The following is a 49,188-nucleotide window of genomic DNA, read 5'->3' as shown; positions in this document are numbered from 1 at the left end:
CCGGACGTGCGTCGTGCGTGGGCCTTACTTGGTGAGGCCGGCCTTGACGGAGCAGACCGGCCAGGCGCCGGGGCCCTGGGAGGCGAGGACCTTCTCGGCGACGTTGATCTGCTGGGCCTTGGTGGCGAGGTCGGCGCGCGGGGCGTAGGAGGTGCCGCCGAAGGCGGCCCAGGTGCTGTTGGTGAACTGCAGGCCGCCGTAGAAGCCGTTGCCGGAGTTGATCGCCCAGTTGCCGGTCGACTCGCACTGCGCGACCTTGTCCCAGGTGGAGGCCGGGGCGGCGGACGCCCCGGTGGCCGTGACGAGTCCGGCCACCGGCAGGGCGATGACCGCACCCGCCATGACGGCCATCCGAACGCGCTTGCGCTTGGTGGCGGTGGTGGTGGCAGCGGAAGTCTCGTTACGGAAGATCATGCGGTTCCTCTCGGAGAAGGTGCCGGGCAGGCAGCCGGGAGCAGGGCCGTGGCGGCCCGGTCTCTCAGGTCCTGTCCGCAGTGGCGCGGGCACCTGCTGCGCACCGGTGGAATCCGGGGGCGATGCTCGCTGCGGTGATTTCGAAGTTACGGACGCCCGCCGGAGGTTTCAAGGAAACGGCCTCCAGGTGCAGGTCAGAGGCCGGATACCCGAGGTAACTCGAGGTTCCGGCCCCCGGAACGAAGGGCCGGGCCGGCCGCCCGGGCACCCCGATGTGGCCGCCGTCACCGCGATCGGCACGTGAGGCCGGGCACATTCTGCACGGACCGTGACGGCGGGCCGACGCGCCGCCGACCGCACGGACCGCCGCCGGCGGCGCCCGGATGGCCCAGGTCACATCCGCCCCGGCCGGCCCGTCCCCGCCGCCCGCCGGCCGGTCGCCGACGGGCGCGCCGCCGCACCGGACGTGGCGGGACGGTGGCGTACGGTGACGCCATGAAGGCGATCGTCCACAGCAGCGCCGGCGGACCCGAGGTCCTGCGTCTGGTCGAGCGTCCGGTGCCGGAGCCCGGCCCGGGCGAGGTCCGGGTCGCGGTCAGGGTGTCCGGGGTCAATCCGACCGACTGGAAGAGCCGCTCGGGTGCGCTCGCGCCCGGGGTCACCGAGCAGGTCCCGAACCAGGACGGCGCCGGGGTGATCGACGCGGTCGGTCCCGGGGTGGACCCGGGCCGGGTCGGCGAACGGGTGTGGGTCTGGGAGGCCGCCTGGCGGCGGGCGGGCGGGACGGCGCAGGAGTACACCGTGCTCCCGGCCCGGCAGGCCGTGGCGCTGCCGGCCGGTGCCTCCTTCGACCTCGGTGCCTCGCTCGGCATCCCGGCGCTCACCGCGCACCGGACGCTGACCGTCGCCGAGGGCGGCCCGGCCAGGCTCGCCCCGGGCGCGCTGGCGGGCCGGACGGTGCTGGTCGCGGGCGGCGCGGGGGCGGTGGGCAACGCGGCCGTCCAGCTCGCGGTCTGGGCCGGGGCCACCGTCGTCACCACGGTCAGCGGTCCGCGCAAGGCCGAGCTCGCGCACGCGGCGGGCGCCCACCACGTGGTGGACTACCGGGCGCAGGACGCCGTGGCCGTGATCCGGTCGGTGGCGCCCGGCGGCGCGGACCTCGTGGTGGAGGTCGCCCCCGCGCAGAACGCCGTGCTCGACCACGCCGTCGCGGCCCCCGACGCGGTGATCGCCTTCTACGCGGACAACGGCGGCCCCGCGGTGGGCTTTCCGGTCCGGGAGGCGATGACGGCCAACCTGCGCTGGCAGGGCGTCCTGGTCTACACCGTGCCCGCGGCGGCCAAGGACCACGCGGTGGCCGCGGTCCGGGCCGCCGTCGCGGACGGCGCGCTGCGGGTCGGCGAGCAGGCCGGCCTGCCGCTGCACCGCTTCCCACTGGCCGCGACCGGCGCCGCGCACACCGCGGTCGAACAGGGCGCGGTGGGCAAGGTGCTGATCGACGTGGCCGGCCCGGCCGACGGCGGCCTGCCGGGCTGAGAGCCCGGCACCGGCCCGCTACCCGTCGGTGGCCCGGGCCCCGTCGCCCGCGGCGGCGGTCTCCGTCGCCTCGGTGGCGGCCCAGCTGGCCAGCAGGCGCAGCGACTCGGCCGAGGGCGAGCCCGGCTCGGCGTGGTAGGTGAGCAGCACCTGGTCCGGGTCGGCGGGCAGCCGCAGGGTCTCGTACTGCAGGGTCAGCCGGCCGACCAGCGGGTGGTGCAGTTCCTTGGTCCCGTGGCCCTTGTCGCGGACGTCGTGGGCAGCCCACAGGCGGCGGAAGTCCTCGCTCCTGAGCGAGAGTTCACCGATCAGCGCGGCCAGCCGGGGGTCGTCGGGGAAGCTCCCGGCGTCGAGCCGCAGGAAGCCGACGACGTCGGTGGCCTTGCCCTCCCAGTCGTCGTACAGCTCGCGGGCGGCCGGGTCCCGGAAGACCTGCCAGGCCATGTTGCGCTGCTCCGGCGGCAGGGCGCCGAAGTCGCCGATCAGGGCGCAGGCGAGCCGGTTCCAGGCGATGATGTCGAGCCGGCGGCCGATCACGTACGCGGGGATGCCGTCCATCATGTCCAGCAGCTGCTGGAACGCGGGACGCACCCGCTGCGGGCGGGCGGCGCCGCGGGGGCGGCGGTGGACCGGCTTGGTGAGGCGGTACAGGTGCTCGCGTTCGGCGGTGGTCAGGCGCAGCGCGTTGGCGACGCCGTCCAGGACGGCCGTCGACACGTTCTCCCCGTGCCCCTGTTCCAGGCGCACGTAGTACGCGGTGCTGACGCCCGCCAGCTGGGCGAGCTCCTCGCGGCGCAGGCCGGGCACCCGGCGCCGGCCGCCGTAGTCGGGCAGACCGACGTCCTCGGGCCGCAGCCGGGCGCGGCGGGAGCGGAGGAACTCGCTCAGTTCGGTGCGCTGGTCCATGACGGCAGTATGAGGGTGACAACGCCAGTGGTAGGAACGGCGGTCGTACGACAACCCGGGACCTGGTTGCGGCGGCGGCCGCGCCGCAGGCTGGAGCACATGACGCACACGACCGTCGCCGCATACGCCGCTCCTTCGCCCAAGGCCCCGCTGGAGCGGACCACCATCCCCCGCCGGGCCCTCGGCGCGCACGACATCCTGATCGACATCAAGTTCTCCGGCATCTGCCACTCGGACATCCACCAGGTCAACGACGGCTGGGGTCCGGGCACCTTCCCGATGGTCCCCGGGCACGAGATCGCCGGTGTGGTCGCCGAGGTCGGTCCCGGCGTCACCCGGTACGCGGTCGGCGACCGGGTCGGTGTGGGCTGCTTCGTGGACTCCTGCCGGGAGTGCGAGAACTGCCTGGCGGGCCAGCAGCAGTACTGCACCGGCACCGGCATGGTCGGCACCTACAACAGCACCGGCCGCGACGGGCAGCCGACCTACGGGGGCTACTCCACCCACGTGGTGGTGGACGAGAACTACGTCCTGCGGATCCCCGACACCATCCCGCTCGACATCGCGGCCCCGCTGCTGTGCGCGGGCATCACGCTGTACTCCCCGCTCTCCCACTGGGGTGCGGGCCCCGGCAAGAAGGTCGCCGTGGTCGGCCTCGGCGGGCTCGGCCACCTCGGGGTGAAGATCGCCCACGCCAAGGGCGCCGAGGTCACGGTGCTCAGCCAGTCGCTGCGCAAGCAGGACGACGGCCTGAAGCTGGGCGCGGACCACTATCGCGCCACCTCGGACCCGGCCACCTTCCGGGAGCTGGCGGGCAGCTTCGACCTGATCCTCAACACCGTCTCCGCCGACCTCGACCTGGACGCCTACCTCGGCCTGCTGAAGACCGGCGGCACGCTGGTCCAGGTCGGCGCGCCCGAGAACCCGGTGCCGATCTCGGTCTTCGCGCTGATCGGCGGCCGCAAGTCGCTGGCCGGTTCGATGATCGGCGGCATCCCGGAGACCCAGGAGATGCTCGACTTCTGCGCCGAGCACGGCATCGGCGCCGAGATCGAGCTGATCTCCGCCGACCGCATCAACGAGGCCTACGCCCGGGTCGAGGCGAGCGACGTCCGCTACCGCTTCGTCATCGACACCTCGACCATCTGAGCATCCCCGCCACCCGCCCCACCCGGGCCCCGGACCGCACCAGCGGCCCGGGGCCCGGCGCCGTGCGGCGGCACCGGCGGCACCGGCGGCACTGTCCGAGCCTGCCGCTACGGTCGGGCCCGACGCACAGAGAGTGAGGGGGGGTCGCCATGGAGGTGCTCCGGATTCCGGCGGCGCACGACGGGACCGCGGGCCCGGTGCTGCTCGGCGCCGGACCGGCGGGCGAGCGACTGCTGGTGTCGGCCGGACCCGGGGGTGTGTACCGGTGGGACACGGCCACCGGTGAGCTGCTGTGGCACGGGGACGGCTCGGGCGGGGTCAACGCGCTCACCGCCGTGCACACCGCGGACGGGCAGTGGGTGGTCGCGGCCGCCACCGCGGACGGTGTCGACCGCTGGGACGCGCGGTCCGGCAGGGCGCTGCCGGCCCGGGACGGGGAGACGGTGTGGAGTGTGGCCGGCCTGCGGCTGCCCGACGGGAGCGCCGTGATCGCCGGCGCCGGGTACGAGGGGCTCGGCCGGTGGGACGCGGTCTCCGGCGAGCCGGTCGGGCCGCCGCTCGGTCCCCGTTGCGGCACGGCTGCCGCCGCCGTGAGGCTGCCGGACGGGACCCCGCTGATCATCTCCGACGGTGCCACCGGTGAGCTCGACTGCTGGAACGCGCTCACCGGCGAGCCGGTCGGGCCACCGCTCGGAGCCCCGTCCTCCGACTACTTCCTGCTGGCCACGGTGGCCCTCGCGGACGGCACGGTGCTGGTCGCCGCAGTCGACGCCGAGCAGCTCCTCCACCGGTGGGCGCTGAACTCCCGCCTCCCCGTGGGCGACCCGGTCGCCGTCGGTCCGGTGGCCACCCTGTCCGCGGTGCTCCTCGACGGCGTACCGGTGCTGGTCGTCTCGGGGGACGACGAGGTGGTGCGGCTGCGGCACGCGGTGACGGGCGCACTGCTCGGCCGGTCGTTCCACGGCGTGGCCGCGGCCTGCGCGGCCTACCCGGACGGCGGTGTCCTGCTCGCCACCGGATCGTTCGCCGGCGAGGTCGCGCTGCACGTGTTGACGGCCGCCGCGGGCTGAGCCCCCGCAGGGGCCGGGCCGCTACCCCATCGGCGCGGGCTCCGTCAGCGGTGTGGTGGTGCCGAGGGCGGTGGTCCTGACGAACTGCCAGGTGATGCCGTTGACCACGCCGAGGTCCAGCGGGGCGAGCCTGGCGAAGGCGGGCTTGCTGAGGTCGATGTGCTTGGCGTCGCAGGACGGGCACTTGTCCCTGACCGGGACGGTGATGCTCCGGCCCTGGTAGGTGACCTTGACGGCGATGCCGCCGCAGAGCGGGTCGTTGTTGGGGTTGGCCGAGGTCCACCAGGTGTGCGAGACGGCGACCAGCAGTTGGGTGGAGGCGTTGATCTGGGTGCCGCAGGCGCCGAACCCCGCGTCCGTGTAGTAGGTCATGCTGCCGGTCATCGGCTGGTTGACGGGTATCGCCGCGGCGGCGGTGCCTGCTCCGAGCACGGTGAGCGCGGCGGCGGCCAGCGGGACTCCGGCCAGGACCTTCAGGTTCTTGACGATGCGCACGGCCCCTCCAGGTCAGGTGGAACTCCGGACGACGCAGGGCAAGGGGAACCTCAACATCCGCCCACAGCAGTGGAGTTGCACCCCTCCAGGCCCCGCCTGCCTCCGGACGCTACCCCACCTTCCACAAGTGGTCCACACCTTTGACCAATTGTCATGCTCACAGCTCGCGGTCCGTCGCCCCCACCCTCGCCGGGGGCTGGGTAGGGTGGGTCGACCAACCGCAGCGAGAGGCTTTTCCGCCCATGGCCAAGACGACCGCCGCGCCGCGCGGCACCCTGCTTCAGCTGTCCGGCGTCAGCCACTCCTACGGCCCGCGGCAGGTCGTGCAGCCGGTGGACCTCACCCTCGCGGCCGGCGAGTGCGTGGCCCTGCTCGGCCACAACGGCTCGGGCAAGTCGACCCTGCTGCGGATCGCGGCCGGCCGCGAGGTGCCCACCTGGGGCAAGGTGACCTTCGACGGCCTGCCGATGGACGAGAACGACCCCCGGATCCGGGCCAGGGTCGCGGTCGTCGGCGACACCGTCGCCTGCTACCCCGACCTGTCGGTGCGCGAGCACCTGCTGCTGGTGGCCGTCGCGCACGGCGTCGCCGACGCCCCGGGCTGGGTCGAGCACGTCCTCGCCGAACGCAACCTGGCCGACCGGGCGGACGCGCTCCCCTCCGCGCTCTCCTCCGGGCAGCTGCAGGCCCTGCTGCTGGCCTGCGCCATGGTCCGCCCGCGCGACCTGCTGCTGCTGGACGAGCCGGAGCAGCGGCTCGACCCCGACGCCCGCCGCCGGCTCGCGGACCTGCTCCGGGCCGAGCTCGCCGACGGCGTCGCGGTCCTGCTGGTCACCCACCACACCGACCTGGCGCTGGAGGTGGCCGACCGGGTGCTGGTGCTGGAGGACGGCAAGGTGCTGGCCGAAGGCCCGCCGCGGACCGTCCTGGACGCGCCGCTGCGCACCGGCGCGGGCGGCGGTGGCCGGTGAGCGGCCCCGCCGGCACCCTGCCGTCCACCGACGACCTGCCCGACCCGGACTCCGGACCCCCCGCCGACACCCCCGCCGACCACACTCCGGCCACCGACGCGCCGATTGCCGACGCGCCGATGACCGATGCCCCGGCCGCCGACGCCGCGGCGGACGACGGCCCGCCCGAGCCGTGGAGCGCCGACGACGACTGGACCGACGAGACCCTGGCCCTGCTGCGGGAGATGCGCGCCCCGCACCGCCGGGGCCGGGCCCGGCAGATCGGCTTCGCCGTCTACTGCGCCCTACTGGTGCTGGTGGTGTGGGGGGTCACGCCCAGCTTCGGGCTGCTGCTGCAGTCCTCGATGGGCGCCGACTACACCGCCCACGGCCCGGCGATCCTGGCCGCCCTGCCGAGCGGCATCGCCGCGCTCTCGCTGGCCACCCTGCTGCTGGCGGCCCGCGACGGGCTGTGGCGGGGCCCGGTGGTGCCGCCCCGGGCGGCGACGGACTGGCTGCTGGCCCACCCGCTGCGCCCGCGCCGGGTGCTGCGGCCGTGGTTCTGGCTGTCCGCCGGGCTCGCGACCGTCCCCGGGGTGCTGGCGGCGGCCGGCGCGATGGTGGTGCTCGCGCTGACCGTACGGGCGGGGCTGCCGGCCGCGTTCGGCTGGTGCCTGCTGGGCGGGGTGTGCGTGCCGCTGCTCGCCACCTGCCTGGGCCTCGCGGTGGAGCTGGACGACCGGGTGGCCGCCGCCGTCCGCCGGCTCACCCCGTACGTGACGGTGCTGGTGCTGCTGCTGACGGCGCAGAGCGTGCTGGCCGCCCGCGGACAGCGGATCGGCTGGCTGGAGCGCGGCGAGCTGTGGTCGGGGCCGTGGGGCTGGGCGGGCCTGGCGGCGCTCGCGCCGACCCCGGCGGCCCGGGCCGGTGCCTGGGCCGCGGCCGGGCTGCTGGTGGCCGTCACCGCGGTGTGCGTGGTTTTCGCCGACCGCGCCTGCGGCAACGTCCCGGTGGGCCGGCTGCGTGAGCGGGCCAGGACCGCGGCCGGGGTGCTGGCGGCGCTGCGGACGGTGGAGCTGCGCGCCGCGCGGCTGGCGGTCTCCGGGTCCGCGCCGTCCGCGGTGATGCGGCTGCGGCTGCCCGCACCGCGGGCGCCCTGGCTGGCCGTGCCGTGGCGGGACGCCCTGGCGCTGCTGCGCTCCCCGGCCCGGCCGGGCCGGGCGGTGCTTCTGACGGCGCCCGCCGTGGGCTGCGCCGCCCTGGTGCCGTCGGCGACGGGCCTGGCCCGCTGGGGCGGCACGGCGCTGGCGCTGGTGTTCGGCTACCTGGCGGTGGCGCAGCTGCTGGAGCCGGCCCGGATCGAGACGGACGACGTCCGCCGGGCGTCCTGGTCCCCTTACCCGGTGGCCGGGCTGATGCTGCGGCACGCGGTGGTGCCGACGGTGCTCGGGGTGCTGGCGGGCCTGGCCGGGGCGGGCGCCGCGGTGGCCGCCGGGGCGGGGGCGCGGGTGTGGCTGGTACCGGTGGCCGTTCCGGCGCTGGTCGGGGCGGGGCTGGTGAACGCCTGCCGGGGTTTCGTGCGCCGGGACCTGATGTACGGCGGCGCCTCCCGGACGCCGGGTTCGGGCGGCGGCGGCCCGGTGCTGTTCCTCGCCTGGTACGCGGCGGGCCCGGCGGCGGCCGTGGTGGTGCTGGCGGCGCCGTTCGGCAAGGCGCTCGCGGAGGGGTCGGGCCTGTCGGTGCTGGGCGCGGCGGCGTGGAGCGCGGTGTGCGCGGCGGTGCTGCTGGGGTGGGCCCGCCAGCGGGCCGGGCAGTTGCGCGCCGCCCCCCGGGCCTGACCGGACCGGTCCCGCCGGCCGTCCGCGTGCTGCGGACGGCCGGCGGGCGGGCCGGGCACCGGGCCGGGCCGGTCAGCCGGTCAGCCGGTCAGCGGGTCAGCCGGTCGCGGCCTTGGTGACGAACTCGGTGGTGTAGGTCTTCGCGAGGTCGACCGAGCCTTCCTTGCCCTTGACGTCGGGGTGGAAGGCGGCGAGCACGGCCAGCACCGTCTTCGGCCCCTCGGCGGGCATCACGCCGTCGGTGGTGAACATCGGGAGGGTGGCCTTGATCGCGTCGGCGTACCCGGCGGCGCCGCCCTGCGCGTAGTCGGCGGGCATCTGGGCGGCGATCTCGGCGGGCGAGTGGGTGGACATCCACCTGAGGGTCTTGACGAAGGCGTTGGCCAGCTTCTGGGTGGTGTCCTTGTTCTTCTCGACCCAGTCGCTGTTCATGTAGAGCGACGAGGACGGGTACAGGCCGCCGAGTGCGGCGCGCGAGCCCTCCGGGGTGCGCATGTCGTAGAGCACGGTGCCGATCTGCTGGGACAGGATGGCGGCGACCGTGGGGTCGGTGGTCATCCCGGCGTCGATGCTGCCCTGCTGCATGGCGGCGATGAAGGTCTGGCCGGCGCCGACCGCGATCGGGCTGAACTCGCTGACGTTGACGCCGTTCTTGACGGCCAGGTACTTGGTGAGGAAGTCGGTGGAGGAGCCGATGCTGGTGACGCCGAGCTTCTTGCCCTTGAAGTCGGCGCCGGTGCGGATCGCGCCGGCCTGCTTCGCCGACACCACCTCGACCTCGCCGGGGGCCTGGGCGAACTGCACAACCGACTCGACGTGCTTGCCCTTGGCCTGGAGGTCGATGGTGTGGTCGTAGAAGCCGACGGCGCCCTGGACGTCCCCGGCGAGCAGCGCGGTGGTGGCGTTGACGCCGGCCGGTTCGCTCATCAGCTCGACGTTGACCCCGGCCTCGGCGAAGAAGCCGAGCCGCTGGGTGAGCATCGCGGGCAGGTAGATCACCTTGTCCAGGCCGCCGACCATGATCTTGACCTTGGGTCCCGCGACGACGGGGCCCGCGGGGGCGGCTCCGGTGTGCGAGGTGGCGGCGTCGTCGGCGCAGGCGGCCAGGGGAAGGAGCAGCGCGGCGACGGCGGCGGCTGCGAGGGTGCGGCGCATGGGGGGTGGCCTTTCCGGTGGGTGGACGGGCTGGTGGGGGGAGTTCGGTTCAGCGGCCGTCGCCGGCGTCGGCCGGCTTCCAGCGGAACAGCCGCCGTTCGGCGAGGGTGAGCAGGCCTTCGGTGAGCAGCGCGACCACGGCGAGGATGGTCATGGCGGCGTAGACGCCGGCCGCGTTGAAGGTGCCCTGGGCGGCGGCGACCAGCAGGCCGAGGCCCTTGGTGGCGCCGATGTACTCGCCGACGATGGCGCCGATCAGCGCGAAGCCGAAGCTGACGTGGAGGCTGGTGAAGATCCAGGTGGTGGCGGCGGGGACGACCACCTGGAGGGTGACCCGGCGGTTGTCGGCGCCGAGGATGCGGGCGTTGGCGACCAGGTTGCGGTCGACCTCGCGGGCGCCCTGGAAGGCGTTGAAGAAGACCGGGAAGAACACCAGGACGACGGCCGAGGCGACCTTGGAGGCGGGGCCGAGCCCGAACCAGATCAGGAAGATCGGCGCCAGCACGATCCGCGGGATGGCGTTGAGCACCTTGATGTAGGGGCCGAACACCTCGGCCAGGAAGCGGATCCGGCCGAGCGCGATGCCGAGCAGGATGCCCGCGGTGACGCCGATCACCCAGCCGGTGAGCGCCTCGTACAGGGTGTAGCCGATCTGCTCGCCCAGTGATCCCTGGGCGGTGCCGTGGGTGGTCCACTGCCAGATCTGGTCCCAGATCCGGGACGGCTGGGAGAAGTTGAACGGGTCGATGACCTCGGTGCGGGCGGCCAGTTCCCACAGGCCGAGGAAGGCGGCCAGGACGGCGGCGCGGGCGCCGTACACGCCGAGCCGGCGGTTGCGGGCGGCGCGTGCGCGGGCCTCGGTCCTGGTGGCCGGGGCGGGGGTGGCCGCGGGTGCGGGTGCGGTCGGGGCGGTCTCAAGCGGCACGACCCGCTCCTCTCTCGCGGGTGATCCGGACCTCTTCGCCGAGCGAGCCCCAGATCTCGCGGTACAGCTCGACGAAGCGGGGCTCGAGGCGGACCGCCTCGACGGTGCGGGGGCGGGGCAGGTCGACGGTGAAGATCTCCTTGACGGTGGCCGGTCCCGCGGTCATCACCACCACCCGGTCGGCGAGCGCGATGGCCTCGTCCAGGTCGTGGGTGACGAAGACGACGGAGGAGCCGGTGCCCGCCCACAGGTCCAGCAGCTGGTCCGACATCAGCGCCCTGGTCTGCACGTCGAGCGCGGAGAACGGCTCGTCCATCAGCAGGATCCGCGGGTCGTTGACGAAGGTCTGGGCGAGCGCGACGCGCTTGCGCATGCCGCCGGACAGCTGGTGCGGGTAGCGGTCCTCGAACGCGGCGAGGCCGACCCGGGCCAGCCAGTCGCGGGCCCGCTCGCGGGCCTCGGCGGCGGGCACGCCGCGGAACCGGGGGCCCGCCATCACGTTGGACAGCACCGTGCGCCAGGGGAAGACCGCGTCCTGCTGGAAGACGAAGCCGACCCGCCCGTCGATCCCGGCGACCGGCTCGCCGTGCACCCGTACCTCGCCCTCGGTGGGCTCCTCCAGTCCGCTGACCAGGGTCAGCGTGGTGGACTTGCCGCAGCCGGTCGGACCGACCACCGCGACGAACTCCCCCTCGGCGACCGTCAGGTCGAGCTCCCGTACCGCGGTGTGCAGTTCCCCCGAGGGGGTCCTGAACCGCTTGGTCGCCCCGGCCAGTTCGATCGCCGGGGCCGCCGTCCTCGGCACGCCCATGTGCACCACCGCCTCTGTCCTCCCGGCGCCGTCGCCGGGGTCCGTTCTGTGTGGTCGCAGGCTAGGAGCGGCGCCGGTCCGGGCGGCAGCCTTCTCGGCCTACTGCCGGTTGTGCGCGTTGAGGGCTGTTCTGCTCGTTCTGCTTCCGCTACAACAGCGGGGGCGGTCCGGCCGCGCGGCGACCGGGGCACGGTGACAGAAACACGCCGGAAACATAGGGTGACCGTCCATTCCCCCGACGAGCGGCGAGAGGAGATCCGCGATGAGACGTCCGCACTGGCCCCGGCGGGTCTTCGCGCAGCTGCTGCTGAGCCAGACGGTGGTGACGGTCGGGGTGAGTGCGGTGACGGCCGGGCTGTTCCTCGCGCCGGTCAGCCGGGAGCTGGACCGGGACGCGATGCAGCGCGCGCTGTCCATCGCGCAGGCCACCGCCACCGACGAGGTGCTCGCCCGGGCGGCCGCGGCCCGCGACAGCGCCGCCGCGCAGCGCAACGCCGAGCAGATCCGGCTGGCCACCGGCGCGAGCTTCGTGGTGGTCACCGACCTGGACGGGATCCGGCTCTCGCACACCGACCCGGCGAAGATCGGCTTCCGGGTGTCCACCGACCCCGGTCCGGCGCTCGGCGGGCGCAGCGTGACCGCGATCGAGCAGGGCACGCTGGGCCGCACCGCCCGCGGCAAGGTCCCGCTGCGGCTGTCGGACGGCCGGATCGTGGGCGAGGTCTCGGTGGGGATCAGCGACGACTCGATCCGGCGCCGGCTGCTCGGCATGACCACCGGGATCCTGCTGTGCGCGGGCGCGGGGCTGGCGGCGGGCACGCTGGCCACGCTGGTGCTGGCCCGGCGGCTGAAGCGGCGCACCCACAACATCGCGGTGGCGGACATCGCGGCGCTGCTGGTCGAGCGGGAGGCGATGCTGCACGGCATCCGCGAGGGCATGGTGGCGCTCGGTGCGGACGGCCGGATCCGGCTGGCCAACGACGAGGCGGTGCGGCTGCTGGCGCTGCCGGACGGCTGCGCCGGGTGCGCGATCGAGCAGGTGCTGCCGCCGGGGCGGCTGGCCGGGATCCTGGCCGGGCGGATCACCGGCACCGATCTGCCGGCCGTCCGCGACGACCGGGTGCTGGTGGTGAACCGGATGGCCACCGCGGACGGCGGCGCCGTGGTCACCCTCCGGGACCGCACCGAACTCGAGTCCCTGGTCCGCGAGTTGGACACCACGCGGTCGCTGACCGAGGCGCTGCGGGCGCAGGACCACGAGCACGCCAACCGGATGCACACGCTGCTCGGCCTGCTGGAGCTCGGGCTGCACGAGCAGGCCGCCGAGTTCATCTCCGAGCAGTCGGGCTCGCACGCGGCGCTCGCCGCCGAAATCGCCGGGCAGGTGCAGGACCCGCACGTGGCCGCGCTGCTGGCAGGCAAGGCGGCGGTGGCGGCCGAGCGGGGGGTGCGGCTGGCGGTGGGTGCCGGGAGTCATCTGCCGGACACCGTGGTGGATCCCCGGATGCTGGTCACCGTGCTGGGCAACCTGGTGGACAACGCCCTGGACGCGGTCACCGGCGGGGTGGTCGAGGTGACCCTGCGGGCCGAGGGCGCCGCACTGCTGGCCGAGGTCGCCGACAGCGGCCCCGGGGTCCCGGCGCGGCTGCGGGAGCGGATCTTCGAGGAGGGCTGGACCAGCAAGGACGCGCCCGCGCACCGGCCGCGGGGGCTGGGCCTGGCGATGGTCCGCCGGCTGGCCGAACGGGCCGGCGGCCGGATCACCGTCGGGGCGGGCCCGCTGGGCGGCGCCCGGTTCACCGTGGTCCTGCCCGAGGCCCTGCACCCGGCGGCGGCCGGGGTGCCCGAGCTGTCCGTCGCGGAGGCGTGATGATCGACGTTCTGGTGGTGGACGACGACTTCCGGGTCGCCGAGGTGCACGCCGCGTACGTGGCCAAGGTCCCCGGCTTCCGGGTGACCGGGCGGGCGCACAGCGCGGGCGAGGCGCTGGCGTCGCTGGAGCGCCGCCCGGTCGACCTGGTGCTGCTGGACCACCACCTGCCCGACGAGACCGGGCTGGCGCTGGTGCGCCGGATGCGGGCGGCCGGGATCGGCTGCGACGTGATGATGGTGACGGCCGCCCGGGACGTGTCGACGGTCCACGCGGCCATGCAGCACGGCGCGCTGCAGTACCTGGTGAAGCCGTTCGCGTTCGCCGGGCTGCGGGAGAAGCTGGTCGCCTATGCGCAGCTGCGGCACGCGCTGGCCGGGCCTGCGGCCCGGGAGGCGGGGCAGGACGAGGTGGACCGGCTGTTCGCCACCATGCGCAGCGCCGCCCCACCGGTCGCGCCGCTGCCCAAGGGCCACTCGGCGCCCACCACGGACCTGGTGCTGGGCGCACTGCGGCGGGCCGGGCGGCCGCTGTCCGCGCAGGAGGTCTCCGGCGACACCGGGCTGAGCCGCTCGACCGCACAGCGCTACCTCAAGCAGCTGGAGCGGGAGGGGCGGCTGCGGCTGAGCCTGCGCTACGGCGACACCGGCCGCCCGGAGCACCGGTACGTGCTGCCCGGCCGGCGCTGAGCCCCGGGACGGCGCCGCCGGGGGCACGACCGGGGCCGGGGACCTCCCGTGGCGGGCGGTCCCCGGCCCGGAGCGGCGGGTCGGCGGAGGTCAGCGGCCGAGCACGTCCTTGACGGCGTCCTTGGTCTTCTCCGCGGCCTGCTTGACGTCTCCCCCGGCCTGGTCGGCGCGGCCCTCGGCCTCGAGGCGCTCGTTGCCGACCGCCTTGCCGGCGGCCTCCTTCAGCTTGCCCTTGGCCTTCTCGGCGGTGTTGTGTGCCTTGTCGCCGGTGCTCATGGTTGCCTCCTGCGGTCGGATCGGCCGGGTCGGTGGTTCGTCTGCCCCGTTCCGGGCGGTTCATCCGGCCCGGGCGGCGCGGATCCGCTCGCGGCGGGCCCGTTCCCGGCGGGGGCGGAGCAGCTCGTGCCGCTCGTCCTCGGTCAGCCCGCCCCAGACGCCGTACGGTTCGCGGGCGTCCAGTGCGTACTCCAGGCAGCGGGCCCGGACCGGGCAGCGGGCGCAGACCCGCTTGGCGGCGTCCTCCCTGCGGTCGTGCGGTCCGCCGCGTTCGCCGGACGGGTGGAAGAACAGGTTGCTGTCCGTGCCGCGGCAGGCGGCCTCGAGCTGCCAGTCCCAGGCGAGCTCGAACGGGCCCGGCAGTCGCGATATGTCGGTCATCGGTAGGACCTCCCCGGTTGGTCCCGGGTCGCCTGCCCCGGCAGCACGATCCGAATCCGGGCACGATCCGGATCGGGCGCGGTACGGATCCGGGGTGGCCCGGCGGCCGTTCGAGCGGCGGCCCGGCTACCGGCCGCGGGCGGGGGCGCCGCGGGTCGCGCCGAAGCCGCTCTCGTGGTCCCACACGTGGGTGCAGCCGGGGCACTGGAGGTGCAGCACGCTGCCGGTGTTGGCGAGCAGGTAGCGCCAGTGGTCGTTGCAGTTGCGGCGCTCGGCGCAGTCGGCGCAGTCGCGGATGTCCTGGCAGGCCGGGCAGGCGACCCAGGCGCGGCGGCCGAGGTCGGCGTGCGGGTCGATGGGGAGCACGGCCCGCCTCATCCCGCGTCGGGCTGCTCGCGGCCGGGCAGGACGCCGGCCGCGACCAGGTCGTCGTAGGTGCGCTGCTGCTCGGCGTCGAGGCCGGAGTAGAGCAGGGCGTACGCCTCCTGCTCGCCGCGCAGGACCTCCGCCGGGTCCCAGTCGGGGCCGAGCGCGGCCATCACCTCGGCGCGCCGGCGGACCTCCTCGGCGGTCAGGTCGATCTCGAAGGGCACAGGGTTGGCTGACATGGGAAGGAAGTTAGGTTGCCCTTACTTTTGCTGTCAAGTAGCTGTCCACGTTCCGGATGTGAAGATCGGATATCTCGGACATGCTGGGAGGGCCAGGAATCCCCGAAGGAGGACCGCTCATGTCCATGCTCGACAAGCTCAAAGGCATGATGAAGGGCCACGAGGACACCGCCCGGCAGGGCGTCGACAAGGCGGCGGACGCCTTTGACGCCAAGACCGGCGGCAAGTACGAGAGCCAGGTCGACTCCGCCCAGCAGAAGATCAACGACCAGCTCGGGCAGCAGCAGCCCCCCGAGGGCCAGTAGGCACCGGACGCCGGAGGCGGCCGACCGCAGGTGCGGTCGGCCGCCTCCGGCGTGTGACGAACACGACAGCGCCCCGGGGCTCCCGGCTCAGCCCGGCACCAGCAGGGACAGCGACTTCGGCGCCACCCGCACCTCGGCCGGCAGCGGGCCGGCGAAGTCGCCGTCGGTGTAGGCGTTGATCCCCGCCGACTCGATCCGCAGCGACGCGGTGCGGTGGGTGGTGACCTCCGGGTGACGGACGTGGGTGCCCTTGAAGACCGTCGGGAAGAAGCGCACCAGCCGTCGCCGGCGCATCGCGCCGACCAGCGTGATGTCCAGCAGGCCGTCGGTGTGGTCGGCCTCCGGGCAGATCAGCATGCCGCCGCCGTAGCTGCGGGTGTTGCCGATGGCGGCCAGCGTCAGCGGGCGCTCGACCACGGTGCCGTCGGCCAGCACCAGCCGGAACGGCAGCGGCCGCAGCCGGACCAGCTCCAGCAGGATGGCCAGGTTGTAGCGCATCCGCCCGCGCGGGCGGCGCAGCCGGTTGGCGCGGTCGCTGACCAGCGAGTCGAAGCCCGCGGCCAGCACCGAGCCGAAGTACCGGGAGACGCCGTCGGCGGTCTCGACCCGGCCGGTGTCGACCCGCAGGACGTGCCCGGCGGCGACCACCTCGGCCGCCGCCTCGGGGTCCTTCAGCGGCAGCCCGTACTCGCGGGCGTGGTCGTTGCCGGTCCCGGCGGGGATCACCCCGAGCGGTACCGCGGTGCCGGCCAGCGCCTGGATCGCGAGCGCGATCATGCCGTCGCCGCCCGCCACCACCAGGGCGTCGACGCCCCGGCCGACCGCTTCGCGGGCGAGCCGGACCGCGTCGTCGGGGTCGTTGCCGCTGACGGCCAGCACCTCGATGCCGAGTTCGCGCAGCCGGGCGGTGGCCCGCCGGGCCGCGTGGTCGGCCCGGCCCCCGCCGGCGGCCGGGTTGGTCAGGACCACCACGGTGCGGATCCCGTGGCGCTGCGCCTCCCCGGCCGGGGCCGCGGGTGCGCCGTCCGGCCCGGCGGCCGGGCCGTCCGCCCCGGCCGTCACGGGATCAGCTTTCCGGGGTTCAGGATCCCGGCCGGGTCGACGGCGCCCTTGACCGCGCGCAGCACGGCGGCGCCGAGCTCGCCGATCTCCTGCGGCATCCACGGCCGGTGGTCGGTGCCGACGGCGTGGTGGTGGGTGATCGTCCCGCCGTTGGCCATGATCGCGTCGCAGGCGGCCGCCTTGGCCGCGGCCCACTGCTCGATCGGGTCGCCCTTCTGGGCGCCGAGCACGGTGAAGTACAGCGAGGCGCCGGTCGGGTAGACGTGCGAGATGTGGCACATCACCAGGGAGGTGGTGCCGCCCGCCTGCAGCGCGCCCTGCAGCGCCTCGGTGACCGCGCCCTTCAGCCGCTCCAGGTTCGACCAGGAGGTGGCGGTCTCCAGGGTCTCGCACAGCGCGCCGCAGTCCAGCAGCGCGTCGCGCAGGTACGGCGCGTCGAAGCGGCCGTGCTCCCAGGCGCGGGCCGGCTCCTCGCCGAGCGAGGTGCCGCCGGCCGCCAGCAGCAGTTCCCGGGTCAGCCGGTGGCGGGCCGCGGTCTGCTCGGCGGTGCCCTCGAAGACGGTGACCGCCAGGCAGCCGGTGGCCACCTGCCCGCCGCCGATCTTCGAGGTCATCGCCAGGTTGACGCCGGTCTCCGTCTCGTCGGACAGCCGGAGCACGGTCGGCCCGGTGCCCTGCTGCTCGACGGCGCGCAGCGCGGCGGCGCCGGTGGCGAAGTCCGGGAAGTTCCACGCCTCGTGGACCTTGACCGCGGGTACCGGGTGGACCCGCAGCCGGACTGCGGTGATCACGCCGAGGGTGCCCTCCGAGCCGATGAACAGCTGGCGCAGGTCGGGGCCGGCCGCCGAGGCGGGACCGCGGCCCAGGTCGAGGACGCCGGCCGGGGTGACCACCCGCAGGCCGCGGACCATGTCGTCGAAGCGGCCGTGGCCGGCCGAGTCCTGGCCGGAGGAGCGGGTGGCGGCGAAGCCGCCGATGGTGGCGAACCGGAAGCTCTGCGGGTAGTGGCCGAGTTCGAAGCCGCGCTCGGCGAGCAGTTCCTCGGCGCGCGGCCCGGTCAGCCCGGCGCCCAGGGTGGCCTCGCCGGAGACCTCGTCCAGCTCCGTCAGGGTGTCGAAGCGGCTCAGGTCCAGCGAGACGACGGCCGTGAAGCCGCCGCGCACCGGGTCCAGGCCGCCGACCACGCTGGTGCCGCCGCCGAACGGGACGACGGCGATCCGGCGCTCGCCGCACAGCGCGAGCACGGCCGCGATCTCGTCCTCGGTGCCGGGCAGCACGACCGCGTCGGGGGCGTCCTGCTCCTCGCGGCTGCGGCGGCGCAGCAGGTCGGGGGTGGACTTGCCGCCGGCCCGGGGCAGCCGGTCGGCGTCCGCGGCGCTGACGTGGCCGTCGCCCACGATCGCGGTGAGGGCGGCCAGGTCCTCGGCCGTGAGGCTGCTCGGGCGCAGCCGGACCTCGGCGGCGGTGGGCGCGGCGCCCTCCTGCGGCGAGACGCCGAGCAGCTGCTCCAGCAGTGACCTGATGTCGGCGGAGAGCGGCTTGGCGAGGGCCGGGTCGCCCCAGGCGTTCCACGCCATGGGCGGCTGGGGCAGTGTTGCCGGTCGGCCCGGTCCGGTGTGCGCTTCAGATGGCATGCGTTACAGTTTTCCACATCATGTCAAGTAGTCACATCGAGCCCTCGGGGCCCGGCGGCAGCGACGGCGCCGCCCGCAGTGTCGACGACGCGATCCTGGACGCGGCCGCCGACCTGGTCGTCGTGCTCGGCCCGCGGCGCACCCAGCTGGCCGAGATCGCCCGGCGCGCCGGGGTCAGCCGGCCCACCGTCTACCGCCGCTGGCCGGACGTCCGCGCGGTGGTCGGCGCGCTGCTGACCCGGGAGATCCGGGCCACCCAGCAGGCCGCGGTCCGGGCCGGGGACGACCGCGAGTCGGTGGTCGCCTGGATCGTCGAGGTCGCCGTCGCCGTCCGCGACCACCCGGTGCTCGGGGCGCTGCTGCGCTCGGACGCCGACCTGCTGGTCGAGTACGTCGTCGAGCGGCTCGGCACCAGCCAGCGCGGCCTGCTCGACGCGCTGTCCGAGGCGGTCGAGCTCGGCCAGCGGCACGGTTCCATCCGCCCCGGGGAGCCGGCCGAACTGGCCGCGATGGTGCTGCTCATCGCCCAGTCCACCGTCCAGTCCCACCGCATGGTCGCCCAGCTGCTGCCCGAGGCGGCCTGGCGCCGCGAACTGGCCATCGCCCTGAACGGATACCTCACGCCATGACCGACCGCCCCGGTACGACCGCCCTCAACGCCCGGCGCCGTGCCGGGGACCTCGACGCGCTGGCCGCCGGCGAGCCCGTCGACCTGCTGGTGATCGGCGGCGGGGTGACCGGCGCCGGTGTCGCGCTGGACGCCGCCTCCCGCGGCCTGCGCACGGTGCTGGTGGACGCCCACGACCTGGCGTTCGGCACCAGCCGGTGGAGTTCCAAGCTGGTCCACGGCGGCCTGCGCTACCTGGCCTCCGGCCGGATCGGGGTGGCCCGGGAGAGCGCCGTCGAGCGCGGCATCCTGATGACCAGGACCGCACCGCACCTGATCCGCGCGCTGCCGCAGGCCGTCCCGCTGCTGCCCTCGGTGGGGCGGGGCATGTCGGCGCTGGTGCACACCGGCTTCCTGGCCGGGGACGCGCTGCGGGTCAGCGCGGGCACCCCGGGCTCGGTGCTGCCGCGGGCCCGCCGGGTCGGGCCGGCCGCGGCGGCCGCGCTGGTGCCGGCCGTACGGACCGCCGGTCTGCGCGGCGCCCTGGTCGCCCACGACGGCCAGCTGGTCGACGACGCCCGGCTGGTGGTGGCCATCGCGCGGACCGCCGCGCAGCACGGCGCCCGGATCCTCACCCGGGTGCGGGCCGGGCAGGTCACCGGCACCTCTGCCGAGCTGACCGACACCCTGACCGGCCGGAGCGTCCGGGTCACGGCGGGCGTGGTGGTCAACGCCGCCGGGGTGTGGGCCGACCAGGTCGACGACTCGATCCGGCTGCGGCCCAGCCGCGGCACCCACCTGGTCTTCGACGCCGCCGCGTTCGGCCACCCGCGGGCCGCGCTGACCGTCCCCGTCCCCGGTTCGACCAGCCGGTTCGTCTTCGCGCTGCCGCAGCAGCTCGGCCGGGTGGTGCTCGGCCTGACCGACGAGGACGCCCCGGGCCCGGTGCCGGACGAGCCGGTGCCCACCGACCGGGAGATCGACTTCCTGCTGGCGACGGTCAACACCGCACTGGACCGGGAGCTGACCCGGGCCGACGTCCGCGGGTCCTTCGCCGGGCTGCGGCCGCTGATCGACGCCGGCGGCGGCGAGACCGCTGACCTGTCGCGCCGCCACGCGGTCCGGCGCTCCCCGTCGGGGGTGGTGACCGTGGTGGGCGGCAAGCTGACGACCTACCGGCGGATGGCCCAGGACGCGGTGGACGAGGCGCTGCGCGGCCTCGGCGCCGCGGCCGGGCCCTGCCGGACCGCCCGGCTGCCGCTGGTGGGCGCCCCGGCGCATCCGGACAGCGAGCCGGCGCCGGACGGCGCGGTGCCCGCGTCGCTGACGGCCCGGCACGGCGGTGCGGCGCGGGCGGTGCTGGCGGCGGCCGCCGGGCTGGACCGTCCGCTCGAGCCGATCGCCGACGGGCTGGACGTCACCCGGGCCGAGGTCGCGTACGCCCTCACCCACGAGGGCGCGCTGGACGCGGCGGACGTCCTGGACCGCCGGACCCGGATCGGCCTGGTCGGCGCCGACGCGGACCGGGCCCGGGGCGCGGTCGAGGAGATGGTCGCCGCGCTGGCCGGCTGACACCCGCCGGCCGCGGCGGGTCCCGGTGGACCCCGCCGCGGCCGGGGCGGGGTCAGTGCCCCTGGGCCTTGAGCTTGGTGAGCATCGCCGTCATCGCGGCCGTGGTCTGCGTGCGCAGGTCCGCGGGCGAGGCGTTCTCGGCGCCGTCGAGGTAGGCGTTGAGGGTGACGCCGCCCTTGCGGACCGTCAGCTGGTAGTAGGGGAGCAAGGCGCCGGTCCTGTCGTCGGCGTACCGGACCTTGCCCTCCTGCGCGTAGGCCTCGTCGGCGAGCGGCAGGGCCGGGGCCGGCACCTCGTGCTCGTCGGTGTCGGTCTCGCTGCCGTCGTCGCTGGTCCAGGTCGGGCAGCGCTTGACCACGCCCCGCGAGGTGGTGAAGTCCTTCTGCGCGTCGGCGACGTCGCCGAAGACCAGGGCGCTGGTGGAGCCGAGGTGGTCGACCAGGTCGGCCTTGCCGGGCACCGGGACCTTGACCAGGCGGGTCATCGCCCCGGCGAGGCTGGCCGGCGCCTTCCCGAGCACGCCCTTGCAGTTCGCGTCGGTGACGTAGTAGTCGAGGCTCGGGTCCTCGTACGGGTCGTCCTCGGCGTAGCCCTTGCCCCACTCGGCCGGGGTGAGCGTGATCCCGGCCGCCGCCTTCGCCGCGTCGCCGCCGGCCGGGCCCTTGCCCGCGCCGGCCGTACCCGCACCGGCCGTTCCGGTGGCGGCGCCGCCCGCGGTCGCCGCGGCGGAGGCCGCCGGCGGCGGCGTGCGGAGGCCGCCCTTGTCGGAGTTGCAGGCGGTCAGGAGCAGGGCGGGGGCGAGTCCGCCGACGGCGGCCAACGCGGCTATTCGCATACGTGTCTGATTCACGGTCACCCAGTGAACCACCGCGCCGACCCGGCGAACAAATAGGTTCGACCGCCACCCACCGGGTGCCGGTCGAACCTGGGAGTGCCCGCGGCCGCGGGCCGGGTGCGGTCAGCCGAGGTAGCCGAGCCCGCCCAGCGCGCCGATGCCGCCGAGCACCATGAAGACCGGCGTCAGCACCTTCAGCTCGACCCAGCTGCCGGCCCGGAACCGCATCGCCTTCGGCGGACCGATCGGGTACCAGCGCTTGCGGCCGATCGGGATCGGCCACATGATCGGGCAGCCCGAGACGGTCAGCGCGTCACCGATGCAGTGCACCAGCGCACCGAGCACGATCGGCAGGCCCACCCACAGGTACTGCTGCCCCGGCGCGGTGAACAGCCAGTCGGAGCCGTTGCCCGGCTTGTCGAGGATGTCGGCGATCATCCAGGCGCTGCACACCCCGAGCAGCCACACCAGGATGTCGCTGGACATCCGGGCGGCCTTCCACAGCAGGCCCTCGATGGCCAGCACCATGTGCACGAACAGCACCGCCAGCACACCCCAGCGGCCGCCGAACCAGCAGACCGCCGCCGCGCCCGCCCCGCACATCACGGCCCACACCCAGGTGTGGGTGAGCGTGCGGTGGCCGCCCGAGCGGCGCGGGTCGCCCGGCTTGCGGGTGGACTTGTAGGCCGCGTACGAGAGCTTGTCGATGATCTCGCACAGGTTGCGCGAGACCGGCCCGAAGGCCCTCGATATGGTGGCGGCCTTGTGGTCGAGGTCGGGTGCGAGCGCCGCTCCGGCGCAGATCAGCGCTCCGGCGAGGAGCACCGGCCACGGCATCGGGTTGTCGAGGGCGGCCGCGGCCGCTCCCACCCCCAGCCAGGCCGCTGCACCGGAGAGCGCATGCGCCGGTCCCATCATGGCGATAACCGTCCCTTGGTCAGTTCCCAGGTGCGCCGCGCACCTGACGGTGCCGCAGCATACCGGCCGCCGATCATGGCCGGTCACCGGGTGTCCGGACGGCCGGGCGGCGGCCCGAATTCGATGGCCCGGCGGGTGCCGCCGGACCTACCCTGGCCTCGGCCGACCCATCCGTCACCGGGAGCACAGCATGCGGACGCACTACCCACGGACCCCGCATCTGCCCTGGTCACCGGGTGCCACCCCGGACGATCTGCGGACCGCCGACCTGGCCGGGCTCCGGGGCCTGGAGGTGGTGGTCACCGAGAAGCTCGACGGCGAGAACACCACCCTCTACCCGGACGGACTGCACGCCCGTTCGCTGGACTCCGCCCACCACCCTTCGCGCGCCTGGGTCAAGGCGCTGCAGGGCCGGATCGCCCACGCCATCGGCCCGGGCCTGCGGGTCTGCGGCGAGAACCTGTACGCCCGGCACTCGATCCCCTACGACGACCTGGAGAGCTACTTCTACGCCTTCTCGGTCTGGGACGGCGGGCACTGCCTGGACTGGGACGCCACCGTGCGCTTCGCCCGCCGCCTCGGCGTGCCGCTGCCACCGGTGCTGTGGCGCGGGGTCTTCGACGAGCGGGCGCTGCGCGCGCTGCGCCTGGACACCGCCCGCCAGGAGGGCTACGTGGTACGGACGGTGGCCGGCTTCGAGCGGGCCGAGTTCCCGCACCGGGTCGCCAAGTGGGTCCGCCCCGCGCACGTCCGCACCGACACGCACTGGATGCACGCCGCCGTCGTCCCCAACGGCCTCGGGCCGCGCGCCGCGCTCTGGGACACCGCCTCGGGCGCCCCCGTCGACCCGGACGCGCTGCTCGCGGCACTGGCACCGGACCCCGGGAAGAACGACGGCCCCGGGAAGGACGACGGCCCCGGGCGGCGCGAGCGCGCCGCGGCGGCCGTCGAGGAGGTGACCGGCCGGCTGGACGTCCTGGGCCGCTCCGGCTCCGCCCGGCTGGCCGGTGTGCTCGCCGCGCTGCTGCACGAGGGACGCCGCGCCGAGCTGGCCGCCGCCCTGGTGGCGCCGCTCGGTATGCCGGCCGCCCGCCGGGTCGCCGACCTGGTCGGCCTCCACCCGGCGCTGCACCGGCCGTACCCGGACCAGGACCGGCGGGCCGGGCTGGCCCGGCTCTCGTTCGCGGCCGACCTCGGGGTGCTGCACGCGGTGTCGCTGTCCGCCCTGGCCGGCCGCACCGACGAGGAGACCGCCGCCGCCCGCGAGCAGGCCGAGTGGTCGGCGCTCTGCGCCGAGGACGCCGGGCTGCTGGGCGAGGCACCGCTGGAACCGCTGCGCGCCCGGCTGCGGACCGCGCTGGCCGGCCTGCCAGCGGAGGCCGGCGACCGCTGCTGGGCGCAGGCCAGGGAGGGCTGGGCGCTCGGACGGATCACCACCGCCGAGGAGGCCGTCGCAGCCGGCTGGCGGCACCGGGCCGCGGACTTCCCCCGACTGATCGTCACCACCGGCCCGGCGGGCAGCGGCAAGAGCGGCTTCGTCCGTGCGCTGGAGGGGGTCGACGAGGTGGTCTCGCTGGACGACCTGCGGCAGGCCCGCGGTTCCCGGGCCGACCAGCGGGCCAACCCGGAGGTGCTGCGGGCCGCGCTGGAGCGGCTGGACGCGGCGCTGACCGGCCGCCGCACCGTGGTCTGGGACGCCACCTCGCTCAACCGGCAGCAGCGTTCGCTGGTGCACGCCGTGGCGGAGCGCCGCGACGCGCTGACCACCCACGCCGTCCTGCTGGTCGGCGCGGACGAGCTGGCCAGGCGCAACGCGGTGCGCGAGCACCCGGTGCCGCCCGCGGTACTGGCCGCCCAGCTCGCACGGTTCGGCCCGCCGTACCCGGGCCAGGCGCACCGCACCTGGTACATCGGCCCGGACGGCGTGGTCGGCGACACCGACGGCTCGCTCGGCGCCCCCGACCCGGCCGGTCCGCACCGGCCCGACCCCGAGGAGCTGTGATGCGTACCAGCGAGCAGGTGTACCACCGGATCCGCTGGGACGACCGGTTCGACCCGGCGCGGTTCGTGGTCGGGGTGACCATGCGGGGCGCCGCGCCCAAGCGGGTGCCGCTGCCGGCCTTCGTCCCGGGCGGCGACCTCCCCTGGCACCGGGTGGTGTTCTTCGAGGCCGACGGCGAGCTGGTCTGGGACCGGGCCTCCGGCCTGGACCTGCTGGACACCTCGCCGGCCGGGCGGGCGCGCGATCCGCGGCGGCTGCGGGCGCCGTTCTTCACCGCGCGGACCCCGCACGCCTGGGCTGGTTCGGCGGGCTGGCGGCCTGTCACCGAGGCGGGTCCGCCCGCACCGCCCGCGTCCGGGCTGCGGGTGGTCAGCTGGAACACCCTGTGGGACCGCTACGACGGCGACCGGATCGCCACCGCCCGGCGCCGGCCGCTGCTGCTGGCGGCGCTGGAGCGCGCCGACGCGGACGTGATCGCGCTGCAGGAGGTCGAGCCGGCCCTGGTCGCGCTGCTGCTGGCGGCGCCCTGGGTGCGGGCGGGCTACACGGTGGACACCGACCCGGCCGGACCGGACGTCGCCGACAGCGGGCTGCTGCTGCTGAGCCGCCTGCCGGTGGTCGAGTCGGCCCGGCACGGGCTCGGCCCGTACAAGGCGGTGGCGGCGGTCGCCGTGGAGGGTCCCGCCGGGCCGCTGGTGGTCGCCACCACCCATCTGACCAGCGATCACACCGAGAACGGCGCCGGGCGCCGGGCGGCCGAGCTGGACCGGCTGGCGGAGGGTCTGGCCGCGCTGGAGGGCGAGGTGGTGGTGGTCGGCGACTTCAACGACGGCACCGACCTGCCCGCGACCGCGCTGGGCCTGCGCGACGGCTGGTCCGAGGTGCACGGCCCGGACGACCGCACCCCCACCTTCGACCCGGCCGCCAATCCGCTGGCCGCCGTCTCCTCGCTGTCCGGCCGGGCGTCCCGGCTGGACCGGGTGCTGCTGCGCGGGCCCGGCCTGCGGGCCTCGGCGGCCGCCCTGCTGGGCGACTCCCCCGCCACCGCGGACGGGCTGTTCATCTCCGACCACTACGGCGTGCAGGTCGATCTGGCCCCCGGCGCCGCCGGGCCGGGCGCCGTCCTGGACTGTCCGCCCACGGCCCGCACCGCGCTCGCCTGGCTCCCGCCGCAGGAGCTGTGGCCGGCGATCCAGCGGGTGCGCCGGGCGCACGACCCGCAGGTCGACCGCTGGCCGCCGCACGTCAACCTGCTCTTCGGCTTCGTCCCGGAGGCGGAGTTCGAACGGGCGGCGGAGCTGGTCTCGGCGGCGGTCGCGGAGCACCGGCCGTTCACCGTCCTGCTCGACGGGGTGCGGTCCTTCCGCCACCGCGCCGACGCGACGGTGTGGCTGGACCCGGCGGCGGCCGGGGCCGGGCCCTGGGCCGAGCTGCACCGGTCGCTGGCGGCGCGCTTCCCGCGCTGCCGGGGGCGGGCGGAGGGCTTCACCCCGCACCTGAGCCTGGGCCGCACCACGGATCCGCAGCGGCTGGCCGGCGAACTCGGCGCGCTGCTGCGGCGGCTGCCCGCCGGGGTCGGCGAGCTGGTGCTGCTCTCCCGCCGCGGCGAGGAGCCGATGCGGGCGCGGCTGACGGTCGCCCTCGGCACCGGCGAGGTGCGGCCGGCGGCCGGACCCGCGCCCGAGGCGGCGGCGCCCGCCGACCCGGATCCCGGTCCGGTCCTGCGGCGGCTGACGGCGGAGCTCGCCGAGGGGGTGGTCCACCCGGTCGGCTCCCGCCGGCTCGGCTGCGAACTGCCGGGCGCCGACCTGGACCTGGTGGCCGCCCTGCCGGGCACCGCCGACCCGGCGCGGCTGCGCGCCCGGGTCGAGGCGGCCGTGCCGGGCGCAGCCGTACGGGAGGTCACGGGCGCCCGGGTGCCGGGGCTGCGGCTGTCGGTGGACGGGCTGACGGTGGATCTGGCGGTGGTCGCCACCGGGTCGCTCGCCCCCGCGGAGGCGGTGGAGCGCCGGGCCGAGCTGGGCGAGGCGGCGGCGACGGCGCTCAGCGCGGTCAGCGACGCGCGGGCGCTGCTGGAGCTGGTAGGCCCGACCGCTCCGGCGTTCGTGGGCCTCGCCCGGGTGGTGAAGGCCTGGGCGCGGGCGCGCGGCCTGGACTCGGCGCCGTTCGGCACGCTGCCCGGTCTGGCCTGGGCGGTCCTGGCGGCGCTGACGGTCCGCCGGTCTCCCGGTGCGTCACCGGACGAGCTGGTCAGGGAGTTCTTCGGGACCTGGGCGGCCTGGGACTGGCGGGAGCCGGTCGTGCCGGTACCGGGCGCCGCCGTGGATCCGCCGCCGGACCTGCCGCTGGCGGTGCTGACGCCGACCGCGCCGGTCCGGCCGTGCACCGGGCAGGTCGGCCCGGGCGGGCGGGACCTGCTGGTCCGGGAGCTCTACCGGGCCTGGGAGATCACCGAGGCCGGTCCGGGGCCGTGGCCTCGGCTGTGTGCGCCGCCGCAGCTGCACCTTCGGCACGCGGCCTGGGCCGTGCTGACCGTCGGCGCCCGTCCGGGCGAGCCGCCGGCGGTCACCGCCGGCCGGTTCCGGGGCCGGCTGCGGGCCCTGCTCACCGTCCTGGAGCAGGCCGGCTGCGCCGATGCCCGGGCCTGGCCGCGTCCGCTGGACGACGGGACCGGCAGCGCGGGCCCGGTCCGCTACGCGGTCGGGCTCGGCCGGACGCCGCCGGACGCGGTCCGCCTCGCCGCGCTGGCCGAGGAGTGGCTGCGGACGGTGCCGGGGGTGGCGCTGAGCTGGGCCGACGGCGGTGCGGTGCCGACCCTGCGCTGACGTCCCGTCGCACGTGCGGGGGCCCGCGCCGTGCGGCGCGGGCCCGGTGGACGGGGGGTGGTGGTGGTCAGGGACGGCCCATGTGGGTCGGGTAGTAGCCGCTGCTGAGCTTGGAGATCCGGACGACGGTGCCCGGGCGGGCCGCCTCGACGTACTGGTTGTTGCCGAGGTAGATCGCCACGTGCTCGATGTCGGCTGCGGCCCCGGTCTCGGACCAGAACAGCAGGTCGCCGCGGCGCAGGCTGCTCGCGCTGATCGGGGTGGTGGCCGCGTACTGGTCGTTGGCGACCCGCGGCAGGCTGATGCCCGCGCGCCGGTACGCCTGCTGGACCAGGCCGGAGCAGTCGTAGCCGCCGGGGCCGTTGCCGCCCCACAGGAACGGCACCCCGACCTCGCCCAGGGCGAACTGGACGGCCGCCTCCAGGGAGCCGGCGTTGGTGCCGGTCCCGGTGACGGGCGCGGCGGCGGTGCCGGATCCGCCGGAGATCCGGCTGAGGTAGACGTCGTAGTGGGTGGTCCAGCGCCACTGGCCGGCGGCGTTCTTGAACCAGTACTTCGAACCGTCCCAGCCCTGCTTGATCCCGCCGCCGCTGTTGGTGCTCGCGGCCGGCGCCGGGACGCCCGAGATCCGGGCCAGGTAGACGTCGTAGTGGACGGTCCAGCGCCACTGGCCGGCGGCGTTCTTGAACCAGTACTTCGAACCGTCCCAGCCCTGCTTGATCCCGCCGCCGCTGTTGGTGCTCGCGGCCGGCGCCGGGACGCCCGAGATCCGGGCCAGGTAGACGTCGTAGTGGACGGTCCAGCGCCACTGGCCGGCGGCGTTCTTGAACCAGTACTTCGAACCGTCCCAGCCGCTGTGCGCCGGGGCGCTCTCCGCACTGGCGCCGACCGCGCCGCCGAGGCCGAGCGCTCCCGTGCTGGCCAGCACCGCGGCGAGCACGCCGGCCCGGTGCAGGATCCGGCTCGCGCGGCGCGGTCCGGGACGACGGGGGGCCTGCGGGTCACTCGCGGTCGGTATCGTCCGGGCCGGGGTCGGGGCTGACGCGGTGTCGGGGAGGGCCGGGACGATGTTGGTGTTCTTCTCCATGCCTGCACGCTAAGCAGAACTGACGCCCCCTCGCCTCGTGGTGTCCGCCGAGGGAGGGTTCACGCTTCGTGAGCGAATCCATCACGCCCCCTGTACGCGGCCTCCGCCCTGTGTTGCCATGGACACGTCAAAACGACGCCGGACCCCGGCGCCGCACCGGGCCGCCCACGGCTGCCCGGCCCAGGAACGATCGGAAGGAACGCCCATGATGCTCCGTCTGCTGGCGACCACCGGCCTCGTCAGCGCCTCGCTGCTCGGCTCCCCGATCTTCGGCACCGGCCAGACCCCTCCGCCCGACAAGATCGTCATCGATGTGGCGTCGGTGAACGGCTCCGGCTGCCCGGCCGGGACGGCGGCCGTCGCGGTCTCCCCCGACAACACCGCCTTCACCGTCACCTACAGCAGCTACCTGGCCCAGGTCGGCGTCGGCTCCAAGCCCACCGACTTCCGCAAGAACTGTCAGCTCAACCTGAACGTCCACGTCCCGCAGGGCTTCACCTACGCCATCGCCTCCGCCGACTACCGCGGCTTCGCGCACCTGGAGAAGGGCGCGAGCGCGGTGCAGCGGGCCAACTACTACTTCCAGGGCTCGGCGCAGACCGTCTACTCCAACCACCAGTTCAAGGGCCCGGTCGACGACAGCTGGCAGTCCACCGACTCGGTCGACGTCGCCGCGCTGGTCTACGCGCCCTGCGGCGAGATGCGCAACTTCAACATCAACACCGAGCTGCGGGTCAGCGCCGGCACCTCGGACACCTCCAAAACCACCAGCTTCATGACCATGGACTCCACCGACGGCGACATCAACACCGTCTACCACCTGGCCTGGAAGACCTGCCCCTGACCCCGCCCCGCCCGCGGACTTCGCCGCGGTGCCGCCGAGGCGCCCCGGCGGCGGCCGGCCGCCGTGGCAGGATGACGGCGGATCACACGTCGGCATCGCGGACGAAGGACGGTGGCGATGGCCCCGCACAGCGGTACCCCACGGCGAGCCCTGCTCGGCAGCTGGCCGACCCCGCTCGAACCGATGCCGCGCCTCGCCCGCGCGCTCGGGCTCGGCGCCGAGGACCTGTGGGTCAAACGTGACGACCTCACCGGCCTCGGCGGCGGCGGGAACAAGGTCCGCAAGCTGGAGTGGCTCTGCGGCGCGGCCCTGGCCGACGGCGCCACCGCGCTGGTCACCACCGGCGCGCCGCAGAGCAACCACGCCCGGCTGACCGCCGCCGCCGGCGCCCGGCTCGGCCTGCGGGTCGTGCTGGTGCTGGCCGGCGCCCCCGGGCCGCCGGCCACCGGCAACCTGGTGCTCGACGGCCTGTTCGGCGCCACCGTGGTGTGGACCGGCACCGCCGACCGCGAGACCCTGGGCGCCGCCGCCGAACAGGCCGCCGAAGAGCTGCGGCAGCAGGGCGAGGTACCGGCCGTGCTCCCGTTCGGCGGCTCCAGTGTGCTCGGCGCGCACGGCTACGCCGAGTGCGGGGCCGAACTGCTCGACCAGGCACCCGACCTGGCAACCGTGGTGGTGGCGGCCGGCTCCGGCGGCACCATGGCCGGGCTGCTCGACCCGCTCGGGCCCGGGCGGGTGCTCGGCGTCCACGTCGGGGCGGTCACCGACCCGGCCGGGACGGTCGCCGCGCTCGCCTCCGGCCTCTCCGGTGAGAGCTGCGCCCCGCAGAGCCTGCGGCTGAGGCTCGACCAGGTCGGCGACGGCTACGGCGCCCTGACGGAGCAGGTCCTGGCCGCGCTCACGTTGACCGCCCGCACCGAGGGCATCGCCCTCGACCCGGTGTACACCGGACGGGCGATGGCCGGGCTGATCGCGGCGGTCGAGGAGGGTGACATCCGGGCCGGTCAGCGCACGGTCTTCCTGCACACCGGCGGGCTGCCCGGCCTGTTCGGCCACCCGGCCGCCCTCACCCGGCTGGGCGAGGCACTGGCGCCCACCGGGCTATAGCCGACCCGCCGGGTCCGGCGCCGTCCGCGGCCAGGGCCGCCGGCGTTCGAGCTCGGCGGCCAGCGCGAGCAGCCGGTGCTCGCCGCCGGGCGGCGCGGCCAGCTGGACGGAGAGCGGCAGTCCGCGCCGCGCCGCCGGGCTGTGCACCGGCAGCACCAGCGCGGGCCAGCGGGCCAGGTTCCAGGGGTGGCTGAACGGCGCGTAGCGGACGTTTGCCCGAAGGTTGGCGGCCCAGCCCCTGGTGTGCCAGGGGTCCGCGGGCGGCGCGGGGTGGGCCAGCGCGGGGGTGACCACCACGTCGTGGTGGGCGAAGAACCCCTCCAGCAGCGCCTGCCAGCGCTCGCGCGGCCCCGGGCCGACCAGCCCGGCCCGGGCCACCGCCCGGCCGAGCGCGGCGTGCCGGCGGGTGCGCGGCGCCAGCAGCGCGGGGTCCAGCGAGCGGGCGTCGGCGGCGGTACCGGCCAGCCAGTTGGCCACCGAGGCGGCGCCCAGCCAGGCCGGGTAGGGCAGTTCGGCGTCGGCCACCCGGTGGCCGGCCGCCGTCAGATGGCGTCCGGTGTCGCGGACGGCGGCCGCACAGGCGGCGTCGACCGGGATGCCCGGCGAGCTGGACCGGACGGACAGCGCGATCCGCAGCGGCCCGGGGTCGGCGGGCGGGACGGCCGGTCCACCCGTCAGGACGCCGAGGAGCAGCGCCGCGTCGGCGGCGCAGGTGGCGATCGGGCCGTTCTCGGCCATCCCGGACCAGCCGTCGACGCCCAGCCCGGCGGGCACCCGGCCGGCGCCCGGCTTCAGGCCGAGGACCCCGCAGTTGGCGGACGGGATCCGGATCGAGCCCATGCCGTCGTTGCCGAGCGCGACCGGCACCAGGCCCGCGGCCACCGCGGCGGCGCTGCCGCCGGAGGAGCCGCCGGCGCTGCGCGAGAGGTCCCAGGGGCTGCGGGTGGTGCCGTGGACGCCGTCGGTGGTGCCGAACACACACAGTTCGGGAACGTTCGTCAGGCCGATCACCACCGCACCGGCCGCGCGCAGCCTGCGGACCGTCTCGTGGTCGGCGGCGGCCGGGGTGTCGGGGGTGGCCGCCGAGCCGTTGCGGGTCGCCTCGCCCTCGACCGGCAGGTTGTCCTTGACGGCGACCGGCACCCCGGCCAGCGGCAGCGTGCCGAGGTCGGCCCGCCCGGCCAGCGCCTGCGCCTCCTGCAGCGCCCGCGCGCCCAGTACCTTGCGGAACGCGCCGATCCGCGGGTCGAGCCGTTCGATCAGCGCCAGGTGTTCGGCCACCACCTCACGGGGCGTCACCCGGCCGCCGCGGACGGCCTCCGCGATCTCGGTGGCCGTGCGCCTCGTCCAGCCCGTCATCGCCGCTCCCCGCCCGGTCGGATCCGAGCCGTCAAGATAGCCAGTGGCCCCGGTCCCGGCAAGGGCGCCGCGGGCCGGGCCCGGGCGGACGGGCTCAGGCGGACGGCTGCGGCTCGCGCAGGTGCTCGGGGACGATCCGGTGCAGTCCCTTGCGGTCGTAGTAGGTGGTCATCGCGAAGCCGAACGCGAGTGCCAGCACCGTTCCCACGCCGATCATCATCCAGGCCCGGTTCAGGCCCGCGTCCGCCCGCGCGTCGAAGTAGAGGATCGCCCGGACGCCGTCGGTGAGCTGGCGCATCGGCTCGAACCAGGACAGCACCCGGTAGAAGTCCGGCAGTGCCTGGAGCGGCACGGTGGCCCCGGAGGAGGGCAGCGCGAGCGCGATGAACACGAACATGCTGACCAGCTGTCCGATCCCGCCGAACGCGGCGAGCAGCGCCTGCACGCCGAGGCCGACCGCGGCGGTGGCGCAGACCGAGAAGATCCACAGCAGTGGGAGGTGGGAGGCGTCCATCCCCAGGATCGCCACGCAGGCCAGCATGATCAGACTGGAGGTCAGCAGCGACAGCACCACCGACATGGTGCAGGTGATCGCGAGGGTCTGGGTGCGGCTGATCGGGACGGTCGGCAGCTGGCGCCGCCACGGACCGAGCTCGCTGGCCGCGTAGCCGAGCGCCACGTCCACGCCGTTGGCGATCACGTTGCCGCCCAGGAACCCGGCCAGCACCAGCAGCAGGGTGTAGTAGAACGCGGTCAGGCCGAGCCCGCTGTGGGTACCGATCGGGTGGCCGACGGCGGTGTCGACGGTCACCGGGTCGGACAGCTGGAGCCGGGCGGCGTTGGTGGCCGCCGCACCCCCGGCCGGGAGGCCGGCGGTGAGGTTGCGGCCGAGTTCCAGCGAGGCGCTGTGGGCGGCCGCCTGGGAGATCGAGCTGGCCAGCGAGGAGGCCAGGCTGCCCGCGCCCGGGTTGGTGAACACCGTCATGGTGGGCCGGGCCACCTCGGTCTGGCCGGCGGCCGGGAGCGCGGAGACGGCCGCCGTGAAGCCCTGCCGGACCGTCAGGACGGAGTACAGCTTCCCGGAGGCCAGCTGGTCCATCGCGGCGGCCTCGTCCAGCTGCCGCCAGGCGATCTGCGCCTGCGGGTCGGGCGCGGCGGCGATGCCCGCGACGACGGTGGCGCCCAGGTTGGTCGGCTGTCCGGCCACGACCGCGCCCTGGTCGGCGTTGACCAGGCCGATCGGGAGGCGGTGCAGATCGCCGCGCGGGTTGAGGATGCCGCCCATGTAGACCAGTGAGAGCAGTAGCGACACCAGGCCGACGATCACGGCGGGGAGCACCCAGATCCGCGGGTTCCGCAGCACCTGCCCGGCGGTGACCTGGCGGACGGTGTGGTTCGAAGGCATGGCTCTCCCGGGGTGGCGGCTGCCGCGTAGAACCGCAAAATATCCGAATCAGGACATTCCACCCCGGCGCCTCGCCCGAGGGCCCGGGCCGGGCCCCGGGTCGGCCCGCGTCAGCGCCCGGGGCGCCGACCGCGGACGGGGGCGGTCAGTCGGCCTGCCAGAGCTCGATCCGGTTGCCCTCGGGGTCGGTGACCCAGCCGAAGCGCCCGACGCCCGCCATCTCCTGGGTCTCCCCGGCCACGTCCGCGCCCGCGGCCCGCAGCTGGGCGAGCATCGCATCCAGGTCGCGGACCCGGAAGTTGAGCATGACCCGCTGCTCGCGGGAGCCGAAGTAGTCCGTCCCGGACTCGAAGGTGGCGAAGACCGTCGGCCCGGAGCCCTGCTGCCACAGCCCGTGCTCGTCCGCGTCCAGGCCCAGGCAGTCGCGGTACCACGCACCCAGCGCCGCCGGGTCCGCGGCCCGCAGGAAGTACCCGCCGATTCCCAGTACTCGTTCCATGCCGCCATCCTGCCAGGAGCCTCCGACAGCGGCGGGCGCCTCGCCGGGCCCGCGCGCCCGGACCGGTGCCCGGCCGTCCCGCGCGGGGGCGGCCGCCGGCGCCGGCCGACCCGGCGTCACCGGTAGGCCTGCGACGGGTACCAGCCGGACCGGACGGCGTCCAGGTACTGCGCGTCGCGCCGGGCGCCGGCCTCGTGCGCGAGGGTCGTGAAGCCCGCGATGAGCGTCGCGGCGAGCGAGATCGCGGCCGGGACGGCCCACCAGATGCCGCCCGCCCCGATCGGCGCGGCCCAGACGCCCGCCAGCGCCGCCGCGAGCAGCGGGAGCACCGCCACCCGCACGCGCTGCGCCACCCGCCCGGCGGTGACCAGCGCGAAGCCGTACCCCAGGAAGGCGGCCGGGCCGATGACGACGGCGAGGCCGACGGCCAGCCAGACGCAGTAGATGATGATCATGTGGCGCTCTCCGTTGCCGGCGAAACCCTGAAGGAATTGGGGCGCACACCGCAGTGGCCGCCGACCCCGTACGGGCCCGCCGGCCTCCCCCGGGATCATCCTGCCAGAGCTTTTGAACGCGTTCAATCCTGGGGTGGCTCGGCGTGCGGCGAGGGCCCGGGCGTCTGGAAGACTGGGGTGCGCCCCCGGCTCCGCCCGGGGCAGCCGCACGGGGGGACGGGGCACGGCGCCGCCGCTCCCGCCCGCGCCCCCGGAACGCCGGGGGTGTCCGGCCCACACCGACCACAGGGGAGAGCACGCGTCTTGTCCGAGAACCACCCGTCCGCAGGCCCCGCCCCCGTCGGCGGGCTCACCGTGCTGCAGTCCGACTGCGGGAACTGCTTCGGGCTGTGCTGTGTCGCGCTGGCCTTCACCGCCTCCGCGGACTTCGCGATCGACAAGGACGCCGGGCAGCCGTGCCCCAACCTCCAACAGGACTTCCGCTGCGGCATCCACACCCGGCTGCGGCCCAGCGGCTTCGCGGGCTGCACCGGCTACGACTGCTTCGGCGCCGGCCAGCGGGTCTCGCAGGCGACCTTCGGCGGGCAGGACTGGCGCCGGGCACCCGGCACCGCGCAGCAGATGTTCAAGGTGCTCCCGGTCATGCGGCAGCTGCACGAGCTGCTCTGGTACCTCACCCAGGCGCTCGCCATGCCGGCCGCCCGGGCCGTGCACCCGCAGCTGCGACTCGCCCTGGCGGAGACCGAACGGCTGGCCGGGCAGGACGCCGACGCGCTGCTCGAACTGGACGTCGCCGCCCGGCGGGCCGAGGTCAACACCCTGCTGCTGCGCACCAGCGAGCTCGTCCGGGCCGGCCACCCCGGGCGCAAGAAGGACCGCCGCGGGGCCGACCTGATCGGCGCCCGACTGAAGGGCGCGGACCTCCGCGGGGTCAACCTGCGCGGGGCGTACCTGATCGGGGCCGACCTGCGCGGCGCGGACCTGCGCGGCGCCGACCTGATCGGCGCCGACCTGCGCGACACCGACCTGCGGGGCGCCGACCTGACCGGGAGCCTCTTCCTCTCCCAGGGGCAACTCAACACCGCCCGCGGCGACGCCTCGACCAGGCTGCCGGACGGGCTCGGCCGCCCCTCGCACTGGTAGGACGAGGGGCCGCGGTGTCGACCCGGGAGCCGGCGCTGGCCCGGCTGTGCGCGGTACCGGTCCCCGAGGACGGCTCCGGCGGGCTCCCGGACGGGCTCTTCGATGCCGTGGAGGACCTGATCACCGCCCACGGCGCGGACGACATCGCCGAGATCGTCGCCCTCGCCGTGCACGCGGGACGCACCACGCTCGCGCGGGCGAGCACGTTCCTGAACGTCGCGACCTGGTCCGGCACCGACAACGGGGCCTCGATGCAGCGCACCCTGGACGGCTGGGTGCGGCGGGCGGACGACACCGTCCGGCTGCACCTGGCCCTGCACCACGAGGCGTACCCCCTGCGCGGCGGCGCGGAGATGAGAGCGGTACTGCCCGGGATCGCCGCCCGGTACCCGGAGCACCGCGCCGTCTGCGAGGCCCTGCTCGCGGCGCGCCCGGACGGCTGATCCCGCGCGGCCCGGGGCGCGCGGTGGCGCGGGGCCCGCGGGCGATCAGCGCCGCGCCGGCGCGGGCCCTCCGTGGACCGGGCGGCGGGCGGGGAAGGCGTGGCGGCGGGCCAGGGCGACGACGGCCGTCGCGGCGGCGGCGGGCGGCAGCGCCGTCCACGGGAGGGCGCCGGGGCCGGCGGCGCCCAGGGCGAGGCCGCCGGTCAGTGAACCGGCCGCGATGCCGAGGTTGTAGACGGTGGCCTGCAGGGCGGTGGCGAGGTCGGCGTGGCGGGGGCCGGACAGGTCGATCAGGGCGGTCTGCAGCATGGTCGGCGCCGCGCCGAAGGCGGCGCCCCAGGCCGCGACCGCCGCGACGGTGACCGCGGGCATCCCGCGGGACAGGCCGAGGGCGAGCAGCGCGGCCGCGATCAGGGCGAGGCCGGCCAGCAGGGTGGGCCGCAGGCGGCGGTCGGCCAGCGCCCCGCCGGCCACGATCCCGGCGATGGTGGCGGTCCCGAAGACCGCGAGCAGCCCGCCCGCCGCCCCGAACCCGGCCCGGGCCGCGAACGGCACCAGGTAGGTGTACACGGCCTGGTGGCCCAGGAGGAGCAGCAGGGTGACCGTCAGGACGGTCCGCAGGCCCGGGATCAGCGCGATCCGGCGCAGCGGTACCCGTTCGGCGGCGGGCTCGCCCGGGAAGTCGGGGACCCGGTGCAGGACCCCGGCGGCCGCGGCCAGCAGCAGGGCCAGGGCGGCGAGTGCCCCGAAGACCGCGCGCCAGCCGGTCAGTGCGGCGAGCGCGGTGCCGGCCGGGATGCCGAGTGCGAGGGCGACGGTGATCCCGGCCAGGACGATCGCGGTGGCGCGCCCCCGGTGCTCGGCGGGCACCATCCGGGCGGCGTATCCGGCGAGCATGGCCCACAGCACGCCGCCGGTGGCGCCGGCCAGCAGGCGGGCGGCGAAGGTGAGCGGGTAGTCGGCGGAGAGCGCGGTGACGGCGTCGGCGAGGGCGAAGGCGAGCAGGGCGCCGACCAGCACCCGGCGGCGGCGGGTGCCGCGCAGGGCGGCGGTGACCGGGATCGCGGCGAGGAAGGAGGCGGCGGCGTAACCGGTGACCAGGTAGCCGGCGCGGGCCTCGGAGACGTGCAGGCCGTGGCTGAGTCCGGGCAGCAGCCCGGCGGGCAGCAGCTCGGTCATCACGGCGCAGAAGGCGGCGGCGAACAGCACCGGCAGTCCGCGGAGCGGGAACGTCGGGGCGGGGGCGGGTGCCGGGACCCGGGTCCCGGTGGGCGTTGCGGTGGGCATAGGCTCATGGTGAAACCTTCACATCAGTGTGAAGGCAAGCACGTCCGGCCCCGTCCGGACGGTCCCCCGGGAGCCTCCATGAGGATCGGCGAACTCTCCGGCCGTACCGGTGTGCCCGCCCGGATGCTGCGGTACTACGAGGAGCAGTCCCTGCTCCACCCCGAGCGGGGCGGGAACGGCTACCGCAGCTACCGCGAGACCGACGTCCACCTGGTCCAGCAGATCCGCGGCCTGCTGGACTCCGGGCTGACCACCGAGATCATCCGCCGGATCCTCCCGTTCCTGGACCGGCCCGAGGAGATCCACGTCCATCCCGAGTGCCTGACCCCGGAGACCGCCGAGCTGATGCGGCGGGAGGCCGACCGGATCCACCAGCGGATCACCTGTCTGGCCCGCAACCGGGACGCGATCCTCGCCTACCTGGCCGCGGTCGGCCCGGCCGCCGGGCCCGCCCGGTAGACGCCCCCGAACCCGCGCCGGGGGCCGCCACGCGTTGACATGTGACCAAATGGTCACCTATTCTCGTGAGTGTGGACCTGGTGTTCAAAGCCCTCGCCGACCCGACCCGGCGCAGCCTGCTCGACGCGCTCTTCCAGGAGGACGGGCAGACCCTCAGCGCGCTCGAGGCGCGCTTCGAGATCACCCGCTTCGCCGTGATGAAGCACCTCAAGCTGCTCGAGGAGGCCGGACTGGTCGTCACCCGGCGGCAGGGCAGGGAGAAGCTCCACTACCTGAACCCGGTCCCGATCCGGCTCGTCCACGACCGGTGGGTGAGCAAGTACGCGGGGCCGTGGGCGGCTGCGCTCAGCGACCTCAAGAGCCGACTGGAGACTCCCATGCAGAAGGTCTTCGAGATCTACATCCGCACCACACCGGAGCGGCTCTGGGAGGCGATCACCGACCCGGCCATCCGCGCCAGGTACAACTTCGGCGCCGAGGTCACCTCGGACTGGACCCCGGGCTCGCGCTACGAGATGGGCTCCCCCAAGGCCGGCATCGTGCTCGGCGAGGGCGTCAACCTGGAGGTCGACCCGCCGCGCCGGCTGGTCCAGAGCATGGTCGCGCTCTGGAGCGACGAGGTGAAGGCCGAAGGCACCAGCCGCGTCACCTGGGAGATCGAACCGGTCGGCGACTCCTGCCGGCTCACCGTCACCCACGACGAGCTGCGCGAGGGCGCCAACGAGGAGCTCTACGGCGGCTGGCCGATGATCCTCTCCGGCCTGAAGACCTGGCTGGAGACCGGCGAGCTGCTCACCACCCCGGGGTCGCTTCGGTACACCTGAGGCGCCCGGGCCCGGGCCGCCGCCGTACGGACCCCGATCCGGCGCGGCGGCTCGGCCAGGTGGCGTCGCGCCGTCACCCTGCCCGGCGGTACCGACTCGCAGGCCGTCGCACCCTGACGGATAGTCGGGGCACGGAGCCCGACACGAGGAGGACCATGCTCAGCAGGACCATCGGCGCAGCGCTCGCCCTGGGGGTGGGCGGCCTCGCGCTGACCGCCATCATCCCGGCCCTCGCCACCGGCACCGGGCCGGCCCCGTCCGAGGACGGCCCGGCCCCGGCCGCCGCCCCGCTCTCCCCCGGCACCCCGGCGGACCCGCCGGCCGCCCCCGATGCCTCGGCGCAGGCGCCGGTCGTGGCGCCACCGGCCACCCCGCCCGCCCCGGCCACCGTGATCGGCTTCGACGCCGCCGCGATCGACCCCAAGATCCCCGGCCGGGTCCGGGTCGACCTGCACTACACCTGCTCCTCGCCCGAGGGCGAGCGCTCGCTCAACACCTCGGTCGAGCAGACCGACCCGGCCGATCCGGCGTCGATCGCGTTCGGCTCCACCCGCACCTCGCCGACCGTGATCGTCTGCGACGGCACCCAGCAGCGAGGTTCCGTCACCGTCCAGTCCAAGACCAGCAACTGGCTGGACGACGTGGACGCGGTGCTGGTGACCACCGTCTCCGATCTCGGCGCCACTCCCCCGGCCGCCGCCGACGCCGCCAAGCTCCGGCTGCACACCGCCCCCGCCGCCGTCACTCCCTGAGCGGTCCGCCCCCGACCCCGCCCGTACGGCACCTCGACGGGAACCGGCCGACGGCCGGGACATGTCCTGGTGTCCGGGCCGGGGTCTACACTCGCGGCCTGACACTCGGTCAGCTGACCGGGTGCGGCCGGGATCCGGGGACGTTCGGGGGGCTGCGTTGGCACAGGGGACGGCACACGGCGACGTCGGGCTCGGCGGGCTGCCGACCACCGCCAAGTACGAGGTCGACACACTCTTCAAGGACCTGATCGACCAGTTCCGCGGCGCCCGGCTGCCGATGCCGGTGGTGGTGCTGTACGCGGAGGAGCCCGACACCGCGCTCGACCGGGAGGTCCGGGACGTGGTCCGCGCCGTCCAGGAGGCGCAGGAGGGCGGCGGGCTCCCCTACCGGGTGGCCGGCGGGCCGGACACCGGCGACCCGCACCTCAACGCGATCGGCATCCTGGACGGCGTCGCCCGCGGCCCCTGGGCGCGGCGCGGACCGTCCTGGTACCGGAACTACGCCGTCCCGCGCTCCCGGCTGATCGCCGCCATCGAGGCGGCCGCCCAGCACGTGCTGGCGGCGGCCGGCGGGCGGACGCAGCCGCTGGACGACCAGGTCGAGGCGGTGCTGACCCGGCTGCGGGACCTGCACTGGCGGCCCGAGCGGCGGACCGCCGGGGCCACCCTCCAGCAGACCCTGTCGCCGCTGTTCAACTCCACCACCCTGATCGGCGCGGTGGTGCTGGCCGGCGTGACCACCCTGCTCACCCAGGCGCACTGGGAGCTGGTGCTCGGCGTGCTGCTGGCCACCTTCCTGCTGCTGGTGCTGACCGGCTGGGTGCGCCGCAACACCGTGCCGCTGTCCTGGCTCGGCCAGGCCAGCCGGTGGTTCGCCACCACCACCTTCCTGGCCGCGTCCGGGCGGCAGGCTGCCGCCTGGTCGATCTGGCGGCCCCGGATGTCCTGGGACGTCACCCAGGCCCGGGCCCGCGAGGTGGCCGGCGAGATCCTCAAGGCCCAGCTGGCCGGCACCCCGGCCGACGAACGCGACCGCGCCCAGCAGTTCCACCTCCAGCTGCGCACCCTCGCCCTGCTGGAGGACCTCCGCTCGGCGCACCGGCCCTGGGCGCCCGACCTGCGCGGCCGCAAGCGCCGGGTGCCGCCGGTGGTGTTCCTGCCGCAGGCCGACGCCGCCAACGGCGGGCTGAAGGTGCTCGGCGCGATCAGCGACGTGCGCAGCCGCCGCAGCGAGCAGGACCCGCTGCTGGTGCTCGCCGGGGTCGCGCACGCGGACGTGGCCGGCTGGCTGCGGGCCGGCGCCGCCGGTCCGGCGCCCGTCCACCCCGGGCCGCGCCGCGCCAGCCCGTACGAGAGCTGGGTGAGCAACCTGCGGGTGCGCCAGGCGCCCAGCCGGGGGCGGGCGCTGGCCTGGACGCTGCCGATCGGGCTCGGCCGCGTGCAGCTCGGTGCGGGGAACACCACCGGGCTGGCGGCGGTGCCGGTGCGGCGCTCGCCGTGGTTCCTGTGGTCGCGCTGGACGCTGCTGCTGGTGCTGCTGCTCGCGGGGGCCGGCGGGGTGGTGCGCAGCGGGCAGCTGTCCGAGCAGTTCTGCGAGGGGCGGCTGCTCGGGTCGAACCACGACGCGGTGTGGCGGGTCGACCAGGGCGGTGCCCGCGAGTGCGTCGGGGTGGCGACCGGCGGGGTCTCCTTCGCCACCGGGCACGACGTGCGGCTCAGCGGGGCGCTGCCCGGGCACGACGGCGACGGGGCGAAGGCCGGTGCGGGGATCGGGGTGGCGACCGTCGAGGAGGCGATCCGCCGGGAGAACGAGCGGGTGGCGGCGCTGCCGGACGTCCGGTTCGTCACCGTGGTGTACGCCGGGTCGCTGACCACCGCGCCCGGCCAGGAGTCCCGGGCGCTCAACAGCCTCAAGGAGCTGACCGGGGTGCACCTCGCGCAGCTGCGCAACAACGCCGGCGACCCGTTGAAGATCAAGGTGCTGGTGGCCAACGGCGGCCAGGACATGTACTTCCAGACCGAGATGACCGAGCGGATCGTGGAGGTCGCCCGGCGGGACAGCTCGGTGGTCGGGGTGGTCGGGCTGGGCCGGGACACCGCCGACAGCGACCAGGCGGTCGGCCTGCTGCAGCGGGCCGGTCTCGCGGTGGTCGACACCACCAACTCCGGTACCGACCTGGCCCGGCGGCACGTCAACTACTTCGGGCTGGCGGCCACCGACCAGGAGGAGGCGGCCGAGCTGCGCAAGATCGCCGACGGGCTGGCGCCGGCCCCCGAGGACCGCTGGGCGGCCGTGCTGACCAGGAGGCCCAGCAGCGACGACAAGTACAGCCCCGAGCAGGCCGCGTACGGTTCCCGGATGCTGCGCGAGGCGGGCTTCCGGCTGGCCGAGGACCGGCCGCTGGAGTACGGCCTGACCAGCAACGGCGATCCGGACTACGAGGACGCGCTGCGCCGCAGCTGCCAGTCCGGGCACCCGCCGGCCGTGCTGTACCTGGCGGGCCGGGCCGACGACGTGAACCAGCTGATGCGGCGGCTGGCCGCCGACCCGGGCTGCAACCGCCCGCTCACCGTGCTGACCGGCGACGACCTGACGAAGGCCCAGTTCAGCACCGGGGCGACCTGGATGGCACCGCAGGCCACCCTGTACTACATCGCGCTGACCGATCCGGCGGTCACGGCCCGCGCCTCCGACCTGGCCGAGACCGCCTCCGCCGGGCTCGGCATCACCCCGCAGCCGGCCGGGGGCAACCCGTACGAGGACGACGTGTTCTCCGACGGTTCGCTGGCGCTCGCCTACGACGCCACCGCGGCGCTGCACGCGGGGGCGGAGAACGCCGGTGCCTCGCAGGACGGCGGGCGGGGCGCGGTGATGGCGGGGCTGCGGGCGGTGGAGCTGAAGAACCGGGCCACCGGGACGATCGACTTCCGTGACACCCGTCCGCTGCTGGCGACCGGCAGCCAGCCGGGCCACGGGATCAACATCATCCGGGTGGTGCGGGACGCCGACGGCCGGGCCAGGCCGGAGCGGATCTGCGGCCGGCCCGCAGGTGACACCGCCGAGTTGCAGGGCTGCCGGCCGTGACGGGGGCCCTGCGGCGGCCGCGGGTGCGGCGCCGCAGGGCCCCCGGTCACGTCCTGGTGCGGCCCGGGGACCGGGTCACGGCATGGTGCAGAAGGAGGCCTTCACGGCGCTCGCGACGACCTTGCCCTGGGCGTCGTTGAGGGTGACGGCGCCGCCGCTGAACTTGGCGGCCGCCTCCTTGGCCACGGTGGCGTCGTCCTTGCCCGCGTGGATCTCGGCGCAGACGTACTGCGCGCCGGCCACGGCGGTGGCGGGGTCGGCGGCCAGAGCGGGGTTGACCGCCTTGAGACCGGCCAGCAGTCCGGCCTGCTGGGCCGCGTTGGGGCTCGGCACGACCGGGGCGGGCTGCTTGCCCGCCGGGGTGCCCGCGCCGCTGCTCGCGACGGGAGCCTGCGGCGCGGCGGTGGTGCTGCCGCTGCTGCCGCAGGCGGTCAGGGAGAGCAGTGCCGCGGCGGCCAGGCTGATGGTGATGACTCGAATACGCATGTCCTCACCGTGGCACAGCCGGGCGCCGGAACCCGCCGCTGTGACAGGCCCGTGACGGCCCGGCAGACGCTTCGGTACGGATCCGGGGGCGCTCGGGGCCGTAGCGGCGAGGTATCGGGGCCATAGCGGGGATGTATCGGGGGCGCACTATCACAGCACCCGTACAGACAGATGAAGAATCAACCTCAATCCACTCGATCCGGCCATATCTGAAGGCAACTGTCCGATGGACGGACGGGGTGTGTCCGAAAGACGGACGGATCGCCTCCACCCCCGCCGATCGGCGGACGGCCGCCTGCTGACGGGCCGGGCGGGCGCGGGGCCGGGTGCGGGCGCCACCACCCGGACCCCCGGGGTGAGTTGTCCGCGGGCGACGGCCGGGGCGGGAGAGACGACCGGAATCGTTCCGGACGTTTGCCCGGCATAGCGCTCTTCACCGACAGTCGAACAGATGAACATCATTCAGCGCCTCGGACGGGGCCCGCTCTTACGGCACCGCGACTTCCGGCTCCTGCTCTCCGGTGCCGCCACCAGCCAGTTCGGCAGCCAGGTGACCCTGGTGGCCCTGCCCCTGGTCGCCGTGCTGGAACTGGACGCCTCCCCCTTCCAGGTCGGCCTGCTCACGGCCGCCGAGACCGCCGCCTTCCTGCTGGTCGGCCTGCCCGCCGGCGCCTGGCTCGACCGGGTACGGCGGCTGCCGGTGCTGATCCGGGCCGACGTGGTGCGCTGCCTGGCGGTCGCCTCCGTCCCGCTGGCGGCCGTCACCGATGTCCTGACGATGGCCCAGCTGTACGTGGTCGCGCTGGTCACCGGGGTGGCGACGGTCTTCTTCGACGTCGCCCACCAGTCCTTCCTGCCGCAGCTGCTGCCCCGCGAACAGCTGGTGTCGGGCAACGGCGCCCTCGAGACGGTCCGCTCGGTGGCACAGGTCGGCGGGCCGGGCCTCGGCGGCGGGCTGGTCCAGCTGCTCGGCGCGCCGCTGGCGATCGTCGCCGACGCCCTCGGGTACCTGTCCTCCGCGCTGCTGCTGCTCGGCATCCGGACCCGGGAACCCGCGCCGCAGCCCGTACCGGGCAGCTCCCTGCGGGCGGAGATCGGCGAGGGCGTCGGCTTCGTCCTGCGCCACCCGCTGCTGCGGGTGATCGCCGCCGCGACCGCCGCCTCCAACCTGTTCTCGGCCCTGCTGATGGCGGTGCAGACCGTCTTCTGGGTCCGGGTGCTGGAGCTGTCCCCCGGCGCGATCGGCCTGCTGCTGTCGGTCTCCGCCCTGGGCGGGCTGGCCGGCGCGCTGTGCGCGGGACCGCTCGCCCGGCTGGTCGGACAGGCCCGGCTGATCTGGCTGTCGGCCCTGGTCAGCGCACCGTTCGCGCTGCTGTGGCCGCTGTCCGGCCGGGGCGCCGGGGTGCTGCTGTTCGGCACCGCCTCCGCGGTGGTGCTGTTCGGCGCGGTGGCCTACAACGTCGCCCAGGTGAGTTTCCGCCAGGCGATCTGCCCGCCCGCGCTGCTCGGCCGGATGAACGCCACCATGCGCTTCCTGGTCTGGGGCACCATGCCGCTGGGCGCGCTGGCCGGCGGCGCCATCGCGGCCTCGGCCGGCGCCCGCAACGCCCTGTGGGTGTGCGCCCTGGGCTTCCTCGCCGTGCCGCTGCCGCTGCTGCTGTCCCCGCTGCGCACCCTGCGCGACCTGCCGACGGCGCCCGGGACCCCGACTGCGGCCGACGGCGCCGCGGCGGACGACCCCGTGCCCGCGAACGCGCCCGCGACCGGCTGACCACTCCCCCGAACCCCGACCGGAGACCCTCCGTGGCTTCCCGAACCACCGGCACCACCACCGTTCCCGCCTCCGCCACCATCACCGGTGCCTACCTGGCCCGCTTCCGCTCGCTCACCGACGGCTCCGCCGGGATCCTGCCCGTGACCGGCGCCCAGCGGCGGTTCCTGCTGGCCCGCCGGCTCGATCCGCTCGGCCGCCCGGACGTCGTCCCGCTGTTCTTCGCCTTCCCGCGCGGCGCCGTCGACCCGGACCGCCTCCGGGCCGCCGCGCTGCGGCTGGCGGCCCGTCACCCCGCCCTGCGCGGGCGGTTCGACTCGCTGCGCGGCACGCCCGTCCTGCGGCTCGGCCCGCCCTCGGCCGAGGTCCGGCGGATCGCCGCGGGCCCCGGCGAGACGGCCGACGACGCCCTGCGGCGCGAACTCGCCGCCTGGCGGCCCGACGGCCCCGCGCTGCGGCTGCTGCTGGCCGCGGCGCCCGGCGACGAGGAGGAGGTCCTCGCCGTCGCGCTCGACCACGCGGCCTGCGACGAACAGTCCCTCGGCATCGTCACGGCCGGCCTGAGCGCCGCGTACGGACAGCCCGCGCACGAACCGGAGCACGGCCGGGAGGCCGACGGTGCCGAGGAGTACCGGGCGGCGGTGGAGCTCCAGCTCGCCGCCGAGGCCGCCGCCTCCGGCGCGGCGGCCCGGGCGCACTGGGCCGCCCGGCTGGGCGCCCTGCGCGGCGGGCACCTCGCCCAGCAGGGCGCGCGGTCGGCGGAGGTGTCCACCGGGATGCTGACGCACCGGCTGCCCGCCGCCACCGGCGCCGCCCGGGGCGCGGTGTTCCCCGCCCTGCTGGACGCCGTCTCGGCGGCGGCCCACCACCTGCTCGGCCCCGGTGCCACCCCCGCGTTGGGGTACCCGTGGGGCGGCCGGCCGGCCGCGGCGCCGCCCGCGCTGGGCTGCTTCCTGAACACCCTGGTCCACCCGGCCGCCGGCGGCCCGGCACCGGCCGCGCGGACGGCCGGGCCGACCCCTCCCGGACCCGCCCTCCCGGTCACCCTCGAGGAGCTCGGCGCCCGCTGGTGGGACGACCTCGACCACGCCGACACCCCGTTCGACGAGGTGGTGCACGCGGCCCGCTCCGCCGGCGCGAGCTGGACCGGCGCCCTGGACGGCCTGCTCACCTTCGAGGACCTGCACCGCCGTCCCCCGCTGGTGCTCGGCGGCGCCGCCGGCCGGGAGACCCACCTCGCCGGACGGCCGCTGGCGGCGCCCTTCGCGGTCTCCGCCTCGCACGGCGAGGACCTGCTGGTCCGCTTCGCCTGGGACCGCGCGCACTGGCCGGACCCGGCCGCGGCCGACGCCTTCGCCGCCCTGCTCGACACCCTCCGCCGCCACCTGCGCGCCACCGCGCCCGGCGCGGCGCACTGAACCACCGGCCGCCACCCCCGGCACCCCGGGTACCCGGCCCCGCACCCTCCGGCACCGCCGGGCACCACCACGTCCGCACGTCAGCACGCCATCGCGTCCGTACGTCCGCACACCACCGCGTCACCACCACTCTCGCCACAAGCAAGGGAAGACCACCCATGTTCGCTCTCTCCTCCTCGCAGGAGATCGTCTGGCTGCACGAGCAGTTGCTGCCGGGCAGCCGCGCCTACAACTTCACCGCCGCGTTCGACCTGTGGGGCCCGCTGGACCGGGCCGCGCTGCGCGCCGGACTGGCCGCCGTGATCGCCCACCACCCCGGCCTGCGGCTGGAGTTGACCTCCGACGACGGCGGCCTGCCGGACCAGCGGGTCCGCGCGGACGCCGAGGTCCGGCTGCGGGACAGCGACCTGTCCGGCGAGGCCGACCCCGAGGCCGCCTTCCAGCAGCTGCTGCGCGCCGAGGCCGAGGAACCGCTGGACACCCGCGAGGCGCCGCTGCTGCGCTGGCACCTGGTCCGGCTCGGCGAGGACCACCACCGGCTGGTCCACGTCGAGCACCACCTGATCCACGACGGGCACTCGTTCGCGATCCTGCTGCGCGACCTGTTCACGGTGTACCGCGCCGAGGTGCTGGGCGAGCCGTACCGGCTGCCGGACGCCCCCTCGTACGAGGAGCACGCCCGCGCCGGGGCCGGGCGCGACCGGTCCGCGAGCCTGGAGTTCTGGCAGCGGGAGCTGCGGGACGCGCCGTTCGACCTGGCGCTGCCCGGCCTGGCCCGGCCCGGCGCAGTCCGCCGCCACCGCGGCGGCCAGCTGCGCCAGTCGATCGGCGCCGACCTCGCCGGCCGGCTGCGCGAGCGCGCCAAGGCCGACGGCCACACCCCGTTCTCCACCCTGCTCACCCTGTTCGGCGAACTGCTGCGCCGCCACAGCGGCCACCGCGAGCTGATGGTCGGCACCGCGGTCGGCAACCGGCCGGTCGGCTTCGAGGGCACCGTCGGGATGTTCGTCAACACGGTGCCGCTGCGGCTGCGGCTGGACCCGGCCGCGGCCGGGGTGGACAACGTCGACGAGGTGACCGACACCCTGCTCCGGGCGCTGCCCCACCAGGACGTCCCGGTGCAGGAGTTGACCCGCTCGCTCGGCCTGCACACCAGCGGCGCCGACAACCCGCTGTTCAGCGTGATGTTCAGCGCCCACGACGCCGCCCTGCCCGAGGTCGACGCCCCCGGCCTGGAGATCTCGCTGTACGAGGGCTTCAACACCGGCACCACCCGCTTCGACCTGGACCTGGTGCTGCTGCCCGACGACCGCCGGATGGTCGGCGAGCGGCAGGGCGTGGCCGGGATGACGCTGGTCTGGGACTACGACGCCGACATCTTCGGCGAGCCGGTCGCCGAACTGCTCGCCGGCCGCCTGCTCGACCTGCTGCGCGCCTACCTCGACGCCCCCGGGGCCGAACTGGCCGCCCTGGCCGCCGCCGAGGAGCAGCCCGCGCCCGCCGGTGCCGCGGCCGCCGACCAGGCCGTGCTCGACCCGCTGACCGGCCGCGACCCGTCCGCCCTGGCCGTGATCGCCGGCGCCGAGCGGCTGACCTACGGCGAGCTGGACCGCCGGGTCGCCGAGCTGGCCGGGCGGCTGACCGCCGCCGGGGTGCGGGCCGGCCAGCCGGTGGCGGCCGTGCTGCCGCGCGGGGTGGACAGCGTCGTGACGCTGCTGGCCTGCCTGCGCACCGGCGCCGTGTACGCGCCGCTGTCGCCGGAGGACCCGGCGGCCCGGCTCGGCCTGCTGCTGGAACGCCTCGACCCGGCGCTGGTGCTGGCCACCCGGCAGAGCGCGCTGGCGCTGCCGGTGGAGGGCCGCACGCCCGCGCTGCTGGACGGCCCGGCGTTCCCCGCGGCGGGCGACGCCGCGGTGCTGGACGGCGCCGCGTACCTGATCCACACCTCCGGTTCGACCGGCGTGCCCAAGCCGGTGCGGGTCGGCCGGGCCGCGCTGGCCGGCTACGTCGCCGCGCTGGCCGCCCGGTACGGGCTGGACGCGGCCGACCGGGTGCTGCTGTTCGCCCGGCCGTCGTTCGACGTGGCGCTGGAGGAGGTGCTGCCCTCGCTGGCGGCGGGCGCCTGCCTGGTGCTGCCGCAGCGGGACGTGCCGACCGGTCCGGAGCTGGTCGCCGTGCTGGCCGCCCGCGGCGTCACCGTCGCCAACCTGCCGACCAGTTACTTCCTGGCCGTCCGCGAGGAGCTGTCCGAGGCGCTGGGCGACGGCCGCTGGGCGCCCCGGCTGCTGGTGCTGGGCGGTGAGCGGCTGCCGGCCGCCGCGCTGGCGGGCCTCGCCGAGCGCACCCGCGCCACCGTGCTGAACGCGTACGGCGTGACCGAGGCGACCGTCACCTCGACGGTGCACGAGGTCACCGCGGCCGACCTGGCCGGTTCGGCGGAGATCCCGCTCGGCACCGAGCTGCCCGGCACCCGGGTGCACGTGCTGGACGAGGGCCTGCGCCCGCTGGCGGCCGGCGGTATCGGCGAACTCGCGGTCGGCGGCAGCGCGCTGGCCGACGGCTACCTCGGCCTGGACGAGGTGACGGCCGCCCGGTTCGTCACCGTGCCCGCGCTCGGCGGGGAGCGGGTCTACCGCACCGGCGACCGCGGCTTCCGCGACCTGGACGGCCGGCTGTGGTTCCTCGGCCGCCAGGACAACCAGGTCAAGCTGCGCGGCTACCGGATCGAGCTGGAGGAGATCGAGGCCGCCGCCTCGGCCGAACTCGGCGGCCGCTCCTGCGCCGTGGTGCTGGACCGCGAGTCGGCCGGCGGTCCCCGCCTGGTCGGCTTCCTGGAGGGCGCGGACCGGCCCGACCAGGCCGCGCTGCACGCCGCACTGTCGCTGCGGCTGCCCGGCGGGCTGGTGCCCGGCAGCTGGGTCGCGCTGGAGACCATGCCGGTGCTGCCCGGCGGCAAGCCGGACCGGGCCGCGCTCGGCCGGCTGCTGGCCGAACTGCCGGAGCCGGGTGAGGAGCCCACCGGGGCCGCGGAGTTCACCGAGCCCGGTCTCGCGCTGGTCGCCGGTGCCTGGCGGGAGGTGCTCGGGCACGACCGGTTCGCGGCCGACTCGCACTTCTTCGAGGTCGGCGGCCACTCGCTGCTCGCCGCCCAGCTGGCCGCCTGGCTGGAGCCGCACCTGGGCAGCCGTCCGCCGCTGCGCGTCCTGTTCCAGAACCCCGTCCTGGCCGACCAGGCCCGCGCCCTGACCGGAGGCCGCTCGTGAGCTCCGCCCCCTCCGCCGTCCTCACCGCGGACCACCGCGAACTGGTCGAGGCCTTCGAGAGCTTCATCCGGCGCGAACTGGTGCCGCTGGCCGCCGAGTTGCCGGAGACCGCGGACCTGCCGCCCGCCGACCTGCGGGCGTACGTGCGCAGGCGCTCCGCCGCGCTGGGCTTCTACGCCGGCGACTACCCGGAGGAGCTGGGCGGCGCCGGGATGCCGTTCACCGCGGTGGTGCTGCTGCACCACGCGGCCGGGCGCAGCGGCTGCTCGCTGGCGCCGTACGCGCTCGCCGGCTCGGACGGCCCGAGCCCGCTGCTGCGGCACGGCACCCCGGAGCAGATCGAGAAGTACCTGGTGCCGCTGGTGCGCGGGGAGTCGGCGCGCTGCCTGGCGCTGACCGAGCCGCAGGCCGGGTCGGACGCGTTCCGGCTGACCACCACGGCGGTCCGCGACGGCGAGGGCTGGGTGATCAGCGGCCGCAAGACCTTCGTCTCCAACGCGGACCGGGCGGACCTCGCCCTGGTGGTCACCGCCACCGACCTGGGTGAGGGGCCGACCGGCGGGGCGACGGCGTTCGCGATCCCGATGGACACGCCGGGCCTGCGGATCGGGCAGCGCTACGACGGCATGTCCGGCGAGCCGATGTTCGAGCTGCTGCTGGAGCGGGTG

44 protein-coding genes and 1 pseudogene (1 of these 45 running past the window's edge) are annotated in these 49,188 nt (G+C 75.7%); 24 read left to right on the top strand and 21 right to left on the bottom strand.

What is annotated here, in order from left to right; translation table 11 throughout:
* Window positions 1–27: 27 nt before the first annotated feature.
* A pseudogene (locus tag AC2TEW_RS24855) lies at window positions 28–351 on the bottom strand (transglycosylase family protein); the annotation flags it as partial.
* A gap of 558 nt (window positions 352–909) precedes the next feature.
* Here AC2TEW_RS24855 and AC2TEW_RS24850 point away from each other — a divergent pair.
* Entirely contained in the window at window positions 910–1,950 is a 1,041-nt protein-coding gene (locus AC2TEW_RS24850; RefSeq protein WP_484625563.1) for an NADPH:quinone reductase, read from the top strand.
* 18 nt (window positions 1,951–1,968) lie between these two features.
* Here the strand turns inward: AC2TEW_RS24850 and AC2TEW_RS24845 are convergent, their stop codons facing one another.
* Window positions 1,969–2,856: a helix-turn-helix domain-containing protein gene (locus AC2TEW_RS24845; RefSeq protein WP_484625562.1), complete on the bottom strand. Its 888-nt coding sequence runs from the start codon at window positions 2,854–2,856 to the stop codon at window positions 1,969–1,971.
* 99 nt (window positions 2,857–2,955) lie between these two features.
* Between AC2TEW_RS24845 and AC2TEW_RS24840 the strand changes: the two genes are divergently transcribed.
* Together AC2TEW_RS24840 and AC2TEW_RS24835 are read left to right on the top strand one after the other, a co-directional pair.
* Window positions 2,956–4,005 carry an NAD(P)-dependent alcohol dehydrogenase gene (locus AC2TEW_RS24840; protein WP_484625561.1) on the top strand — a complete coding sequence of 350 codons (1,050 nt, stop codon included), beginning with the start codon at window positions 2,956–2,958 and terminating at the stop codon, window positions 4,003–4,005.
* Between the two features lie 149 nt (window positions 4,006–4,154).
* A complete protein-coding gene (locus tag AC2TEW_RS24835; RefSeq protein ID WP_484625560.1) occupies window positions 4,155–5,075 on the top strand; it encodes a WD40 repeat domain-containing protein in 921 nt (306 codons plus the stop codon).
* A gap of 21 nt (window positions 5,076–5,096) precedes the next feature.
* Here AC2TEW_RS24835 and AC2TEW_RS24830 read toward each other — a convergent pair whose 3' ends face one another.
* The gene (locus tag AC2TEW_RS24830) at window positions 5,097–5,570 is read right to left on the bottom strand and encodes a cysteine/serine endopeptidase inhibitor (RefSeq protein WP_484625559.1); all 474 of its coding nucleotides are present in this window, start codon (window positions 5,568–5,570) and stop codon (window positions 5,097–5,099) included.
* Window positions 5,571–5,812: 242 nt separating this feature from the next.
* Here AC2TEW_RS24830 and AC2TEW_RS24825 point away from each other — a divergent pair, with 242 nt between their 5' ends.
* Window positions 5,813–6,541, top strand: a complete 729-nt coding sequence (locus AC2TEW_RS24825; RefSeq protein WP_484625558.1) for an ABC transporter ATP-binding protein — start codon at window positions 5,813–5,815, stop codon at window positions 6,539–6,541.
* A complete protein-coding gene (locus AC2TEW_RS24820) occupies window positions 6,538–8,358 on the top strand; it encodes a hypothetical protein (protein ID WP_484625557.1) in 1,821 nt (606 codons plus the stop codon). Before AC2TEW_RS24825 ends, AC2TEW_RS24820 begins: the two co-directional genes overlap by 4 nt.
* Window positions 8,359–8,454: 96 nt before the next feature.
* Here AC2TEW_RS24820 and AC2TEW_RS24815 read toward each other — a convergent pair whose 3' ends face one another.
* Genes AC2TEW_RS24815 through AC2TEW_RS24805 form a run of 3 tightly spaced genes read right to left on the bottom strand, consistent with a single transcriptional unit; the run spans window position 8,455 to window position 11,249 of the window.
* Window positions 8,455–9,513, bottom strand: a complete 1,059-nt coding sequence (locus tag AC2TEW_RS24815; protein ID WP_484625556.1) for an ABC transporter substrate-binding protein — start codon at window positions 9,511–9,513, stop codon at window positions 8,455–8,457.
* Window positions 9,514–9,562: 49 nt separating this feature from the next.
* Window positions 9,563–10,438 carry an ABC transporter permease gene (locus tag AC2TEW_RS24810; RefSeq protein WP_484625555.1) on the bottom strand — a complete coding sequence of 292 codons (876 nt, stop codon included), beginning with the start codon at window positions 10,436–10,438 and terminating at the stop codon, window positions 9,563–9,565.
* Entirely contained in the window at window positions 10,428–11,249 is an 822-nt protein-coding gene (locus AC2TEW_RS24805) for an ABC transporter ATP-binding protein (protein WP_484625571.1), read from the bottom strand. Before AC2TEW_RS24805 ends, AC2TEW_RS24810 begins: the two co-directional genes overlap by 11 nt.
* Before the next feature lie 262 nt (window positions 11,250–11,511).
* On the opposite strand from AC2TEW_RS24805, the gene AC2TEW_RS24800 reads away from it, so the two are divergent.
* The gene (locus AC2TEW_RS24800; RefSeq protein WP_484625554.1) at window positions 11,512–13,119 is read left to right on the top strand and encodes an ATP-binding protein; all 1,608 of its coding nucleotides are present in this window, start codon (window positions 11,512–11,514) and stop codon (window positions 13,117–13,119) included.
* Window positions 13,119–13,808 carry a response regulator gene (locus AC2TEW_RS24795; RefSeq protein WP_484625553.1) on the top strand — a complete coding sequence of 230 codons (690 nt, stop codon included), beginning with the start codon at window positions 13,119–13,121 and terminating at the stop codon, window positions 13,806–13,808. Before AC2TEW_RS24800 ends, AC2TEW_RS24795 begins: the two co-directional genes overlap by 1 nt.
* 90 nt (window positions 13,809–13,898) lie before the next feature.
* Here the strand turns inward: AC2TEW_RS24795 and AC2TEW_RS24790 are convergent, their stop codons facing one another.
* From AC2TEW_RS24790 to AC2TEW_RS24775, 4 genes are all read right to left on the bottom strand, one after another.
* Complete coding sequence (locus AC2TEW_RS24790; protein WP_484625552.1) at window positions 13,899–14,084, bottom strand: CsbD family protein; 186 nt, start codon at window positions 14,082–14,084, stop codon at window positions 13,899–13,901.
* Between the two features lie 60 nt (window positions 14,085–14,144).
* Complete coding sequence (locus tag AC2TEW_RS24785; RefSeq protein ID WP_484625551.1) at window positions 14,145–14,465, bottom strand: WhiB family transcriptional regulator; 321 nt, start codon at window positions 14,463–14,465, stop codon at window positions 14,145–14,147.
* Between the two features lie 126 nt (window positions 14,466–14,591).
* Window positions 14,592–14,831, bottom strand: coding sequence for a hypothetical protein (locus tag AC2TEW_RS24780; RefSeq protein WP_484625550.1), 240 nt, complete (start codon window positions 14,829–14,831; stop codon window positions 14,592–14,594).
* An 8-nt stretch (window positions 14,832–14,839) separates the two neighbouring features.
* Window positions 14,840–15,073, bottom strand: coding sequence for a DUF6400 family protein (locus AC2TEW_RS24775; protein ID WP_484625549.1), 234 nt, complete (start codon window positions 15,071–15,073; stop codon window positions 14,840–14,842).
* Between the two features lie 119 nt (window positions 15,074–15,192).
* On the opposite strand from AC2TEW_RS24775, the gene AC2TEW_RS24770 reads away from it, so the two are divergent.
* Window positions 15,193–15,378 carry an antitoxin gene (locus AC2TEW_RS24770; protein WP_484625548.1) on the top strand — a complete coding sequence of 62 codons (186 nt, stop codon included), beginning with the start codon at window positions 15,193–15,195 and terminating at the stop codon, window positions 15,376–15,378.
* Between the two features lie 87 nt (window positions 15,379–15,465).
* On the opposite strand, the gene AC2TEW_RS24765 is transcribed toward AC2TEW_RS24770, so the two are convergent.
* Window positions 15,466–16,440: a diacylglycerol kinase gene (locus AC2TEW_RS24765; RefSeq protein WP_484625547.1), complete on the bottom strand. Its 975-nt coding sequence runs from the start codon at window positions 16,438–16,440 to the stop codon at window positions 15,466–15,468.
* Window positions 16,437–18,074 (bottom strand): FAD-binding oxidoreductase, encoded by a 1,638-nt coding sequence (locus tag AC2TEW_RS24760; RefSeq protein WP_484625546.1) that lies wholly within the window; start codon window positions 18,072–18,074, stop codon window positions 16,437–16,439. The genes AC2TEW_RS24765 and AC2TEW_RS24760 overlap by 4 nt, the downstream gene beginning before the upstream one ends.
* A gap of 20 nt (window positions 18,075–18,094) precedes the next feature.
* Here AC2TEW_RS24760 and AC2TEW_RS24755 point away from each other — a divergent pair, with 20 nt between their 5' ends.
* Window positions 18,095–18,703: a TetR/AcrR family transcriptional regulator gene (locus AC2TEW_RS24755; RefSeq protein WP_051811461.1), complete on the top strand. Its 609-nt coding sequence runs from the start codon at window positions 18,095–18,097 to the stop codon at window positions 18,701–18,703.
* Window positions 18,700–20,253, top strand: a complete 1,554-nt coding sequence (locus tag AC2TEW_RS24750) for a glycerol-3-phosphate dehydrogenase/oxidase (RefSeq protein ID WP_484625545.1) — start codon at window positions 18,700–18,702, stop codon at window positions 20,251–20,253. Before AC2TEW_RS24755 ends, AC2TEW_RS24750 begins: the two co-directional genes overlap by 4 nt.
* A 52-nt stretch (window positions 20,254–20,305) precedes the next feature.
* Here AC2TEW_RS24750 and AC2TEW_RS24745 read toward each other — a convergent pair whose 3' ends face one another.
* Complete coding sequence (locus AC2TEW_RS24745; RefSeq protein WP_484625544.1) at window positions 20,306–21,103, bottom strand: hypothetical protein; 798 nt, start codon at window positions 21,101–21,103, stop codon at window positions 20,306–20,308.
* Window positions 21,104–21,211: 108 nt separating this feature from the next.
* A complete protein-coding gene (locus AC2TEW_RS24740) occupies window positions 21,212–22,006 on the bottom strand; it encodes a metal-dependent hydrolase (RefSeq protein WP_033821204.1) in 795 nt (264 codons plus the stop codon).
* 190 nt (window positions 22,007–22,196) lie between these two features.
* On the opposite strand from AC2TEW_RS24740, the gene AC2TEW_RS24735 reads away from it, so the two are divergent.
* Together AC2TEW_RS24735 and AC2TEW_RS24730 are read left to right on the top strand one after the other, a co-directional pair.
* Window positions 22,197–24,008 carry an RNA ligase family protein gene (locus tag AC2TEW_RS24735; RefSeq protein WP_484625543.1) on the top strand — a complete coding sequence of 604 codons (1,812 nt, stop codon included), beginning with the start codon at window positions 22,197–22,199 and terminating at the stop codon, window positions 24,006–24,008.
* Window positions 24,008–26,833 (top strand): poly(A) polymerase, encoded by a 2,826-nt coding sequence (locus AC2TEW_RS24730; RefSeq protein WP_484625542.1) that lies wholly within the window; start codon window positions 24,008–24,010, stop codon window positions 26,831–26,833. The genes AC2TEW_RS24735 and AC2TEW_RS24730 overlap by 1 nt, the downstream gene beginning before the upstream one ends.
* Before the next feature lie 67 nt (window positions 26,834–26,900).
* Here the strand turns inward: AC2TEW_RS24730 and AC2TEW_RS24725 are convergent, their stop codons facing one another.
* Window positions 26,901–27,920 carry a C40 family peptidase gene (locus tag AC2TEW_RS24725; protein ID WP_484625541.1) on the bottom strand — a complete coding sequence of 340 codons (1,020 nt, stop codon included), beginning with the start codon at window positions 27,918–27,920 and terminating at the stop codon, window positions 26,901–26,903.
* Window positions 27,921–28,128: 208 nt separating this feature from the next.
* Here AC2TEW_RS24725 and AC2TEW_RS24720 point away from each other — a divergent pair, with 208 nt between their 5' ends.
* Both AC2TEW_RS24720 and AC2TEW_RS24715 read left to right on the top strand, forming a co-directional pair.
* On the top strand, window positions 28,129–28,764 hold the full coding sequence (locus AC2TEW_RS24720) for a DUF4360 domain-containing protein (protein WP_484625570.1): 636 nt from the start codon (window positions 28,129–28,131) through the stop codon (window positions 28,762–28,764).
* Between the two features lie 117 nt (window positions 28,765–28,881).
* Window positions 28,882–29,871 carry a D-cysteine desulfhydrase family protein gene (locus tag AC2TEW_RS24715; RefSeq protein WP_484625540.1) on the top strand — a complete coding sequence of 330 codons (990 nt, stop codon included), beginning with the start codon at window positions 28,882–28,884 and terminating at the stop codon, window positions 29,869–29,871.
* On the opposite strand, the gene AC2TEW_RS24710 is transcribed toward AC2TEW_RS24715, so the two are convergent.
* The 4 genes from AC2TEW_RS24710 to AC2TEW_RS24695 form a co-directional block, all read right to left on the bottom strand.
* A complete protein-coding gene (locus tag AC2TEW_RS24710; RefSeq protein ID WP_484625539.1) occupies window positions 29,866–31,230 on the bottom strand; it encodes an amidase in 1,365 nt (454 codons plus the stop codon). The two genes, AC2TEW_RS24715 and AC2TEW_RS24710, sit on opposite strands and share 6 nt — an antisense overlap.
* A 94-nt stretch (window positions 31,231–31,324) precedes the next feature.
* Entirely contained in the window at window positions 31,325–32,635 is a 1,311-nt protein-coding gene (locus AC2TEW_RS24705; RefSeq protein ID WP_484625538.1) for a DUF3533 domain-containing protein, read from the bottom strand.
* Window positions 32,636–32,780: 145 nt separating this feature from the next.
* Window positions 32,781–33,134 carry a VOC family protein gene (locus tag AC2TEW_RS24700; protein ID WP_484625537.1) on the bottom strand — a complete coding sequence of 118 codons (354 nt, stop codon included), beginning with the start codon at window positions 33,132–33,134 and terminating at the stop codon, window positions 32,781–32,783.
* A 116-nt stretch (window positions 33,135–33,250) separates the two neighbouring features.
* A complete protein-coding gene (locus AC2TEW_RS24695) occupies window positions 33,251–33,589 on the bottom strand; it encodes a hypothetical protein (protein ID WP_484625536.1) in 339 nt (112 codons plus the stop codon).
* A 303-nt stretch (window positions 33,590–33,892) separates the two neighbouring features.
* Between AC2TEW_RS24695 and AC2TEW_RS24690 the strand changes: the two genes are divergently transcribed.
* Both AC2TEW_RS24690 and AC2TEW_RS24685 read left to right on the top strand, forming a co-directional pair.
* Window positions 33,893–34,732, top strand: a complete 840-nt coding sequence (locus tag AC2TEW_RS24690) for a pentapeptide repeat-containing protein (protein WP_484625535.1) — start codon at window positions 33,893–33,895, stop codon at window positions 34,730–34,732.
* 14 nt (window positions 34,733–34,746) lie between these two features.
* Window positions 34,747–35,175 (top strand): hypothetical protein, encoded by a 429-nt coding sequence (locus tag AC2TEW_RS24685; RefSeq protein WP_484625534.1) that lies wholly within the window; start codon window positions 34,747–34,749, stop codon window positions 35,173–35,175.
* 45 nt (window positions 35,176–35,220) lie between these two features.
* On the opposite strand, the gene AC2TEW_RS24680 is transcribed toward AC2TEW_RS24685, so the two are convergent.
* Window positions 35,221–36,354: an MFS transporter gene (locus AC2TEW_RS24680; protein WP_484625569.1), complete on the bottom strand. Its 1,134-nt coding sequence runs from the start codon at window positions 36,352–36,354 to the stop codon at window positions 35,221–35,223.
* A 186-nt stretch (window positions 36,355–36,540) separates the two neighbouring features.
* On the opposite strand from AC2TEW_RS24680, the gene AC2TEW_RS24675 reads away from it, so the two are divergent.
* The 4 genes from AC2TEW_RS24675 to AC2TEW_RS24660 all read left to right on the top strand — a co-directional run bounded on the left by AC2TEW_RS24675 (window position 36,541) and on the right by AC2TEW_RS24660 (window position 41,582).
* Window positions 36,541–36,921: a MerR family transcriptional regulator gene (locus AC2TEW_RS24675; protein WP_484625533.1), complete on the top strand. Its 381-nt coding sequence runs from the start codon at window positions 36,541–36,543 to the stop codon at window positions 36,919–36,921.
* Window positions 36,922–36,992: 71 nt separating this feature from the next.
* The gene (locus AC2TEW_RS24670) at window positions 36,993–37,745 is read left to right on the top strand and encodes an ArsR/SmtB family transcription factor (protein ID WP_484625532.1); all 753 of its coding nucleotides are present in this window, start codon (window positions 36,993–36,995) and stop codon (window positions 37,743–37,745) included.
* Between the two features lie 155 nt (window positions 37,746–37,900).
* Window positions 37,901–38,497, top strand: coding sequence for a hypothetical protein (locus tag AC2TEW_RS24665; protein ID WP_484625531.1), 597 nt, complete (start codon window positions 37,901–37,903; stop codon window positions 38,495–38,497).
* 157 nt (window positions 38,498–38,654) lie between these two features.
* Window positions 38,655–41,582 carry an ABC transporter substrate-binding protein gene (locus AC2TEW_RS24660; protein ID WP_484625530.1) on the top strand — a complete coding sequence of 976 codons (2,928 nt, stop codon included), beginning with the start codon at window positions 38,655–38,657 and terminating at the stop codon, window positions 41,580–41,582.
* 75 nt (window positions 41,583–41,657) lie between these two features.
* Here the strand turns inward: AC2TEW_RS24660 and AC2TEW_RS24655 are convergent, their stop codons facing one another.
* Entirely contained in the window at window positions 41,658–42,068 is a 411-nt protein-coding gene (locus AC2TEW_RS24655) for a DUF732 domain-containing protein (RefSeq protein ID WP_484625529.1), read from the bottom strand.
* A gap of 451 nt (window positions 42,069–42,519) precedes the next feature.
* Between AC2TEW_RS24655 and AC2TEW_RS24650 the strand changes: the two genes are divergently transcribed.
* The 4 genes from AC2TEW_RS24650 to AC2TEW_RS24635 all read left to right on the top strand — a co-directional run.
* Entirely contained in the window at window positions 42,520–43,839 is a 1,320-nt protein-coding gene (locus AC2TEW_RS24650) for an MFS transporter (RefSeq protein WP_484625528.1), read from the top strand.
* 32 nt (window positions 43,840–43,871) lie between these two features.
* The gene (locus AC2TEW_RS24645; RefSeq protein ID WP_484625527.1) at window positions 43,872–45,257 is read left to right on the top strand and encodes a non-ribosomal peptide synthetase; all 1,386 of its coding nucleotides are present in this window, start codon (window positions 43,872–43,874) and stop codon (window positions 45,255–45,257) included.
* 158 nt (window positions 45,258–45,415) lie between these two features.
* Entirely contained in the window at window positions 45,416–48,520 is a 3,105-nt protein-coding gene (locus AC2TEW_RS24640) for a non-ribosomal peptide synthetase (protein ID WP_484625526.1), read from the top strand.
* Window positions 48,517–49,188, top strand: the 5' portion of a protein-coding gene (locus AC2TEW_RS24635; protein WP_484625525.1) for an acyl-CoA dehydrogenase family protein. Its footprint extends 501 nt past the window's final position; the window shows 672 of its 1,173 coding nt (coding positions 1–672); its start codon is at window positions 48,517–48,519; the stop codon falls past the right edge of the window. The genes AC2TEW_RS24640 and AC2TEW_RS24635 overlap by 4 nt, the downstream gene beginning before the upstream one ends.

This window comes from Kitasatospora sp. NEAU-CNBT7 (assembly GCF_057220535.1).
This window is presented reverse-complemented; position numbering and strand designations above follow the sequence as displayed.

Excerpts from the sequence above, each read along its gene's own strand:
- AC2TEW_RS24735 (WP_484625543.1), top strand. The coding sequence starts at position 22,197 with ATGCGGACGCACTACCCACGGACCCCGCATCTGCCCTGGTCACCGGGT.
- AC2TEW_RS24680 (WP_484625569.1), bottom strand. The coding sequence starts at position 36,354 with ATGACCGAGCTGCTGCCCGCCGGGCTGCTGCCCGGACTCAGCCACGGC.
- AC2TEW_RS24825 (WP_484625558.1), top strand. The coding sequence starts at position 5,813 with ATGGCCAAGACGACCGCCGCGCCGCGCGGCACCCTGCTTCAGCTGTCC.
- AC2TEW_RS24815 (WP_484625556.1), bottom strand. The coding sequence starts at position 9,513 with ATGCGCCGCACCCTCGCAGCCGCCGCCGTCGCCGCGCTGCTCCTTCCC.
- AC2TEW_RS24725 (WP_484625541.1), bottom strand. The coding sequence starts at position 27,920 with ATGGAGAAGAACACCAACATCGTCCCGGCCCTCCCCGACACCGCGTCA.
- AC2TEW_RS24640 (WP_484625526.1), top strand. The coding sequence starts at position 45,416 with ATGTTCGCTCTCTCCTCCTCGCAGGAGATCGTCTGGCTGCACGAGCAG.
- AC2TEW_RS24755 (WP_051811461.1), top strand. The coding sequence starts at position 18,095 with ATGTCAAGTAGTCACATCGAGCCCTCGGGGCCCGGCGGCAGCGACGGC.
- AC2TEW_RS24715 (WP_484625540.1), top strand. The coding sequence starts at position 28,882 with ATGGCCCCGCACAGCGGTACCCCACGGCGAGCCCTGCTCGGCAGCTGG.
- AC2TEW_RS24710 (WP_484625539.1), bottom strand. The coding sequence starts at position 31,230 with ATGACGGGCTGGACGAGGCGCACGGCCACCGAGATCGCGGAGGCCGTC.
- AC2TEW_RS24730 (WP_484625542.1), top strand. The coding sequence starts at position 24,008 with ATGCGTACCAGCGAGCAGGTGTACCACCGGATCCGCTGGGACGACCGG.
- AC2TEW_RS24700 (WP_484625537.1), bottom strand. The coding sequence starts at position 33,134 with ATGGAACGAGTACTGGGAATCGGCGGGTACTTCCTGCGGGCCGCGGAC.
- AC2TEW_RS24785 (WP_484625551.1), bottom strand. The coding sequence starts at position 14,465 with ATGACCGACATATCGCGACTGCCGGGCCCGTTCGAGCTCGCCTGGGAC.
- AC2TEW_RS24750 (WP_484625545.1), top strand. The coding sequence starts at position 18,700 with ATGACCGACCGCCCCGGTACGACCGCCCTCAACGCCCGGCGCCGTGCC.
- AC2TEW_RS24770 (WP_484625548.1), top strand. The coding sequence starts at position 15,193 with ATGTCCATGCTCGACAAGCTCAAAGGCATGATGAAGGGCCACGAGGAC.
- AC2TEW_RS24705 (WP_484625538.1), bottom strand. The coding sequence starts at position 32,635 with ATGCCTTCGAACCACACCGTCCGCCAGGTCACCGCCGGGCAGGTGCTG.
- AC2TEW_RS24800 (WP_484625554.1), top strand. The coding sequence starts at position 11,512 with ATGAGACGTCCGCACTGGCCCCGGCGGGTCTTCGCGCAGCTGCTGCTG.
- AC2TEW_RS24665 (WP_484625531.1), top strand. The coding sequence starts at position 37,901 with ATGCTCAGCAGGACCATCGGCGCAGCGCTCGCCCTGGGGGTGGGCGGC.
- AC2TEW_RS24850 (WP_484625563.1), top strand. The coding sequence starts at position 910 with ATGAAGGCGATCGTCCACAGCAGCGCCGGCGGACCCGAGGTCCTGCGT.
- AC2TEW_RS24720 (WP_484625570.1), top strand. The coding sequence starts at position 28,129 with ATGCTCCGTCTGCTGGCGACCACCGGCCTCGTCAGCGCCTCGCTGCTC.
- AC2TEW_RS24695 (WP_484625536.1), bottom strand. The coding sequence starts at position 33,589 with ATGATCATCATCTACTGCGTCTGGCTGGCCGTCGGCCTCGCCGTCGTC.
- AC2TEW_RS24655 (WP_484625529.1), bottom strand. The coding sequence starts at position 42,068 with ATGCGTATTCGAGTCATCACCATCAGCCTGGCCGCCGCGGCACTGCTC.
- AC2TEW_RS24840 (WP_484625561.1), top strand. The coding sequence starts at position 2,956 with ATGACGCACACGACCGTCGCCGCATACGCCGCTCCTTCGCCCAAGGCC.
- AC2TEW_RS24740 (WP_033821204.1), bottom strand. The coding sequence starts at position 22,006 with ATGATGGGACCGGCGCATGCGCTCTCCGGTGCAGCGGCCTGGCTGGGG.
- AC2TEW_RS24790 (WP_484625552.1), bottom strand. The coding sequence starts at position 14,084 with ATGAGCACCGGCGACAAGGCACACAACACCGCCGAGAAGGCCAAGGGC.
- AC2TEW_RS24845 (WP_484625562.1), bottom strand. The coding sequence starts at position 2,856 with ATGGACCAGCGCACCGAACTGAGCGAGTTCCTCCGCTCCCGCCGCGCC.
- AC2TEW_RS24835 (WP_484625560.1), top strand. The coding sequence starts at position 4,155 with ATGGAGGTGCTCCGGATTCCGGCGGCGCACGACGGGACCGCGGGCCCG.
- AC2TEW_RS24760 (WP_484625546.1), bottom strand. The coding sequence starts at position 18,074 with ATGCCATCTGAAGCGCACACCGGACCGGGCCGACCGGCAACACTGCCC.
- AC2TEW_RS24650 (WP_484625528.1), top strand. The coding sequence starts at position 42,520 with ATGAACATCATTCAGCGCCTCGGACGGGGCCCGCTCTTACGGCACCGC.
- AC2TEW_RS24795 (WP_484625553.1), top strand. The coding sequence starts at position 13,119 with ATGATCGACGTTCTGGTGGTGGACGACGACTTCCGGGTCGCCGAGGTG.
- AC2TEW_RS24775 (WP_484625549.1), bottom strand. The coding sequence starts at position 15,073 with ATGTCAGCCAACCCTGTGCCCTTCGAGATCGACCTGACCGCCGAGGAG.
- AC2TEW_RS24675 (WP_484625533.1), top strand. The coding sequence starts at position 36,541 with ATGAGGATCGGCGAACTCTCCGGCCGTACCGGTGTGCCCGCCCGGATG.
- AC2TEW_RS24805 (WP_484625571.1), bottom strand. The coding sequence starts at position 11,249 with ATGGGCGTGCCGAGGACGGCGGCCCCGGCGATCGAACTGGCCGGGGCG.